Genomic DNA, 56,004 nt, shown 5'->3' with positions numbered 1-56,004 from the left:
CCATGCCGCTGCCAGAGCGGCACCGTGGGGATAAATATCTGCATGTGCATTTTCTGCCGGGAGACGTGGTGAAGTTGGGATGGAGCGCAGATGCGTGGTCGCCTTATGAGACCCGTCCCAATTTATCGTAAGCAAACAAAGTTAATTAATACAAGGAAGTGCGATGAATACATTGCAATTGTTGGCAAGCGATAGCCAAGTACAGCAAGAACAGGATGCACAGGTTGGCGTGTGTGGGCGGGTGTGGCACATCGGTTTTTTCTTTGATGGGATAGGCAGAAATATTGAACAGGATGCGTCTACAAGCAGGCTGAGTAATATTGCTCGTTTGTTTCGTGCATACCCTGATGAGACTTCGAATACCGCGAACGATAACTACACTAAATTTTACTTTTCTGGTTTAGGTACGCCTTATAAAGAAGATTTATCAAGCAAGCTGAATTCGATTATGGATATATCTCGCTCGATAGCTAAATCAGTGGCTAAAGATAAGGGCAAAGAGTTTCCCCAAGATGTTCTTAAGGATACGGCTAAGGAAGCGATAAAAACCAACTGGTATGAAGCGCTGAGCGATACGAAAGGAAAGCTGCTTAATGTAACCGAGTGGCGGAAAATGGTACGAGAGGTTTTGGGCAAAATTGCTCGTAAAGTGGCCATTGAAACCGTGCCTGCTTTGCGTGATGACCCTACGATTGCGTCGTTGTTTATCACTGGCGTAGAGACGCGTTTAGCGGCAGCCAAAGCCCAATTTAAAGAGTTCCATAGTAAAACTCAGTCTAAAAGCAAACTCCCCATCAAATTAATCTCCATCTCGGTGTTTGGCTTTGACCTTGGGGCAACAATAGCGCGTCAATTTATCGATCAATTGCTGAGCGAGGTTTGTCAGAAGGAAGGCGAGGCTTATTTTTACCAAGATGCTAAAGTTGACATTATTTTTACCGGTTTTTTTGATTGTTCACGCCATACGCCAGCCACCAGCAACGTAGGTTTCGCTTATTTTGTTAATGAACTAGGTTGGGTTGGAAAAGTGGCGGGGCCGCTACTCGGCGATAAATCGATCGATCAAAAAACACCGCTCCCCGCCGTAGTGCGCCAGTCACTGCACTTGGTGGCCGCGCACGAGCGTCGTCCTTGGCGCTGCCTTTATCCGCTGGGGGATAAAGGAGAGTGGCAAGAAGAGTTATTTCCCGGTTGCAGCAACGACGTGGGGGGTGGCTTGCTGGCGGATGAGCAGAAGCCCAGCGCCGAACTCTATCTAGCAGCGCTGCACAAGATGTATATCCAAGCCTATAGTGCCGGTGTTCCGTTTCCTGATTATCAAACACTTGACCAGCAGGATACTGATATTTCGGTTTACTTCATTATGAACGACGCGGTTGAAGGGAAATCGGCGGAAGGCTGGATGCGGCAATATCAACGTAAAATCCCCGTGCGCAGTCTGAGCCAGAGCGCGCAGGAACTGCATTTAGACGCCTATATTCGTTGGCTCGGCGAGCAATATTATCGCTATGTTTGGCAGATGCAGGATTTGGATGAGCAGGGGAACCGCAGCCTTGCAAGCGGCGCTAACGCCGCCGGTATTTTTGGTGTCTCTCCCCAGGGAAAAGCGCAGGCAGAAGAGTATCGACAAAAACAGCAGACGCTACGCAATAACTGGGGGTGGCTGGATGAAGTGCATCAGGCAGCTCTTGGATTGAGAAACGATCTGTTAAACAGCCCCAATGATAATCGGCTGCGATTATGCCCCGAGATCTATGGCAGGGCGCTGAAAAGAGCCGAGCAGTATTTGAATTATTACCACTGTGCTTACCGTGGCGATAATATGCCAGCCCCTACCGATCACGCCCCTGATGAGATTTTTTCCTACTTCGTACATGACATTTGGACATTAGAACCCACGGCAATGATCAATCAGGATTTTTTCGTGATCCGTGCAGCAGACTCGCTGGAGGAGGAGTAATCATGCGTTGTCTAATCACTCAAGGCTGCCCAACGTCAACGGGTGGAAAGGTTTTACAGGGGATGGTGAGTGTATCAATAAAGGGGCTTCCTGTGACGGTGCTCGGTATGCAGGCAAGCTGTGCGGCATGTAAAGGTGTTGGCGCAATCGTCGCCAGCGGCCCACGGTTTGTTAGCATTAAAGGTACGTTGGTGGCATTGGAAGGGGATATTGTAAGCTGTGCTTGCCCGCGAGGAAGTAACGTAGTTCTACCGCAAATAGTCACGGTACAAGCTCTCTAGTTTGAATGGCCTTCCCCCTTAAAAAAGAGGGAAGTCAAAATCAAACCGGCAAATCAATCACCAGCGCACGCAGCGGTGTGATGGCGGTGAGGGTCAGGCTTTCTTCATCATTAATAAAGGCGCCGTCGCCGCAGGCCAGCAACTCGGCGCTATCCTGCGTTTTGTAACTCCCATGAATCGACTGCACATAGGCACGCGATCCGTGTAAAGGCAATGTGTGTTGCTCACCCGGTTTAAGATCTACATGATGGATCCACACCTGCTGGCGCAATTGTAGGCTGCCGCTGTCACCTTCGGGCGAAGCGAGCAATCGATAAGGCTCTTCCTCCAGCGAGAGGCGTTGGATCTCGTCGTTTTCCCTTTCTGGGCAAACATTTAGCCATAGCTGCATACGCGTAAGCGGTTTATCACTATTGAGATTGTGTTCGCTGTAGCTGATGTTTCCCTGCGTAGCAAGTAACACCACATCGCCCGTATGGGCTTGTGTATGGCTGCCTTCGCTGTCGCGGTACTCCACGTCACCATCAAGAATAATGTTCAATACGTCGACGCGCGGGAAGGTGCGTGGCTGTAATGACGCGCCGGGCGCCAGTACATCCTGGTTGAGAACGCGCAGTGACGCATATCCCATCAGCTTAGGGTCAAAATAGTGGCCGAAGGAAAATGTATAGCGTGACTTGAGCCAACCATAGTCAGCGTGTCCGCAGTTTTGGGCTTTTCGTTGTGTAATCATGGCGCTCAAGGCTCTTAATAATCGATATAACCATGGTAAGCGTCTGGACGTGAGATTGTTAGCCAGTTAATCTGGTCGCCATATTCAAATTTCCTGATAGAAGGATGCTATGAGTAAAGATCGCGCGCTGACATTGGAAGCATTGCGGGTCATGGATGCCATAGATCGTCGTGGAAGTTTTGCAGCGGCGGCAGACGAATTAGGCCGAGTGCCTTCAGCTTTGAGCTACACCATGCAAAAGCTGGAAGAAGAGCTGGATGTGGTGTTGTTTGACCGCTCTGGTCATCGTACGAAATTTACCAATGTAGGACGTATGTTGCTCGAACGTGGGCGCATTCTTCTCGAAGCGGCCGATAAGTTGACGACAGACGCTGAAGCGCTGTCGCGCGGTTGGGAAACGCACATTACGGTGGTATGCGAAGCGTTGGTGCCCGCCACACAGCTGTTCCCGCTGGTGAATAAGCTTTCAAATAAAGCCAATACCCAACTGTCTTTAATGACCGAAGTTTTAGCGGGGGCATGGGAACGTCTCGAGCAAGGGCGTGCGGATATCGTGATCGCACCCGATATGCATTTTCGTTCTTCGTCTGAAATCAACGTGCGTAAGCTCTATAAGGTGATGAGCGTTTATGTTGCCGCCCCTGATCATCCTATTCATTTAGAGCCAGAGCCTTTGTCCGACGCCGTTCGGGTGAAATATCGTGGCATTGCCGTGGCTGATACCGCACGTGAGCGGCCCGTTTTGACTGTTCAGCTGCTTGATAAGCAACAGCGTTTGACCGTGAGCACCATTGCGGATAAACGTCAGGCGCTTATCGATGGGCTGGGCGTTGCGACTATGCCTTATCCGTTGGTGGAACAGGATATTGCCGAAGGCCGCCTGCGGGTGGTGAGCGCCGAGTACAGCCATGAAACCGATATTATTATGGCGTGGCGTCGTGACAGCATGGGCGAGGCAAAATCTTGGCTCCTGCGCGAGATCCCTAAACTGTTTATGAACCGCTGATCCTTCAGTGATTTTTTGAGGAGTGAGCATGGATCGTCGCCGTGCGCTATGGCTGATGCACGGTGCTACCGTGCTATTTGGTATTTCAGGTATTTTTGGCAAACTTATTGCCAGCAGTGCCGCCGTCTTGGTTTTTGGCCGTGCGATTTTTGCATTAGCGGCCATGTCGCTGTTATTGATAAAACTAAAACGCCTACCGTGGCGTGAGCTTGATGCTCGCGGCGTGGGGCGTTTGTGCGCCTGTGGCGCGCTGCTGTGCGCACACTGGGTCACGTTTTTTATCGCGGTGAAAGTGGGAGGGGTTGCGGTCGGTACGCTAGGTTTTGCCTGTTTCCCCGCCTTTGTGGCGATTCTGGAAGGGCTGCTGTATCGAGAGAAGCTGTCGTCGGCGGAATACGTGTTAATTCTGCTGGTGACTGTTGGATTGGTGTTGGTTACGCCGAGCTTTAATTTCGAGAACAGCGCAACGGAAGGGCTGCTGTGGGGTATTTTATCTGGCCTGATTTATGCGATTCTGGCGTTGGCTAATCGACATTCGGCGGCCAGCGTGAATGGAACTCAGGTCTGCTGGTGGCAAAACCTTGCCGTTATCGTTTTACTGTTTCCGTTTACCTATCATGAATTGCCGCTGGTTAGCGCAATGGACTGGATGTGGATTGCCTGCTTGGGGCTGATTTGCACGGGGTTAGCATACAGCTTGTTCATCAATAGCTTACAGGCGCTGAAAGCGCGTATGGCCGCGATGATTATTGCGCTAGAGCCGGTGTATGCCATTCTGATTGCATGGGCGCTGTTCCATGAAGTGCCGAGCCTGAGGATGGTTTCAGGTGGCTTGCTGATTATCTTTGCGGTGGCTTGGTCAGCAAGACGCAGAAGCTAACGGCTTTAAGCAAAAAAATGCCCCGGAAAGTCTGTAATGCTGGTCACTTAAGCATGATTTTAGGGGAAGTACACCGATGGGGTCGTAGCAGCTTTAGCTGCCGGAGCGCCCCGCGGTGTGCTAGGCCCGTGTATCTCGATCTCTTAAACGATCGTCATTAGGAAAGTCCGAGGCATCAAGTTTAACGGTTATTCACTTTGTGATTTCAAACGATCGTTGCGGCGGTTAACAAAGACGTTAATCACCAGCGTCAGCACTAAAATTCCTGCCACTACGCTTAACGATACCGCAATCGGAATATGGTACAGATCCATAATCAGCATCTTGAAGCCGATAAACACCAGAATGACTGACAAACCGTATTTCAGCATTGAGAAACGTTCCGCCACGCCCGCCAGCAAGAAGTACATCGCACGCAGACCCAAAATCGCAAACAGGTTAGACGTTAATACCAAGAACGGATCGGTGGTGACCGCGAAGATTGCCGGGATGCTGTCTACGGCGAAGATAACGTCGCTAAGCTCAACCAAAATCAGTACCAACAGCAGCGGCGTGGCAAACAACACGCCGTTTCTGCGAGTAAAGAAGTGCTCGTTTTCGATCTTATCGGTCATGCGTAAATGGCTGCGGATCCAGCGCACCAGCGGCTTATCGCCAATATCGCCGTCGTCATCCTTCGCCAAGGCCATTTTAACACCGGTAAACAGCAAGAAAGCACCGAATACGTATAGGATCCACTGGAACTGAGTCACCAACCAGCTGCCGGCGAAAATCATAATAGTACGTAACACAATCGCGCCTAAAACACCGTAAACCAGTACGCGGCGTTGCAGGTTCGGCGGTACCGAGAAGTAGCTGAACAGCATCAGCCAAACGAACACGTTATCGACGGCCAGCGCTTTCTCAATGAGATAACCGGTCAGAAACGCCAGCGCCTGTTTGTCGGCAACGACGCGCCCCATAGTTTCGCTGAAATACCACCACAGGCCTGCGTTGAACAAGAGGGATAAGCTGACCCATACGAGCGACCAGATTGCGGCTTGGCGCAGCGTCATGGTGGTTGCACCGCGACGCCCCTGCAACAGCAGATCGACGGCGAGCATAATGACGACGATGACGGCAAAACTACCCCAGAGCAGGGGAGAGCCAATGGAATTGATCATGGGAGTATCCTTCGTAACACTCATTAAATACAAAAATCACGATGACGGAGGACGACAGCGACGACTCTTGTCTGAGTTTTAAGCGCACCTCGCCTTCCGGCAAGGTCTCACTTACAACTCGATACCTGCATCACCATGCGACAGCGGAATTAGCCGCGCTCAATGACTCTGGTATACATCTAAGCAAGGCGCTTAGATACATTTTAGCGTAAAGCTAAAATGCGTTGCCTGGCAACCGGGTACGCAGCACGCACCGTAATGACGATTAACCAGCAATGAAGTTACTCCCCTTTGCTTGTAAGAAAATAATGCAAAATATTTCAAAGGTCAATCTTTGGGATGGATTAGCAAAGGGAAAAATGGAGCCATGATTTTACGTGCTGTAAATCATGACTCGTTTAAGCTTATAAACCGTGAACAAATTCACGCAGCAATGATTGGCTGACGGGAGTATTACTGGTGCGGCGTTGAATATCGAGGTATTTAGCCTGATGCTGCGGTTCAAGTTCTGCGATCCAACTCATGTAGCTATGCATTACCGGCCCGTTAAACTCTGGGTGGAACTGCGTGCTGATCACGTTATCGCGATAGCGGATGATTTGGTGTGGATCTTGCTGTGAGCGGGCTAAAGCAACCGCGCCTTCAGGTAAACGAAGCACTGATTGCGAATGTATGAGGTTGGCATAGAAGCGCGGCGGATAGTTTTGCAATGCCGGATCCTGTTGAGCCTCAGGTAACAACTCAATTTCCAGCGTGCCAATTTCCAGCCCTTCAGGATGGTAACCCACCTCGCCGCCGAGCGCGTGTGCCAACAGCTGATGGCCATAACAGGCTCCAAAAATAGGCAGCCCCATACCGATGGCGTCACGTAGCCACATCGCAGCGTATTCGCTCCACGGCAATAGTTCGGTCACCATTGCCGCTGAGCCAGTTATAATTGCACCGCGATAATGCTCGGGGCTGAGCAGTTGTTCACCTGCTGGAAGATTCACAATCGCTACGCTAGACGGATCAATATCGCCCTGTTGCAAAAACATATCGGTAAAACCGCCGTGCTGATGGCGAATAACATCCGGTGCATCACCGGTTTGTAAAATGACTAAGGGTTTTGCCTCAAACTCCGCCATAGAATCTCCTGAGTACCGTCGCCGTTGGGTATTTTCAAATTAATTGAAGCTTTCAAATTAGACGCTTTTTACACATTTTTCTAATGCCGTTGTGAAATATAGAAGGTGGATATAAGAGAGAGTAATGAGATAATGGCATTAGTGATAATAAGCACGATTGATAATGATTAGGATATTGAAATGGCCGTAGCAGGAAAAGCCGATCCGTTGGCGTTTGGTGGACTGGTATTATTAACGCTGATCTGGAGTTATAGCTGGATCGCGATGAAGCAGGTCACGCTTTACATCGGCGCCTTTGATTTTACCGCGCTGCGCTGCGTGTTCGGGGCCTTATTACTGCTGGTGGTGTTAAAACTGCGTGGCCGTGGGATGAAGCCAACGCCTTTTGCCTACACGCTGGCGATTGCCGTGCTGCAAACCTGCGGCATGGTTGGATTAGCTCAGTGGGCGCTGATTAGCGGCGGAGCCGGAAAGGTCGCCATACTGACTTACACCATGCCGTTTTGGGTGGTGATCATGGCCGCGCTATTCTTGGGCGAGAGAATGCGTCGCGTGCAGTATCTGGCGATTGTGGCGGCGGCGGTGGGGCTCTGTTTGGTATTGCAACCGTGGAAGCTGACGGGAGAGTCACTGAAAAGCGCGGTGCTGGCCATTCTTTCCGGCATAAGTTGGGGGGCTAGCGCCATTGTCGCTAAACGCCTGTATCAACGTCATCCTAAGGTAGATTTGCTGTCGCTGACCACATGGCAAATGGTGTACGGCGCGATCATTATGAGCGTGATTGCGTGGCTAGTGCCAGAGCGCCCAATTGTGTGGGATCCGTATGTCTATTTCGCATTGTCATACAGCGCGATTTTGGCCACCGCGCTGGCGTGGACGCTATGGCTATTCGTGTTGAAAAACTTACCGGCGGGCATTGCGGGCCTGAGTACGCTAGCGGTACCCGTATGCGGCGTTCTGTTCTCTTGGTGGCTACTGGGTGAAAATCCGGGGGCGATTGAAGGGGCGGGCATTGTGCTTATCGTGCTGGCGCTGGCGGTGTTGAGCTTCGGCGGCAAACGCGCAGCAAAAGCCCAAATTCAGCAGGTTAAGCCTGTTCGTTAGTCAAAAAGGCCTCTGATGACAGAGGCCTTTTTCATTTTACCCGCGAGTATTTGGCACAACCACGGTTTCTGGTGGAATAGCGGCATCGGCGGGGAATTCAACCCCGGTCAGCGCGCGAACCTGCGTTAGGATCTTCGCCGTGCTGCGCGATACGTTGATCCCAGCATGCTCAATACTTTGATATTGCACCAGTTTGGCAAATACTTCTGCTTCGTAATACATAGTATTTTCTTGCTGAGCTTGGCTGATGACTTCAGGCTGCCCACCGCGTGGTGTAAATGTCACTTTCTGGCATTCAGATATTTTTTCGATAACTAACGTGCCGTCTTCCCCCTGAATCTCGCTTGGGATATCTGAATTGCTGACCTTGGAGTGAAAAAGAACCACGTCGAATCCGTCGCCTGCGCTGTGCCCTGCGTAGTTCATGCTAACGTGCCCATGGGCATCTACACCGGAATCTAACAGCGTGGCGCTGGCGTTAAGGCTGTCGGGTTCGCCAAACAGAGACACTGCGCTTGCCAAGCAATAGTAGCCAATGTCCATAATCGAACCGTTTGAAAACGCGGGATTAAAGGTGTTTGGGTTTTCGCCGTCTAAATAACGCTGGTAGCGCGAGGAGTATTGGCAGTAGTTCAGGAAAACCTTGCGCAGTTTACCCAAGCGCGGTAGCGCCTGTTGGATCGCTGAGAAGTTTGGTAGGTATGCGGTTTTAAAGGCCTCAAACAGCACGACCTGATTCTCATGTGCGCAGGTAATCATACTTTCGACTTCATGCACGTTAGATGCTAACGGCTTCTCACAGATGACATGCTTTTTATGCTGCAGCATCGCCAACGTGTGTGGATAGTGGAAAGAGTTTGGGCTGGCAATATAAACCGCGTCAACCTGAGCGCAACTGCCGAGATCGTCCAGCGAATCGAAAAAATACTGGGCTTTATTCGGCTCGCCAAAGGCGTGTGCCTGCGCTAAATGACGTGAATACACGGCGGTCAGCTGCATTTTCCCCGTGGCATGAGCGGCGTCGATAAAGCTCTGGGTAATCCAGTTGGTTCCAATAACGGCAAAGCGAATCATGGGCGTCTCCGATTGGGAAAATAAGATTTTTCACAGAGTAGCATTTCTTGGATTAATTCGGCGACGCTGGGCAAATTAATACAGAGCGCCAACCAGTTCTAAATGCGTGAGATACATGCGGGTATCGAACTCAAGCTGGTGGTAAGTGGGTTCCATGTGACAGCACAGGTTGTAAAACGCTTTGTTGTGTTCTTTCTCACGTAGGTGAGCCAGCTCGTGAACGACAATCATGCGTAGGAAAGCCTCAGGCGCATTTTTGAAGACGGTCGCAACACGGATTTCAGCTTTTGCCTTTAACTTGCTACCCTGCACGCGCGAAATGGCGGTATGTAGCCCTAATGCATGTTTGAGAACCTGAATTTTGCTGTCGTAGCCCACTTTATTAATTTGCGGCGCATTGCGCAGATACTGATTTTTGAGATCGGTAGTGTATTGATAGAGTGCGCGATCGGTGGTGAGCTGGTGTGGCTGCGGGTAACGCTGCAATAAAACAGTCCCCAGACGTTGCTGGTCGAGCAGCTGGCGAACCTGCGTTTGCAGATGTTCAGGATAGCCGGCCAGATAAGTCAAAGACGTCATATTCAATTCCTTCAGGTACAATAGCGGACTATTGTACGTCATGCGCGTGACATAACAATTCTTGAGCACGGTGCTCGGGCGGTTAATACCGTCACATCTGCACAATAATTTATTTTATTCTGCCGCTTAATCAAGCGGATAGATTTTGGAGGGGCGATGAGCCAACTCGAACCGATCTCCGGTTTTTTTGAAGAAAATGGCCTTGAGCTAGAACGCTACCCACAGCAGTCTGATGATCCAACGCTACAGGCGTGGGAAGCCGCCGATGAATATCTGTTGCAGAGTTTCGATCTGTCGCAGGCGGAAGGTCGTCCGGTGATTGTGTTCAACGACGCCTTTGGCGCGTTGGCTTGTGCACTGCATGGTCAGCAGTTATACAGCGTGAGTGACTCTTATGTGAGCCAGTTGGCAACGCGCCATAACCTTGGTCTGAACGGCATGGACGACGACACGGTCACGTTGCTTGATAGCCTTGCACCCCTGCCGCAAGCGCCTGCTTTAGTATTGATCAAAGTGCCTAAGGCATTGGCATTGTTGGAACACCAGCTGCGTGCATTGCGTGAAGTCGTTGCGCCAGATACCGTAATTATCGCGGCGGCAAAAGCGCGTGATATTCACACCTCAACGCTACAGCTGTTCGAAACTATTCTGGGTGATACCCATACTTCGCTGGCATGGAAAAAAGCTCGTCTGATCCACTGTAAAGTGGCCGAGCGCAACCCTGCACCCGCACAGCCAACAACCGTTTGGCCTCTGGATCTCTGTGGTACTGACGAACCTTACCAGATGCATAACCATGCATCGGTCTTCTCACGTAGCAACTTAGATATCGGCGCTCGTTTCTTCCTTGAGCATCTGCCGAAAGATATCGAAGGTTCGATTGCTGATTTAGGCTGCGGTAACGGCGTTATTGGCCTGAAGGCGCTCGAGCTGAATCCAAATGCAGATATGCTGTTTTGTGATGAGTCATACATGGCCGTTGCCTCAGCACAGATGAACGTCGAAGTTAACCGTCCGCAGGATATGGATCGCTGTGCGTTCCGCGTCGGCAATGGTTTCTCTGGCGTAGACGGCGGCAGCCTAAACGCAGTGTTATGTAATCCTCCGTTCCATCAGCAGCATTCCATTACCGATCAGGTCGCGTGGGATATGTTCGTCGGGGCAAAACGTTGCCTGAAAATTCACGGTACGCTGTATATCGTAGGCAACCGTCATCTGGATTACTTCCACAAACTGAAACGTTTGTTTGGCAACTGCACCACCATTGAAACCAACAAAAAATTTGTGGTTTTAAAAGCGACTAAACTCCCACCGCGTCGTTAGTTAAATTCGCCATATTTGAATTTATAATCATAAAAAGTGCATAACATATTGTGTTGTGCACTTTTTCTCGGTTATGCTCAGTCCTACAGCCGTTTCGCGGCTGGTCAAAATAACGCTTCTTAAAATAAATAATGTTGCTGACAGGGACTTTGCCATGGATCGTCGTACTCTTCTCAAATCTTCAGGTGCAATTCTCGGTGGATTAACGCTAAGCGGTTTGATTAATCGCGCGCAGGCGACAACGCCGGCTAAAGCTGCCGTAATCTCTTTTCCGACTGAAAAAAATCCGCTGCTATTAAATTTCAATGAAAATTCATTGGGCATGTCTGCGCAGGCCAAACAAGCGGTTGTCGATTGTTTGCCGACCGCGTTTCGTTATCCTGATGCGGCACGCGCTGAGCTGATTGAACAGATAGCGGCACACTTCGGCTTGAAGAGTGAAAATATTACTTTGGGCAATGGCTCATCGGAGACGATCCAAGCCGCGGTTCAGGCGATTGTTGTACAAGCACAACAGCAGCAGAAAAAAGTGCAGGTGATCGTGCCCGATCCTACTTTTAACTATGCGGAGCTTTACGCTAAACCGCTGGGCGCTGAAATTGTCAAAGTACCGCTGAACGCCAAACTTGAGTTTGATCTGGCGGCTATGCAGGCAAAGGCTGCGGGCTTCGCGGGTAAATCGATTGTCTATCTGTGCAACCCAAATAACCCAACCGCCACGATTACGCCAGCCGCCACCATGGATAGTTGGATTAAAAGTGCTCCGGCAGACACATTCTTTATTGTTGATGAGGCCTATGCCGAGTTTGTTAACGATCCGGCATTTAAAAGCGCTATCGGTCTGGTACAAAGCGGGCAAAAAAACCTGATCGTGACCCGTACCTTTTCAAAAATCTTCGCTTTGGCTGGGCTACGTATTGGCTATGGCATCGCAGCACCTGAAGTCATTGCTCAGGTGGAAAACTTTGTCTCATTGGATAACACCAATACCGCCGGAGCGGTAGCGGCGTTGGCTTCATTAAAAGACAAAACCTTTGTGGCCATGAGCCGTAAATCAATCGATCTGTCGCGCCAGATCGTGACATCAATGCTCGATGAGCTGAATTTGGAATACGTACCGTCGCAGGCAAACTTTATCTTCCATAAAGTGAACGGCGATGTGAAAACCTATCAAGAACGCATGAAGCAGCAAAATATCTACGTTGGCCGTGAGTTTCCTCCGGCTGTGGGCTGGAATCGTTTAACTTTAGGTACTCCGCAGGAAATGCAGGTATTTGTCAGCGTGCTGAAATCGTTTAGGGCGAAAGGGTGGGTTTAAGCATCGCTTAATGCCACCTAGGAGAACTGCCCCAACGGTGTTGCCAGATAAATTGACATCAACCTTTGCTTTGGTAGATGCAGTGTGGCGATAACGTGGAATGTCGAATGCTCCTCCCCCTTATGAAGGGGGAGGCTGGGTGAGGGTCTTACATCCATCTCGTTACCATCTCACTTCTACCCTAAATCCCCCATTTTCCCCATCACTAAAATGCGTGGTCATGCCATGCAGTGTGGCGATGCGTTGCACGATAGAAAGGCCTAAACCGCTGCCGGTTTTTTCTTGCCCAGGGGGGCGGAAGAAGCGTTCGCCAATACGTTTTAAATATTCAGGGCTAACGCCGGGACCGTTGTCTTCCACGCTAAAACTGTGGGCATCTAAGGTAATTTTGACGGTGCTGCCGCGTGGGCTGTACCGAATGGCGTTATCCAACAGATTGCGTACCAGCAATGCTAATAGTAGTGGCTGTGCTCGTCGAAGTGGTGGCGTTTGGTGAATGTCCAACATCAGTTCTACGCCATTGCTTCTCGCTTTATGGTAATGGTCCATTACGCCAGTTTGTAGAACGTCTTGCAGAGCAATGTCTTGCACGTCGTCTAAGCCTGACAGCGAATCCAGCCGCGAAAGCGTCAGCAACTGATCCACAAGGCGAGTTGCGCGCTCTATGCCTTCCGTGAGGTTGGTTAATGCGTGTTCGCGCATTTCGGCATCGTCTTGCGCGAGCTGTGCGACTTCGGTTTGTACCTTGAGCGCTGCGAGCGGGCTGCGCAGCTCATGCGCAGCATCGGAGGTAAAGCGGCGTTCGCGCACCAGCATATCTCCGGTACGGGTGAAGAGGCTATTAAGCGCCTCAACCAGAGGTTTAACTTCGCTAGGAATCGCGTCCAGCGGGAGCGGTGTTTCATCATCCGGGCGGCGTTGATAAAGCCGTTTGGCTAATCTTTTCATCGGAGCTAATTCGCGGCTGACCAGCCAAATCAGCAGTAACACCATGATCGGTAATGCGATTAACCACGGCAAAAGCTGAGCTTTCACAATGTCGATGGCCATCTCTTGGCGATAGTCCCATTCTTGACCAACTACCACGCGATACTTCCCATCTGGCGTGGTTAGCCATACTAAGCGCCAGAGATCTTTATCACCTTGTAATTTTCCTTCGGTAAAGCCGTCGCGTCGATAGTGATACTGTAAATCGGGGCCGTTATCGCCATCGTTCAACACCATTTTCCCCTCTACGGTAAAAATAGCGAAGGCCAGTGCGTCGTCATCTAAGTCGCCGTGGCTGTGGCGAACCATTTTTTTACTTCGCGGCAGTTGAGGGCTTTTAACCGCCAGATCGCCAATATTAAGCGCGGTTAGACGCTTAGCGAATAGCATTTGCTGGGTATCAAACAGCTCATTGACCGTGTCGCGGGTTTGATTCCACGCTAATGCGCTGGCGCAAACCCACGTGATGACGATAAGCACGATGAAACCTAAAATAAGCCGCAGCCTAAGGCTAAGCGTTAGCGATTTCATGATGCTTCCCCTAGCGTATAGCCGATTCCGTGGACGGTGCGGATAAAGCTACTGCCGAATTTTTTCCGCAAATGATGGATATGCACCTCAATGGCATTGCTGGATACATCGTCGTCCCAGTTATAGATTTTCTCTTCGATCAGCGGGCGAGGCAAAACACGGCCTTCATTGCGCAATAACAGCTCTAGCAGCGCAAACTCTTTCGGTTTCAGGTAAATCGGTTCACCGTTATAGGTCACGGTAAGATTGATGGGATCGAGTGAAACTGAGCTGTGAGTTAACGTTGTTTGCACCTGCCCATGACGGCGGCGAATGAGTGCCTGCAAACGCGCGGCGACTTCAATAAGCGCAAACGGCTTACACAGATAGTCGTCGGCGCCTTGCTGTAAACCGGCCACGCGCTGTTCTAGCGCATCGCGGGCGGTGAGAATTAGTACTGGTTCATCGTGGCCGTTTTGACGCCACGAGCGCAAAATATCGAGCCCGTCCATGCCGGGCAGGCTAAGGTCGAGCACCACGGCGTCGTAGGGGGCTGAGTCCAACGCGCTGAGCCCTTGCTTCCCTTCGGTGAACCAGTCAACGCTGAACCCCATTTTAATCAAACCGGCTTTAATGCCGTCGCCGATCAGTTTGTCATCTTCAATGAGTAATACCCGCATAACTGCGTCCTTTATGCTGTGCTGTATGGTTTTATCTAACTATTTGGCAAGGGCTTTGTACAGCGTAATACCATGTGGATCCAGCGCCGTAGGCAGTTTTAAAAAATAAAGTTGGTTAAACTATGGGCTTAAGATCTTGTTAAGAACTCTTTGGTGTAATGCATTCCGAAGAGCAAAAACAGCTAACTGTTGATGCTGACATTAATCCCATTAAGAGAGAGAAAAATAATGAAAAAAGTAGCCGCTCTATTCGCCATTCTTGCCGTTTGCAGTGCTCCCGTTCTGGCGCAAAACGGTGGATTTTCTGACCCTAATGCTCCCGCAGCTCAAACAACGCAGACGCAAGCTGCCGGTGGATTCAGTGGCCCGAATGCGGGTGCCATGACGGTCGATAAAGCCAAAACCATGAGCGATGATACTTGGGTTACTCTGCGTGGAAACATTGAGCAGCGCATCGGTGGTGAGCACTACACTTTCCGTGATGCAACCGGCACCATGAACGTAGATATCGACCATAAGCGTTGGAATGGGCAGACCATCACCCCGAAAGATACCGTGGAACTGCAGGGGAAAATCGATAAAGACTGGAACTCGGTTGAGTTGGACGTCAAACAGATCACTAAAGTGAAATAATCTGCAAATTCCAAGTTGCTTGGCATTCGTCATCCTCGCGGAAGTGAGGCGTTAGTGAGGATGACGAATAGATGCGTTTAGATTGCTAGCGCAAGTCGGGTTCCTTTGTCTATCGCACGCCGAGCATCGAGCTCGCGAGCGACATCAGCACCGCCAATCAAATGTACGGTTTTACCCATCTTCTGCAACGGTGCCAGTAACGCCTGTTGCGATTCTTGCCCAGCACAAATAACGATGTTGTCTACCGGCAGACATTCAATGTGTCCATCGCGCATCAGATGCAGGCCTTGTTCATCAATATGATGATAATGGGCTCCGTTTATCATCGTCACGCCGCGTTTTTGCAAACTGGCACGATGTATCCATCCGGTTGTTTTTCCGAGTCCTTCGCCCACTTTGCTGGTTTTACGCTGCAGTAAATAGATTTTGCGTGGGCTATGCGGGGAATTCATTCCGCCTGCGGCTAACCCTCCGCGTTGTTTTAACTGTAGATCGATGCCCCATTCTTCGGCAAAGGCGACGCTGTTTAGGCTGGTGGATTGACCGTATTGGCTGAGGTATTCGGCGGTATCAAAACCAATGCCGCCAGCGCCAATAATGGCCACACGTTTACCCACCGGAAGTTTGTCACGTAAAACCTGTGCATAGCTCAGCACGTGGGGCATATCGCCACCGGGTAAATCTAAATAGCGCGGGATAATTCCCGTAGCCAAAATAACTTCATCGAATTCAGCCAGATCTTGAGCCTCAACGCGCTGACCTAGCCGCTGTTGGATATTATGAATAATTAACAAGCGCTTAAAATAGCGTAGCGTTTCATGAAACTCTTCTTTGCCGGGGATCTGCTTGGCGATATTAAACTGGCCACCGATCTGATTGTCCGCCTCAAACAGCGTGACGTGATGACCTCGCTGTGCCGCCGTGGTCGCGAATGCTAAACCGGCAGGACCCGCTCCCACCACGGCAAGGCGCTTAGGTTTTTCTGCGGCGGTAAGCACGAGCTCGGTTTCATGGCAGGCACGCGGGTTGACCAGACATGATGTGAGTTTGTGCTCGAAAATTTGATCAAGACAGGCCTGATTACAGCCGATGCAAACATTGATTTCATCGACGCGGCCGCTGGCCGTTTTTTGCACAAATTCCGGATCGGCTAAAAACGGACGCGCCATAGACACCATATCGGCGCATCCGTCCGCCAGCACGGCTTCAGCGACGTCGGGGTGGTTAATTCTATTGGTGGTGATAAGAGGGATGGAAACCTTCCCCATCAAGCGACGTGTGACCCAGCTAAATCCCGCACGTGGCACCATGGTTGCGATGGTAGGAATACGCGCTTCATGCCAGCCAATACCGGTGTTGATCAGCGTCGCACCTGCATGCTCCACTTGGATCGCCAACTGTTCAATCTCTTTCCAATCAGAGCCTTCCTCAACCAGATCCAGCATCGATAGGCGATAAATGATGATGAACTCTTGCCCAACGGCGGCACGCACGCGGCGAACACATTCCACGGCAAAACGCATACGGCGCATGAAATCGCCACCCCAATCGTCGTCGCGTTGGTTAGTTCTGGCGGCAAGAAACTGGTTAATCAAATAGCCTTCAGAGCCCATGATTTCAACGCCGTCATATCCCGCGTGCTGCGCCAAACGCGCGCACTGGGCGAAGTCAGACAGCGTTTGCTGAATCATGTCTTCGCTCATTTCTATCGGCGGGTAAGGATTGATTGGTGCCTGTATGGCTGAGGGCGCGTGGGGCTGCGGTTGATAGCTGTAGCGGCCTGTATGAAGAATTTGCAGCGCTATTTTCCCGCCGGCCTGATGTACAGCGCTGGTGATAATTTTATGATGCGGGATCTGATTTTCGTGATCCAATACGGAAGCACCAGCGTGCACCACGCCATGCTGATTTGGCGCAATGCCTCCCGTCACAATCAACCCAACACCGGCCCGAGCTCGCTCAGCGTAAAACTCAGCCAAACGCCGGCTGCCATCAGGATGTTCCTCTAGTCCTGTGTGCATCGATCCCATCAGGACGCGATTTTTTAAGGTAGTAAACCCGAGATCTAATGGTGCGAGCAGATGAGAGTAGTGATTCATTCGGGCTTTCCTTGTTAGCACAGGCTGAAGCAGTAGTTTCTGGTCGGATGAGTTTTTTAAATCTAGTCTCTCTGTGGGGCTTTGAAAGCAATATGTTAATGAACTGTGATTTACCGCAACATTGTGCTGACGGAAAGCTGAGAAGCGTGACTTAGTTTGGATAATGAAGGGGGATATTTTCTGGGTTTACTGTTTATCAAAGTATCGAACTTAATAGCAATATGCCCATTTATCATCAATGTTTTCAGCTGCTCTATGCGGCAAAGTTTAAGCATAAAAACAAAGCGGTGGATTTGTTTAGGTGGAGGTAAGTGCTTGTCTAAATATGAACTTAATTCATCAGAGGAGCTGTATCAGTCTGGCTCTGGTAATTTGATATTAGCGAATAAGCTAGGGATTACTGATGCAGAGGAAATGGAGGCGTTGGAGTCTGGGCTACTGTTGATGTTGTATGAGCAACTATTTATCGAAGGCCAGCCGCCTGCTCTGCTGGTTTTTAGCCATATTCGTAAGTGGCATCGACAATGGCTAGGGAATGTGTACGACTGGGCAGGAAGGTTGCGTAACGTTAATCTGACTAAAGGTGGCTTTCAATTTGCTGCTGCCAATAGAATTCCGCTGCTGCTTGCAGACTTTGATAAACGGTTTCTCACAAGGAGTGGCGAGTTGAAGGTTTTGCCGCGCCCAGAGCTGGTGAGCTATCTGGCTAGATGTCACGTAGAATTTATTTTGATACATCCATTTAGGGAAGGTAACGGGCGCCTGTCTAGATTGCTTTGCGACGTGCTATCGGTTCTGGCGGGAAAAAGTTTACTGGATTACAGCTTATGGGATGAACATAAGGCGTTTTACTTCAAGGCCATTCAGGCGGGTATATCGGGGAACTATTGCCCTATGATGCAACTGGTGAGTGATGTCTTGCCAGATTAACGGGCTAGGCCAACGGCTTTGGCTTGTGCATGATTTTGTTTGAGTTCTTGTTCAATTTTTTGTACAGCAACGCCTGTTTCTATTGCTGTTGAACTGGCTACGGCACGGTATATTTGATCCTTTGTGATCTGGCTTTGCGCTGAATTTTTTGTCATTTTGAAATCCTCATTGTTTCAGCTTTGATTCTAGTTTGGTTGGAGGGTGCTAGCAAGGCTATTAATAGCTATAGACATCTCTAAGTCTTGCATTCCAGAATGGGCCAGATAGGCAGCAAATAAGCTCATTTCAATCAATGTTTTCAGCTGCTTTATGCGGCAAACTTCCTGTTCCACTTGCCTTTGCTAACTTAGGAATCTTTATGCTGCGAGTTTTATTAGTTATTGATATGCAAAATGGTGTTTTTGTAAATCCACGTTTTGATCGCGCAGGCCGAGTGGAGAAGATCAACCAACTATCGCAAGCGGCAGGTCGGGTTATTTTCATTCGTCATCAAGGAAATGATATGCCGGAAAACAGCCCTGAATGGATGCTATTGCCTGAATTAAACCAGCCCGAAAATAGTCTTTATGTCGAAAAGACAGCCTGCGATGCTTTCTACCAAACCTCACTGGCTGATGAACTCGCCAAAATCAAAGCAACGCACATTACGATTTGCGGCTGTGCGACCGACTACTGCGTGGATACGACAATAAAAGTTGCGGCTAGCAACGGATATAAAGTGACTGTTGCCGCTGATGCTCACACCACCGCCAATCGCGGTCCGCTAAAAGCAGAGCAGTTGATTCAGCATTATAACGATGTATGGGCAAACCTTATTATTCCTGGCAATGATGTCAGAGTGAAAAGTACCCTGAGTATTTTGCAAGAATGGTGTGAAGGAAATAGCTGAAGGGACACTTTTGCGACACTTTTCTTCAGAAACAAAAAAGCCACTTCGCAAGAAGTGGCCTAAATGACTGAATCTAAAACTAAAATTTGGTGGCCCCTGCTGGACTTGAACCAGCGACCAAGCGATTATGAGTCGCCTGCTCTAACCACTGAGCTAAGGGGCCGAGTGGCGGGGATTATAGAGTAAAAGCGGGCATGAGATCCAGTAGCTTTGTGGCGGTTGCAGCTTTTTTGAGCATAGCTAGATCGTTGTAATTTCTGTAAGATCTTAGTCATTCATAAATTGAATAGGATGTAAGACAGATGCTTCAGGACATAATAGCTCCCGACCTTCGTGTTATTTTTTGTGGGATCAACCCGGGATTAAGTTCGGCGCATCAGGGATTCCATTTTGCTAATCCGACAAATCGCTTCTGGAAAGTCATTCATTTAGCTGGATTCACCCAGCGCCAGCTGGCTCCACAGGATGAGCAGCATCTGCTGGATACCGGCTGTGGTATCACTGCGTTAGTTTCTCGTCCCACCGTCACGGCTGCGGAAGTTACGCGCGCAGAGCTACGTGCAGGCGGTGACGCGCTTGAGCAAAAGATCTTGCGCTATCAGCCCCAATCTATCGCTATCCTTGGTAAGCAGGCGTACACGCAGGCATTCGGCATTCGAAAGGTGGAGTGGGGGCGCCAAGAGAAGATGATTGGGAAAACCCAAATTTGGGTGCTGCCAAACCCGAGTGGCCTGAGCCGTATCACCGTTGATGAACTGGTGGCGAGCTATCGGGTTCTCAATGATGCACTTGGTCGATAAACGATGATGTTGATGCAATAAAAAACCCGCACGAGGCGGGTTTTTGTTTTTAACGCGATGTGGAAGAAATTAATCGTCCAAGAAGCTACGCAATACTTCAGAACGGCTTGGGTGGCGCAGTTTGCGCAGTGCCTTCGCTTCGATCTGACGAATACGCTCACGGGTAACGTCGAACTGTTTACCCACTTCTTCCAGAGTATGGTCAGTATTCATATCGATACCGAAACGCATACGCAGGACTTTAGCTTCACGCGCGGTCAGACCAGACAGGACGTCACGCGTTGCAGAACGCAGGCTCTCGGAAGTTGCAGAGTCCAGCGGCAATTCAAGCGTGGTATCTTCAATGAAGTCGCCCAGATGTGAATCTTCATCATCACCGATTGGGGTTTCCATTGAGATCGGCTCTTTTGCAATTTTCAGCACTTTGCGGATCTTGTCTTCTGGCATCATCATGCGTTCAGCCAGCTCTTCCGGCGTCGGCTCACGGCCCATCTCTTGCAGCATCTGGCGGGAAATACGGTTGAGTTTGTTAATGGTCTCAATCATATGTACCGGGATACGGATGGTACGCGCCTGGTCCGCGATAGAACGGGTAATCGCCTGACGGATCCACCATGTTGCATAGGTGGAGAACTTGTAACCACGGCGATATTCAAACTTATCAACCGCTTTCATCAAACCGATGTTACCTTCCTGAATCAGATCCAGGAACTGAAGGCCACGGTTGGTGTATTTCTTCGCGATAGAAATAACCAGACGTAAGTTCGCCTCAACCATCTCTTTCTTCGCACGGCGCGCTTTAGCTTCGCCGATAGACATACGACGGTTGATGTCTTTAACCTGCTCGATGGTCAGACCGGTTTCTTCTTCGATCTGATGCAGTTTTTGCAGGCTACGTTCAACGTCTTCACGTACGTCTTTCAGCTTCTCGCCCCATGGCTTAGCCATAGCCAGCGCTGCTTCGAACCAAGTAGTGTTGGTTTCGTTGCCGGTGAATAGGGTGATGAAGTTTTTCTTCGGCATTTTGCTCTGTTCAACACACAGCTTCATGATCAGGCGTTCTTGCGTACGAACGCGATCCATCATCTGACGCATGTTGTTGACCAGATAGTCAAACTGCTTAGGCACTAAACGGAACTGTTTGAAAACTTCAGAAAGATTCAGGATCTCTTCTGCTGCTTTCGCGTGGCTGCGGCCATGAGTTTTGATCGCTACACGTGTTTTTTCATACTGTTCACGCAGTTCAGAGAATTTCTGACGCGCCAGTTCAGGGTCGATGCTGTTGTCATCTTCGCTGTCGTCGTCTTCGTCTTCTTCTTCATCGTCGTCATTCAGATCTTCTGAAGAGAGTTCAGAACCGACGTTGGTCGCGGTTGGCGCCAAATCTTCTTCTGCGTTAGGGTCGACAAAACCGGTAATGATATCGGACAGACGAGCTTCTTCTGCCTCTACACGGTCATACTGTTCAAGCAGGTAGGTAATTGCTTCCGGGTACTCGGCAACAGAACACTGAACCTGATTGATACCGTCTTCGATACGTTTAGCGATGTCGATTTCGCCTTCACGGGTCAGAAGTTCAACGGTACCCATTTCACGCATATACATGCGGACGGGGTCAGTCGTGCGGCCGATCTCGGATTCTACGCTTGATAATACCTGCACAGCGGCTTCGGCAGCATCTTCGTCAGCAATGTTTTCTGCCAGCATCAAATCATCGGCGTCAGGTGCTTCTTCCATCACCTGAATACCCATGTCATTAATCATCTGGATGATGTCTTCGATCTGGTCGGAGTCGACGATATCTTCCGGCAGATGGTCATTGACCTCAGCATAGGTCAGGTAGCCTTGCTCCTTGCCCTTGGTAACAAGAAGTTTTAGCTGTGACTGCGGGTTTTGCTCCATAAGACGGTATCCACACTTCAGAGTTTAAATCGGTGTTGGGCAGCAGAACCGCCAACAATAACTGACACGGGTTTTTTTCATTGCGCGCCGCTCCCCGGTATTGCGGCATTATACGGGGGCTTGTCCCCGCTTTTCATCGGCACTTAAGCCGTAATTCAGTTTTTAATCGCTAACTCAATGCGCTGTCGGTTTGGGAAGTGTTTGCCATTCCTCATTCACACTGGGTAGTACGATTAAAATAAATAGATAATTGTGGTGATTAACTCTTTTTTGCCAATGCTTGGTTGAGTGCCCATAGTTCTCGTCGTTGATCGGCGTTTAAGCCTTGGGTTCGATCCAACGCGATGAGTTCTTCCTGACGTTGTTCGAGCATGGAGTCATACAGACTGCCTAATGTATCGACGAACGTTTGGTGAACCATGTCCTCAATAACCATGTGGTTCCAAGTTGCTAAGGTTTCAAGCTGTTGAGCATATTTATTATCACGGTATAGCTCAATCAACTGACCCGTTGTTAACCCGGGCTGCGCTAGGCAGGTTTCAACCAATTCTATAAATAATGGCAATCCAGGCAGTTGATGTTCCCTTAAACCTTCAAGCGTAGGGACTTCAGCCGCCAATGATGGATTTTGTACCAGTAATCCTATAAGTATACGCATAGTCGTGCGTTTTAGCTGAGGCTGCTGGTAACTATTTGCTGACTCGGCCTGCCGTGGTAGCAGCTTATCAAGCTGACTGTCATCGAGAATGCCTAACTTCTGACCTAAAAACTGCCGTAGGTACAACCTTAGGGTTTCACCTGGGATCTGTCCAATTAGCGGCAAGGCCAGAGCACTCAGCTTAGTACGCCCATCGGGAGTACTCAAATCGACCTGCGGCATCAGCGTATCAAATAAGAATGCTGACAGCGGCTGGGCCTGCTCAATACGTTGTTCAAATGCTGCGGTGCCTTCTTTGCGCACCAGCGTATCCGGGTCTTCACCATCGGGCAGGAACATAAACTTCAACTGCCGACCATCGGATAAAAACGGCAGCGCGGTTTCCAGCGCTCGCCATGCGGCTTCACGTCCGGCGTTATCGCCGTCGTAGCAGCACACCACGGTATCTGTGGTGCGGAACATCAGTTGAATGTGCTCAGATGTCGTTGAGGTTCCCAGCGAAGCAACGGCATAATCAATGCCGAACTGCGCGAGTGCCACCACATCCATATAGCCTTCAACGACCAGCAATTTAGCCAACTCTGGATGGCGTTGCTGTGCTTCATATAGGCCGAAAAGCTGGCGGCCTTTATGGAAAATATCTGTTTCGGGGGAGTTTAAGTATTTTGGCGTACCATCACCCAAGATACGGCCACCGAAAGCAATAACGCGTCCACGCCTATCGCGGATAGGGAACATCACGCGGTCGCGGAAGCGGTCGTACGTTCGACCATTGTCATTATTAACCAGCATTCCGGCATCATTAAGCGCTGTGCGGCTTGCGAGATCGCGTCCAAAGCGTTTAAGCGCGTTATCCCAGCCCGGCGGTGCATAGCCGATAGCAAAGTGGTCGATGATTTCCTGGCTCAGTCCGCGCTGCATTAAATATTGCTGCGCCGATTGGCTGCTTGGTTGACGTAAAGCCTGCTGATAAAAAGTGCTCAGGCTATTCATCAGCTGATATAAATTTTGACGCTGGTGACGCTCAATCTGGCTTGGACCGGTTCCTGCTTCGTAAGGAATTTCCAAACCTGCCATAGTTGCCAACTCTTCAACGCTTTCAACAAACTCAAGTCTGTCGTAGTTCATCAAGAAGTCGATGGCGTTACCATGGGCACCACAGCCAAAGCAGTGGTAAAACTGTTTGTCCGCGTTCACGGTGAATGAAGGGGTTTTTTCGTTATGGAATGGACAGCAGGCATGATAGTTCTTGCCCTGCTTTTTTAACTTCACACGCGCATCGACCAGATCGACAATATCGGTCCGAGCTAGCAAGTCATTTATGAATACACGTGGGATTCGTCCTGCCATAAGCCCTTACATTTAGTCTGTTTGCGCGACTGCAAAAACCGCCAGCAGCGTTGACAATTTTTCAGCCTATAAACGAGAACAAGCCGCGCATTCCTTTCGGAAGGCACGGCCTTCGTATGTTACTGCACATCAAAATAGAGCTACTTAAAACACTACTCCGACAGACAACAACATGGTCTGTGGACCATTTGTTGGGGCTTTCACCCCGAACAAACTAGTACAGACGGGTGCGACGTGCGTTTTCGCGAGCCAGTTTCTTGGCGTGACGTTTTACTGCAGACGCTTTTGCGCGTTTACGTTCGGTAGTCGGTTTTTCATAGAATTCACGACGACGAACTTCAGCTAAAACGCCCGCTTTTTCGCATGAACGTTTGAAGCGACGCAGAGCTACGTCGAACGGCTCGTTTTCACGTACTTTAATTACCGGCATGTGCCTCTCACCTCGATATAAATCGGTCTTTTCGCTGACCTAGTGTCAGCTGTTCAAAAATGGTGCGGAATTTTAATCCGAACAGCACCGCTTTGTAAAGCAATGATGCGCTAATGTCCACAGGATTCTGACTATCAAGTTGTTACACCAAGGATAGCAGGTGGTTTTTAGTCGGTTAATTTGCCACAGCACGAAAGCGGAACAGTATAGCTGAATTGTGCTATTATGCGCCACCTTAGTTGTTGGAGAAAAGTTGTTGGAGCCGCCATGCGCATTCTGGGCATCGAAACATCCTGTGATGAAACCGGTATCGCCATTTATGACGATGAACAAGGTATTTTGGCTAACCAGTTGTATAGCCAGATAAAACTACATGCTGATTACGGTGGCGTTGTCCCTGAACTGGCATCTCGCGACCATGTGCGCAAAACAATTCCCCTGATTCAGGCCGCCTTAAAAGAAGCTAATTTAACGGCAAAAGATCTCGATGGCGTAGCCTATACCGCAGGTCCAGGTCTTGTTGGAGCTTTATTGGTGGGTGCAACCGTTGGGCGTGCGTTGGCTTTTGCGTGGGATTTACCTGCGGTTCCTGTTCATCACATGGAAGGCCATTTGCTGGCGCCGATGCTGGAAGATAATCCGCCAGAGTTTCCTTTCGTTGCACTATTAGTTTCAGGTGGTCATACCCAGCTGATTAGCGTCACCGGTATGGGCCAGTATGAATTACTGGGCGAATCCATTGACGACGCGGCTGGCGAAGCGTTTGATAAAACAGCCAAACTTCTTGGACTAGATTATCCTGGCGGTCCGATGCTGTCGAAAATGGCACAGCAGGGCGAAGCTGGGCGCTTTGTTTTCCCGCGTCCAATGACCGATCGTCCTGGACTTGATTTCAGCTTCTCCGGTTTGAAAACATTTGCGGCAAATACGATTCGTAACAATGAATCTGATGATCAAACCCGTGCCGATATTGCCCGTGCATTCGAAGACGCCGTGGTGGATACGTTGGCGATTAAGTGCAAACGCGCCTTAGAGCAAACCGGTTTCAAGCGTTTGGTTATGGCAGGTGGCGTGAGCGCTAACCGTACTTTGCGTGCTCGCTTAGCTGAGATGATGAAAAAACGCGGTGGCGAAGTCTTTTATGCACGTCCTGAGTTTTGCACCGATAATGGTGCGATGATCGCTTACGCTGGCTTGGTACGTTTGAAAAGCGGTGTGAATGCAGATTTAAGTGTTTCGGTTCGCCCGCGTTGGCCCTTGGCTGAACTGCCTGCGGTGTAATCCCAAAAATAAACATAAAAATGGCGACCTCAGGGTCGCCATTTTGCTATTTGTCGCTCGATTTTTCTTCCTGAATTTCTTCAGTTGCTGCGTTAGCGGCTTTTTTGCGGTTCTTGAGCTTCTTCCAAATCTTGGTTTCTTGTCCGCGCCACAGGCGCTGAATATTGTCGTGATGGCGCATCAAAATTAAGCAGGAAAGCATCGCCACTGGGAACGTAAACTGTGGCTTGAACCACCATACGTAAAACGGAGCAACCAGTGCGCTGACGATAGCGCCTAATGAGGAGTATCCACTCAGCAGAACGGTAAGTAGCCATGTCACCGTCATTAGACCGGTGAGATCCCAGCCAATTGGCGCGATGGCACCGAACGCCGTCGCCACGCCTTTTCCGCCACGAAAATGGAAGAACACCGGATAGATGTGGCCTAAGCAGGCCGCAATAGCGGTTAAACCGAGATAAAGCGGGGCAACATCAAACTTATAGGCGAGCCAAACCGGCAACATGCCTTTCAGCACATCAAAAATCAGTACCGCGGCGGCTGCGGCTTTACCGCCAATGCGTAACACATTGGTGGCTCCTGGATTTCCAGAGCCGTTCTCACGAGGATCGGGCAAGCCTGCGATTCGGCAGACCATAATAGCGCTGGAAATGGAGCCACACAGATACGCGAGAATAATCATGCCTAACGCAGTCGCACTCATAACTCAGCTCCGTCTTATGTTGTTTTGTCCCCGTCACCCTTCAAGTTACCGTTGCGATGTCTATACTCTTCGCTTGCCGTTTTCTGAACTCGAATGATTTAGGGTATATATCAAAAGATATAAAAGGGTATAAAGGGCAAGGGTCGTTTTAACAACCATATCTGTGGATAATACGCACATTCAAACAGAAGTGGTATCCAACCAAAGGCAAAAACAGAGAATCACGTGATGGACATCGTATTTATTGAAGAATTAACCGTCATCACCACAATTGGTGTTTATGACTGGGAACAAACCATTCGCCAGAAGCTAGTATTCGACGTTGAGCTGGCGTGGGATAACCGCAAAGCGGCGTTGAGCGATGATGTGTCAGACTGCCTTAGCTATGCTGACGTGAGTGAGGCTATCATTAAGCATGTTGAACCCAACCAGTTTGCGCTGGTTGAGCGCGTGGCTGAAGAAGTGGCGATGATGCTGATGGATAAATTTAATAGTCCTTGGGTTCGCATCAAAGTCAGCAAGCCGGGCGCCGTGGCGCATGCGAAAAGTGTCGGCGTGCAGATTGAGCGTGGGAAGCGGGTTTAATCAATCAGCTCAATGAGACTTTAATGTCACATTGGCGAAACTTTATTGAATTACCTTAGTCACAGTCATACTTCATATTTGACGCTATTGCGTCACTTTTTTGCGTGCGTAGCGCTTTTGAAAAGGGTAGTACTTTTATGGATCTGCATTTGCTGATCAATGCATTTATTCTTGGGGTTGTTGAAGGTGTTACAGAGTTTCTGCCGGTATCATCGACGGGGCATATGATTATCGTCGGGCACTGGCTTGGGTTTGAAGGCGATAAGGCAAAGACCTTTGAAGTCATCATCCAACTAGGCTCGATTTTGGCGGTTGTGGTGATGTTCTGGCGTCGTCTGTTTGGCCTGATTGGCATTCATTTTGGTCAGCCTCCGGTGCATGAGGGCAAAACCCAAGGACATCTGACATTAGGCCATATCCTGCTTGCGATGATCCCTGCGGTAGTCTTGGGGCTGGTGTTCCACGATGCGATAAAAACCCTGTTTGCGCCACGAACCGTAGTGTATGCGTTGGTCGTCGGTGGTTTCCTACTGCTGGCAGCGGAATGGCTTAAACCAAAGCAGCCTCGCGCGGTTGGGCTCGACGATATTACCTACCGTCAGGCATTTATGATTGGCTGTTTTCAGTGTTTGGCTCTTTGGCCGGGATTCTCTCGCTCTGGTGCGACCATTTCAGGCGGGATGTTGATGGGCGTGAGCCGCTTTGCAGCGTCTGAGTTCTCATTCATTTTGGCGGTGCCAATGATGATGGGTGCCACCGCGTTAGAGCTGTATAAGAGCTTGCCGTTCCTGTCTATGGCTGACTTACCGATGTTTGCGGTTGGTTTTGTTACGGCGTTTATTGTGGCATTAATTGCGATTAAAACGTTCTTGAGCGTGATTAAACGGATCTCTTTTGTTCCCTTCGCGATTTACCGCTTTATCGTTGCCGCAGTGGTTTACATGGTATTCCTGTAAACAGTACGCTGAGCAATGAAAAAAGGCCTTGGTTTTTACCGAGGCCTTTTTTGTGGGTGTTAATCGCGGTTTTCTTCCGGTGGCGAGACTTCTTGCTTCCACTCTTTGAGCGCGTTTAAGCGGCGCTGTTGCAGTTCCTCACGAATTTGCGGTCCTTTGAAACCGGCATCGACAACTTCTCGAACAGATACGCTTTCCGCCACTTTGCAGGCCGCACGCAGATAATCGCCTTGAGGATAGGGATTGTTTTCAAATCCAGTACGCCCACGAGCATCGGCTTCACTGGACATAATCATTTGTTCCAAACGCTGTGGTTTGCGCCAAACGTCAATAGAATCAAATAATTTAAGCAGCGTGACCGGTCGCAACTTCTCCACGGTATGAATCAAATCGTGATATTCAGCGACGATTTTTGCCAGTTCACGAATGGCGTTGGGTACGCGTAAACGTTGGCAAAGTGCTTCAACCAATTTCACACCCGCAGGGCCGTGACCGTGGTGATGTGGCCAATACTCTGGCGGCGTTAACCCCTTGCCTAAATCATGCGTTAGCGTAGCAAACCGCACGTCAATCTCGTCGGTGAGTTCGGCGGCGATAGCTAATGCCATCAGCGTGTGAATACCCGTATCAATTTCTGGATGCCATTTTTCCGGTGCCGGCACGCCAAACAGATTATCAATTTCTGGGAACAATACGGCTAACGCACCACAGTCACGCAGCACTTGGAAATAAACCTGTGGGCTCTGCGTGATCAATGCTTTTTCTGTTTCGCGCCAAACTCGCTCAGGCGTCAGATTTTGTAGCTCATTATCCGCTGTCATCTGCGTCATCAAAGCCATTGTTTCTGGTGCGACGTGAAAGCCCAAATGAGCAAAACGAGCCGCAAAGCGCGCAACGCGCAATACACGTAGCGGATCTTCGTGAAACGCATCTGATACGTGGCGTAGAACCTTGTGGTTAAGATCGTTTAGGCCACCGTAGGGATCGATAAGCGTTCCATCAGCGCTCTCAGCCATCGCATTGATGGTGAGATCGCGGCGTAACAGGTCTTGTTCTAGGGTTACGTCGGGGGCGAAATAGGTGACAAAACCGGTATAGCCGTGGCCTGATTTTCGCTCGGTGCGTGCTAACGCATATTCTTCTCGGGATTTAGGATGCAGAAAAACGGGGAAATCTTTACCAACCTGCTGAAAACCTTGTGCCGTTAACTCTTCAGGTGTTGCACCTTCGATGACCCAATCGCGGTCATAAACGGGTAAATTCAGTCGCTTATCGCGTACGGCTCCGCCGACCAAAAAAATCTTCAAACTCACTTCCTCACAAACGCCTTTCACATTCTTCGTGATGGGATAATCCGAGAGGTGAAAGGCATAACACAGTTATTCGGATAAGATAATTTGTTAACTATAGGTTATAACAAACAGGTTACGACAAACGCGCCGCGCACTGAAATAAAAAAACGCCGCAAGCGGCGTTTTCTAAGATTAATTCATCCAACGGTCTTTTTTGCGTCGTGGAATTAAACGAGGCAAGAGTAGGCCTAGCAGCAAGCCGCCACCGGCAACGCCGCCGCCATATAAGAACCACTGCATAATGATGCCGCGCTTTTTATCATCTAACTGAGTGTTGATGGCGCTAACGCTTTTCTGTGCGCTGGAGAGCTGTTCTTTCAGCTTTTGATTTTCTGATTTTAGACCGTTGATAGTGCTATCGCTGTTGGCCACTTTTTGCTGCATTTCCGCAGTACGTTGGTTCCAGCTATTATCGATATTGGTCAGTTTGTCGGTCAGCGTTTTTACCTGTTGCTCTAATTCTGGCACGCGGCTACGTAAGCTCGGTTCAGTGCTCAGTTGCTCCATAGGTAGCCACACGGTACGGCCTTTGGCATCGCGTACCTGACCATATTTGTTGTCTGCATTAACGCCCAGTAGTTCAACTTCCTCACCCGCATTTAATGTTCCGACGATACGATACTGATTACCTGGGCCGCTGTGGACGTAGGTATTCAGCTCATCGGAAATGTAGCGCTTCTCTTCAGCGTGAGCATTCAGCGTGAAGCAGGCGGCGAGTAGTGTTAAACAAACTAAGCGAAATTTATGCATCTGATTTTCATTTTCAAGTGGGTGAAGAGACAAAATAGTACGGGGAACAGTGTGGCGACGCAATGAAAAATCCGAAATGGGAACTATCTGACTTCTAAAGCGGGTCGTTACACCTTTTGGAATGCACGGCTAAAAATTAATAGGCCTGATAATCGCTTATCAGGCCCCATGTTTCATCTGTTTATTTGGCTTTCATCGATGGTTTGACGAAAAGCACGAATTAGCCAAACAGTGCCTGCAAAATATAAAACAACACGATAGATAACCCCGCTCCCGCAGGCAGAGTAATAATCCATGAAGCCACAATGTTGCGCACTACGTTAAGATTTAACGCCGCAATACCACGAGCGAACCCCACGCCAAGCACCGCACCAACCAGCGTTTGCGTGGTGGAAATCGGTAATCCTGTTCCAGAAGCAATCACAACGGTAGACGCAGTGGCGAACTGAGCGGCAAAGCCTCGACTCGGGGTAAGATCGGTGATGCCACTGCCTACGGTTTCCATCACACGCCGTCCCATTAATGCCAACCCAACCACGATGCCTACTCCGCCCAGTGGTAATATCCACCAGACGATAGGCGACGTAGACGCGAGCGCTAAGGGATCGTGCACAATGGCGACGATGGCCGACAATGGGCCAATCGCGTTGGCGACATCGTTCGAACCGTGGGCAAACGCCATCGCACACGCGGTAATCACCATCAGCAAACTGAAGACTTTCTCTACGCCTCGGAAATGGTCTTCTTCATCGGAGTTATCGGTGAATGATTTACGCGATAGGTAGAAATAGCCACCGATCATCACTAACAGAGATAGCGCAATCGAGATAATCCATGTTTCACCGTTGGTAAGATGCAGTCCAACGTGTTTAAGGCCTTTTTTGATGGTTACCAGCAAAATAACCAAAGAGGTCAAAAACATATAAATTGGGCCATAGCGGCGTGCATTGGCGAAAGGATTATCGGTATTAAAAATTAAACGTTGGGCGCTGAGGAAAATACCGTAAGCCACCACGCCGGAAATCAGCGGAGTAATAATCCAACTGCCTACAATGCCTTTTACGCCGCCCCATTCCACGGCGTCTGGCCCAACAGAAACACAGGCAAAGCCAATAATAGCGCCAATGATGGAATGCGTTGTTGAAACTGGCCAGCCCATCATCGAGGCTACGATGAGCCAGATCCCAGCCGCCAGCAATGATGCCATCATGCCGAAAACCAGCACGTCTGGCTGTGTGCTGAAGGCGCTGGTATCAATGATGCCGTTGCGGATGGTTTGCGTGACTTCTCCACCGGCCAGATAGGCTCCGGCAAATTCAAAGATCATGGCGATAATGATCGCCTGACGGACGGTGATTGCGCGAGCGCCTACGGAGGTGCCCATAGCATTTGCAACGTCATTAGCCCCAATACCAATCGCCATCAGCAAGCCGAAAAATGCCGCGATGAAGATCAGCAAAGTGCCGTGGTCAGCAATAATTGCCATTTGTGTTAGTCCAAAATATCAAAAGATTAAAATTAACAGTGAGAAACCAATGACTACGTACGAGCTAACATAAGCTCAAGGCGTGACCCTACGCGCAGTGATTCATCGGCAAGGCTGCCGATCCATTCCATGACCTGATACAGGCACATCACATCGATAGGGTTATACTGTGGTTCGAGAGCCAACAACGCTTGGCGCAGCAAAATTTGTTGATGATCGGTATCATCTTCAATGTGGTCCAACTCCATCACCATTTGCTCAACCAGTGACGCTTCACGCCCACGGAAGCCTGTTTCTAACAGTTCATCCAGTTCGTGGATCACTTTGTTGGCCTGCGTGGTAGCATCTAAGCAGCGTTGCAAATAAACCATGAAGTCGGTTTGCATCGATTCCGGTACCATGAGACGGCGGCCGATGACTCGGCCGGCAATATCTTTAGCGCGATTAGCCAAACGATCTTGCTGAGTCACGAGATCGAGCATGTCGGTTCGAGCAACCGGTAAAAACAGCCCGCGTGGTAGCTTGAGGCGAATTTCTCGTTTCAGCGTATCAGCCTGTTTTTCTAGCATGGAGATTTGCTCACGAAGCTGTTGAGCGTTTTCCCACTGTTGTTGAGCCGTAGCTTGGAAAAATGGAATGAGCAGTGAGCAACATTGGTGCACGCTGCTGGCATGTTCCTGAAGTGGTTTCAGGGGAGACTTGGCAAACAATCCTAATATAGTATTTACTGGCATCACTCATGCACCTTTTGATGGTTTTCTGCGCAAAAGTTGTCAGAAGGGTGCGCATGTTAACTGATGTGTTTTGTGTTGCACACCATTTTTGTATTTCCGCCTGAACTTATTGATATAGTTCGGTAAAACCTTAATGTGAACCAATTATGACCGAAGCTATGAACGTCGAAATCGAACTAAAATTCATCGCTACCCCAGAAGTAGCGGAACAACTTTCTCAGCGTTTGGCTCCGTGGCCAAATGTTCATACTGCGGCGCAAAAACTCACCAATATCTATTATGAAACCGCCGATAACACCTTGCGTAGTTATGACATGGGTTTGCGCATTCGCGGATATGGCGATCGTTACGAAATGACGCTTAAAACCGCGGGCAAAACCGTGGGAGGGTTGCATCAGCGCCCTGAATTTAACGTTGATCTCAAGTCTGCCGAATTAGACATTCACCTGCTTCCTGCGGAAGTATGGCCAGAGGGCTGTGATCTTCAGGCGCTTCAAGCCGCACTTTCACCGGTGTTTAGCACGCATTTTGCACGAGAGAAGTGGGTAGTTACTTACCGTTCAAGTGAGATTGAGGTGGCGCTAGATCAGGGCGAAGTGAAAGCCGGTGAGCTTAGCGAGCCTTTATATGAAATCGAACTGGAGCTGAAATCGGGTAGTCGAGAGGATTTACTCTCTTTTGCCCAAGAACTAGCGACTGAAGGGGGCCTGCGCTTGGGTAGCCTGAGCAAAGCCGCGCGTGGCTACCACTTGGCAAAAGGTAATCCTGAACGAGAGATCGTTCCGTTAGGTATATTAAACGTTGCGCCAAAGGCTAACGTTGAACAAGGCATGAGCGATGCCTTTACCTTCGCGCTGCGCCACTGGCAGGCTAATGAAGAAGTTTGGCTGCACGGTGACCGTAAAGCCCAGAAAAGCGTGCTTGAGGCGATCGAGCTGCTGCGCCAAATTTTTGTGTTATTTGGCGGTTTAGTACCGCGCAAGGCGAGCACCGCACTGCGTGCTGGTCTCACTGAGCTAGAAGAGCAGTTAGCAACGCCGCGTCTTGACGCCAAAAAAGTCTGCTTTAGCCCGCTGTATCTGAATACCCAGTTAGCGCTTACTCGCTGGATAGCCACCGCAGAATGGCGTTCTTTCGTGACAGATAAAACGCAAACCAAGCTGAATGGCTCGTTTAAACGCTTTGCCGATATCATGCTGGGACGTACCGGTGCCGAATTGAAAGAAGCCTTCGAACATGTGCAGCACGGCGGTGAGTACCAGGACAAATATGTCCGTTTGGTTCGCCAGTTGCTGCTGTTCCATGTGCTTTCAGGGGCCTATCCTGAAGAATCTGTGGCGGAGTATTTATCTGGTTGGCAAACGCTGCAGCAGGCGATTATTCAGAAGCAAGATGCCTATATTGAATCCACGCGTAAGCATGCGATGGATCAACCCACATTCTGGTTGAATGGTACTCAAAAACCGTCCGTCAACGACTAGCTGAATAGGCTAGTTGGCTCTCCTCCCTGAGAAGGGAGGAGATGGAAGAACTCACTACATCATCGTGTTCGTCTGCAAATAGGCGTTTATTCAGGGAGTGTTTATGTCTGAGTCTGCTTCTCGCGTGTTTCCCCCTTTGCTTGAGGCTCAGGCCGCGCAAATCTCGGAGCGTTTGGTTATTTCCTCTTTTGAAGACCGAAGCGCACTGGCGCTGAGCGATTTCATGAGTGAAAACTTTATCGCGCATCCCGAATGGTGGCAGCAACTGCATGACACTCCCCCTCAGCCTGATGAGTGGGAAAATTATGCTCATTGGTTGGATGAACAATTAATCGGCGCTGATGATGAAGCGTGTTTGATGCGCGTGCTGCGGCTGTTTCGCCGTCATATGCTGTCGCGAATTTCATGGATGCAATCACTCAAACTCTGTGAAACGGCTGATACGCTGCGCCAATTAAGCGAACTGGCTGAAACATTGATTATTGCCGCGCGCGATCGCCTATATAAAACCTGCTGTGCAGAATGGGGTACACCGTGCAACGCGCAAGGTGAACCGCAGCCATTGCTGATTTTAGGCATGGGAAAACTGGGTGGCGGTGAGCTGAATTTTTCATCGGACATCGATCTGATTTTTGCCTATCCAGAAAGCGGAGTGACGCAAGGTGGGCGGCGTGAGTTAGATAATGCTCAATTCTTCACTCGCTTGGGGCAGCGGCTGATCAAGGCACTCGATCAGCCCACGGTGGACGGGTTTGTTTATCGTGTCGATATGCGTCTGCGCCCGTTTGGAGACAGTGGCCCGTTAGTGCTGAGTTTTGCCGCGCTCGAAGATTATTACCAAGAACAGGGGCGTGATTGGGAACGTTACGCGATGGTCAAAGCCCGTCTGATGGGCGGCAATGAAGACGCCTATAGCCAAGAACTACGCCGTACGCTGCGCCCGTTTGTATTCCGTCGTTACATTGATTTCAGTGTTATTCAGTCGCTGCGCAACATGAAAAGCATGATTGCCCGTGAAGTACGGCGCAGAGGCCTGAAAGATAATATTAAGCTCGGTGCTGGTGGCATTCGCGAGATCGAGTTTATCACGCAGGTTTTCCAGCTGATCCGCGGTGGGCGTGAGCCTTCTCTACAGCAGCGCGCGCTCCAGCCTTCTCTGTTGGCAATTGGCCAGCTCGGTTTACTTAAGGCTGAACAGGTTACAGAACTTACTGAAAGTTATCTGTTTTTACGCCGCTTGGAAAATCTTCTTCAGGCTATCAACGACGAACAAACTCAAACGCTGCCCAACGATGAACTGAATCAGGCCCGCTTAGCTTGGGGAATGGGCGTTACGGACTGGGCTCAGCTGATGGCGCAGTTAGAGCAAAAAATGCTGGCTGTGAGGGCTATTTTTAACGAACTCATCGGCGATGATGAGAGCGAAGAAGGAAGTGCGGAAGCACCGCGTGAGCAGTTTGCCGCCCTGTGGCAAGATTTGTTGGATGAGCGCGATCTAGACCCCTTCACGCCGCAGTTAGAGAGCGAGTCGCGCCAGCTGTTGCTGCGTTGTATCAATGATTTCCGCAGCGATGTTGATAAACGCACCATCGGGCCTCGTGGCCGCGAAGTCCTCGGCCAACTGATGCCAGCGCTACTTGGTGAAGTTTGTGCCAGAGAAGACGCGGTACGCGTGCTGCAACGCTTAACTCCGCTATTGCTCAACATCGTCACGCGCACCACGTATCTGGAGCTGCTGGTGGAATATCGCGCGGCGCTGAGTCAACTGATCCGCCTGTGCGCGGCATCGCCGATGGTGGCGACGCAGCTAGCACGTTATCCGCTGCTGCTGGATGAACTGCTCGATCCGAACACTTTGTATCAGCCCGTTCCCCAAGATGCCTATCGCGATGAGCTGCGCCAATATCTAATGCGGGTTCCCGCCGATGATGAAGAGCAGAATCTTGAGGCGCTGAGACAGTTTAAACATGCGCATCAACTGCGAATTGCTGCCAGCGATATCTCAGGAGCGCTGCCGGTGATGAAAGTTAGCGATCATCTCACCTATCTTGCTGAAGCGATGATTGACGCAGTGGTGCAGCAGGCATGGACACATATGGTTGGGCGTTATGGTCAGCCGACGCATCTGCAAGGGCGCGAAGGGCGAGGGTTTGCGGTACTCGGTTACGGGAAATTAGGCGGGTGGGAGCTAGGCTATAGCTCCGATCTCGATCTTGTTTTCTTGCTCGATTGCCCGTCTGATGTGATGACCAGCGGCGAGCGCAGCATTGATGGTCGCCAATTCTATCTGCGCTTGGCGCAGCGCATTATGCATCTGTTTAGTACGCGTACGTCATCGGGGATTTTGTATGAGGTAGATGCCCGCCTTCGTCCTTCTGGCGCTTCCGGCATGCTGGTGAGCACCGTTGAGTCCTTTGGTGAGTACCAGCGAAACGAAGCGTGGACGTGGGAACATCAGGCCTTGGTACGTGCCCGCCCTGTCTATGGTGACGTGCAGCTCCATCAGCAGTTTGATGCGATTCGTCATGAGATTTTGTGTCGTTCGAGAGAGACGAGCACCTTAAAAACTGAAGTCCGTGAGATGCGAGAAAAAATGCGCCAGCATCTGGGCGGCAAGCATCGCGACCAATTTGATATTAAAGCCGATGAGGGAGGCATTACGGATATTGAATTTATCGCTCAATATCTGGTGCTTAACTACGCCTCGCAAGAACCCCGCCTCACGCGTTGGTCAGACAACGTACGTATTTTTGAGCTGATGGCGAACTACAACATCATGCCAGAGGAAGAAGCGGCTGCGCTGACGCAGGCCTATGTGACGATGCGTGATGCGATCCACCATTTAGCGCTGCAAGAGCAGTCGGGCACCGTCGGGCTGGATGCATTTGTTGCTGAGCGTGAACAGGTGCGCCGCAGTTGGGCGACGTGGTTGGGATAGAGAAAAATCTTTGCGAAGCTGTGCGCAAATTTCAACCGTTTCTCTTTTTGTTGTTCTATAATGCGCATAAATTATGCGCATGGAGTTTCGTGATGAAACGTAGAACGCTTCTGACGGGAAGTAAAAAGGCGGTGAATGTGAGCATCGATCAGGGACTGATTCAACAGGCTAAAGCACTTAACATCAATTTATCTGCCGTGATGGAAGAGGCTCTGCAGCAGGTCGTCATCGCAGAGGGGCAACGACAGTGGCTTGATAGCCATCAACAAAGCATTGCTGCCTATAATCAAGATGTTGAAGAGAACGGTGTATTCAGCGATGGCCTGAGGTCTTTTTGATGAGCCAGTTTGCCGTCTACAAAAACCGAGACCGGGCTTCTGCCAAACGTTTCCCGTATCTTCTGGATGTTCAGCACGATTTTTTATCATCGCTAGCGACCCGAATGGTTATCCCATTAGGGCTAAAAACAACATCATCGTTGGCTGAGCAGGATCGACTGATCCTGTGCTTTAAAATTGAAGGATATGAAGTGTTATTGATGACGCCGCAGATGGCTGGTGTCGCGTTGTCGCAGCTAGGGGAACAGGTCGATGACTTGGGATATTGCCGAGATGATATTGTGGGAGCAATGGATTTTCTAATATTTGGCTATTAGTGGTTTCTTCCCTGAAACCCATTTTCTTTGAAATCTATTTAGAACAATAAGCGTTAGTGCTTTGGACTAGTAGCGTGAAGGCATGCCTTTGGGGCGAGTCTTAAAGCGACGGTGCATCCACATATATTGCGTGGGCGCGCGTAGGATCTCTTGCTCGACGACTTTATTCATGGCGATAGCGGCGACGGTTTCGTTTTCCAGCGGGAAATCTTCTAATCGTGGCTGAATCACCATGGTATAGCCGCTACCGTCTTCGGCTCGAACCGCGTTAAATGGGATAATAGCCGGTTTGCCCATGCGAGCCAGAATGTAAGTGCCGGTTGTGGTGGCTGCTTCTTCAACGGCAAACAAGGGAACAAAAACGCTGCTGCGTGGGCCGTAGTCGTGATCGGGTGCGTACCACACGATCTCACCTTCTTTGAGCGCGCGGATCATGCCCTTAACGTCTTTACGGTCGAGCATATATTTATTGGAGCGTAGACGTCCCCAAGTTTGCATCCAATCCACAACCTTGTTGTCGTTAGGACGATAAACACCGACGCCGGGATTATGAACACCAAAAATACGTGCGCCTAGCTCTAACGTTAAGAAGTGCAAACCAATCAGCAGTACGCCTTTGCTTTCTTGCTGAGCTTTAGCGATGTTTTCTAAGCCTTCAGCTTTACACCAGCGATTTATACGCCACGTTGGCCAAAACCAAGCCATACCGGTTTCAATGAGCCCCATACCAACGGACTCAAAATTTTTGGCAACTTTTTCTCTACGCTCGGCTTCACTCATTTGGGGAAAGCAAAGCTCTAAATTGCGTAGAGAAATTTTTACCCGGCGTTTCATAAACTTCATCGCAGTTCTGCCTAACCACGTTCCAAACTTATACAGCCATGGATAGGGCAGAAGGACTAAAATGTATAGCACTCCCAACCCCAACCAAGTTAACCAGTAACGTGGGTGCAGTAATTCGCGCTCGAATTTCGGGTAAACATGATTGTCAGCCATAACGGGGAAATCGGAACCTCGCTGAATGAATTGAGATCCTATTGTATACATAAATTACGTGGAGTTGCAGTCAACGAGCAGCCACAACTCGTGAGAAGGGTGTAATAGAAATAACGCTGGGTGTGATAATATCGCGCACAATCTTAGTCTTTTTTGGAGTCCGGGGATGAAAGTAACCCTACCTGATTTCCGTCATGCCAACGTACTTGTTGTGGGTGACGTAATGTTAGATCGCTACTGGTATGGACCTACCAGCCGTATTTCACCTGAAGCACCAGTACCGGTGGTAAAAGTGGATACCGTTGAGGAGCGTCCAGGCGGTGCGGCCAACGTGGCAATGAACATAGCGTCTCTCGGCGCGAATGCTCGTTTGGTGGGTTTAACCGGTATCGATGATGCAGCAAGAGCGCTAAGCGCTAAGCTGGGTGAAGTTAACGTTAAATGCGATTTCGTGTCCGTGCCGACGCATCCAACGATCACTAAATTACGTGTTTTATCGCGTAATCAGCAGCTGATTCGTCTCGACTTTGAAGAGGGTTTTAGCAGCATTGATCCTCAGCCAATCTTTGAAAGAATTCAGCACGCATTGCCAAAATTGGGCGCGTTAATTTTGTCCGATTATGCCAAAGGGGCATTAAATTCGGTTCAACAGATGATTCAACTAGCACGTGCGGCGAACGTTCCTGTACTGATCGATCCTAAAGGTACTGATTTTGAACGCTACCGAGGCGCCACGCTGTTAACACCAAATCTGTCTGAGTTCGAAGCCGTAGTTGGCCGTTGTAAAACCGATGAAGAATTGGTTGAACGTGGTTTGCAACTGATGCGTGAATTTGAGCTCACGGCGCTGTTGGTGACGCGTTCTGAACAGGGCATGACTTTGTTGCAGTACGACCAGCCGCCGTTGCATATGCCGACGCAGGCGCAAGAAGTGTATGACGTGACCGGTGCTGGCGATACGGTTATTGGCGTTCTGGCAACGGCAATTGCCGCGGGAACATCATTGGAAGAGGCTTGCTTCTTAGCCAATGCAGGCGCGGGTGTGGTGGTAGGTAAACTGGGGACTTCTACCGTTTCACCTATCGAGCTGGAAAATGCCATTCGTGGGCGCAGTGAAACTGGCTTTGGTGTGATGAGTCAGGAAGAGCTAAAAGCCGCCGTTGCTAACGCTCGTCAGCGTGGCGAAAAAGTCGTGATGACTAACGGTGTCTTTGACATCCTGCATGCGGGACATGTTTCTTATCTAGCTAACGCACGCAAACTGGGCGATCGACTGATCGTTGCGGTAAACAGCGATGCGTCAACCAAACGCTTGAAAGGCGAAGAGCGTCCGGTCAATGCGTTAGCACAGCGAATGATCGTCTTGGCCGCGCTGGAAGCCGTGGATTGGGTTATCTCATTTGAAGAAGATACGCCGCAGCGCATTATCTCTGAGGTATTGCCGGATCTGCTGGTTAAAGGCGGTGACTACAAACCTGAAGATATTGCGGGCGGAAAAGAAGTGATTGCTGCCGGTGGTGAAGTGCGTGTGCTGAACTTTGAAGATGGTTGTTCAACCACCAATATCATCAAAACGATCCGTCAGGGCCACGAATAATCCCCCGATGAACGTTAAGCGGAACACATTGTGAGCGGATTAAAGCAAGAGCTAGGACTGGCTCAGGGAATAGGGTTGTTATCCACATCGCTGTTAGGCACGGGCGTGTTTGCTGTGCCTGCATTAGCGGCGCTGGTGGCCGGCAATGATAGCCTGTGGGCATGGCCAATTCTCATTGTCCTCGTGTTTCCGATCGCGATTGGTTTTGCTGCACTTGGGCGTCACTTTCCAAGCGCGGGCGGTGCCGCTCATTTTGTTGGTATGGCATTTGGGCCGCATATGGCGCGAGTGACCGGCTGGCTGTTTCTGTCCGTTATCCCCGTTGGTTTGCCTGCGGCACTGCAAATTGCGGCAGGCTTTTGGCAGGCCATGTTTGGCTGGCACGGCTGGGAGCTGCTGCTGGTGGAAATCGGCACGCTGATGGTGGTGTGGTTTCTGGGCACTCGCGGAGCGGGTTCCAGCGCGAACTTACAGACGTTGATCGCCGCACTGGTGGTGGCTTTGGTCGCGGCCATTTGGTGGCGTGGTGGAATATCGCCGGCGGAAATTCCATTCCCAGCCCCGTCAGACGTGAGCCCTCATAACCTCTTTTCCGCATTAGCCGTGATGTTTTGGTGCTTTGTTGGACTAGAAGCCTTTGCCCATTTGGCTTCTGAATTTAAAGATCCCGAACGTGATTTTCCTCGTGCATTGATGATCGGCTTGCTGCTGGCTGGCGTGGTGTACTGGGGTTGTACGGTTGCAGTCTTGCATTTCAATGCCTTCGGTGCGGAAAAAGCCGCCGCAGCATCACTGCCGGGGATCGTGGTGCAGCTATTTGGGCAACAGGCGCTGTGGGTCGCCTGCATTATTGGCTATCTGGCCTGCTTTGCCAGCCTCAATATTTACACTCAAAGCTTTGCTCGGCTGGTGTGGTCACAGGCGCAGCTGAAACCTCAAAGCCGTTTGGCGCAGCTTTCATCGCGTCAGGCACCGGTCAACGCGCTGAATGTTGTTCTTGGCTGCTGTTTACTGTGTGCGGTGGGCATTTATGCGCTAGGTGTGGCTTTGGATGAACTGATTATTTATGCCAACGGCATTTTTATCATGATCTATCTGCTGTGTATGCTGGCGGGTTGCCGTCTACTGAAAGGACGTTCACGTCTGATGGCGGCGATAGGCAGCGTATTGTGTTTGTTATTGCTCTACATGGTTGGCTGGAAAAGCATTTATGCGATTGTGATGCTAGCTGCATTATGGGCATTGTTGCCACGGCGCGCGGCGGAAAGCGGATTAAGCTCCCATTAGCTATCCTTTCTAAGTAGCAATAAAGCAGCAATAAAAAACGGAAGCCTAGGCTTCCGTTTTTGCGTTCATGTTCGACTGGCTTATTCAGCGTCTTTTGTCGCCGGTGTTTCGCTTGCTGCCAGTATTTCTTCTAGCGCAGCTAAGCGCTGTTCCATCATCGCTAGCTTTTCACGTGTGCGCAGCAAAACCTGCGTCTGAACGTCAAACTCTTCGCGATTCACTAAATCCATACGATTAAATTGTGCCTGTAGGATTTGGCGGATTTTTTTCTCGACATCATCCCCGAACTCGCGCAGTCCTTTTGGCATGGATTCATGCACCTGACGGGCAATCTGTTCAATTTTCTTCGGGTCAATCATGGCGTGTTCCTTGGTCGTTATGGTCATGCGTTAGGGCTTAAGAACCACTATCAGAACGAATGACGATGATATTGATCTGATGCACAATAGCAGAGCTATAGCTGCATAGTGTAATGCGAGTTGGCGAATGGATAAACCTCTGTGATCGCTCTTGGATAATCTGGAATGACGATTGCCCAAACTAATCATTAGCGTTATAGTTGACCTGCTTATTCTCAGGGCGGGGTGGAAGTCCCCACCGGCGGTAAATTTATGCATAACGCATGTCTTTCACGGCAAGCGCAGCATAGAAAGCCCGCGAGCGCTTATGCCGCAAGGTGTAAGGACAGCAGATCTGGTGTAATTCCAGAGCCGACGGTTAGAGTCCGGATGGGAGAGAGTAACGGTACCTGTTGGGTTTGTCCCACTCGCGTTATTAGGCGCGTTAGCCGTAGGCTTACGTTTGCCACTCCTCAAAGCTGCCCTGATTCTGGTAATCCATATAATTAATGAGGTTTTTTTACCATGAATCAGACTTTACTTTCCGATTTCGGTACTCCGATGGAACGTGTTGAACGTGCGCTGGCTGCATTGCGTGAAGGCCGTGGCGTTATGGTGCTTGACGATGAAAATCGTGAAAACGAAGGCGACATGATTTTCCCTGCTGAAACCATGACTGAAGAACAGATGGCTCTGACCATCCGTCACGGTAGCGGCATTGTTTGCCTGTGTATCACCGAAGAGCGTCGTTTGCAGCTAGATCTGCCGATGATGGTCAGCAACAACACGAGTCATTATGGCACAGCATTCACCGTGACCATTGAAGCCGCTGAAGGCGTGACGACCGGCGTTTCCGCCAAAGACCGTTTGACTACCGTGCGCGCCGCAAGCGCTGAAGGCGCTAAGCCTTCGGACCTGCATCGCCCTGGTCACGTGTTCCCACTGCGTGCTCAAAACGGCGGCGTTCTGACTCGTCGTGGTCACACTGAAGCAACTATCGATCTGGTGACTTTAGCGGGCTTCCGTTCTGCAGGCGTACTGTGTGAACTGACCAACGACGATGGCACCATGGCGCGTGCGCCAGAAGTGATTGTGTTTGCTAACAAACATAATATGCCAGTCGTGACCATCGATGATTTGGTGGCTTACCGTCAGTCTCAAGAAAAAATCGCGAGCTAATTTCGCTGAGCTCTGCACGAAAAAGGACAGCCTAGGCTGTCCTTTTTGCTATTTGGAGATGGGAGAGTCTTAACCGAGCGGGCTGCTTTGTAACAGCGTCAGGCTAAAGCCCATCACCGCCATACCGCACAGCACGCCATAGCTTGGGTTGTTCTGCGGATCAATCTCTTTGGCCAGCGGCATCAGTTCATCTACCGATAGCGCCACCATAATACCCGCCACCATAGCCATAATAGAAGCCATTAACACCGGAGAGATGGCTGGGCCCAGCAGGAAAAATGCCAGCAATCCACCTAAAATTTCGGCGAAGCCCGAAACGCTTGCCCACCATAGCGCTTTGATTTTTGAGCCCGTAGCGGCATAGACCGGCCCTGCAACCGCTAAGCCTTCAGGGATATTGTGAATGGCTACCGCGAGCGCAATGCCCATACCTAATTCAAGGTCAGAGCTGGCGGTGACAAAGGTGGCAATGCCTTCTGGAAAGTTATGCAGGCTAATACCGAGCGTCAGCAGCATGGCTGTTCGGCGCAGGTTTCGTGTTTTACCTGCTTTAGGGGCATCCATCAGGTCATGTGCATGCTGGTGCGGCAACATTCTGTCCAACATGAAATAGCCCACCAGACCAATGATAAACATGCCATAGCCGAGCATCGGCGACATGCCTTTGGTACCCAGCGCGGCGGGTAACATTTCCATCAAAGAAATCAGCAGCATAATCCCTGCCGCAAAGCCAAGCGCAAAAGCTAAAACCCGGTTGGAGGGTTTCTGTCCGATAATGGCTAATAACGCGCCGACAAATGTGGCACCGCCGGCAAGCAAAGTCAGAATAAGTGGAACTGACATAGCGCCTCCTTGTTGATAATGATTCCTATTATTGTTTTAACCTATCATTAAGTAAATAGCGAATACAAAGTTATTACCAATGGCTCTAATAACTCAACCCCCTCGGTGTCTTATATTCAAATTTACTGACAATCATCATCATAGTTATCCGGCAGACGATCGAGATAAATCTGAGTAATGTATAACCATTCGGAGGCGATGCTCTCCGCCAGACTCAGAAAAGGATAATGTTATGACTACCTCTCGTATGCCTGCGCTATTTCTCGGTCACGGTAGCCCGATGAACGTGCTGGAAGAAAATGACTACACCACGGCTTGGCGCGAGTTAGGTAAAACGTTGCCGCGTCCGAAAGCGATTGTTGCTGTTTCTGCTCATTGGTACACCCGTGGCACGTTTGTCACGGCGATGGAGCAGCCGCGTACGATCCATGATTTTGGTGGATTCCCACAGGCACTGTTCGATACCCAATATCCAGCGCCGGGCTCGCCTGAGCTTGCCCGACGAGTACAGGAATTACTGGCTCCAGAAATGGTGCATTTGGATACCAGCGAATGGGGTTTGGATCACGGTACGTGGGGCGTTTTGATAAAAATGTACCCAGATGCGGATATTCCGGTGATTCAATTGAGTATTGATGGTACTCAACCGGCTGCGTACCACTATGAATTAGGCAAGAAACTCGCGGCGTTACGCGATGAAGGCGTGATGATTGTGGCGAGCGGAAACGTGGTACATAACCTGCGAATGGTTAAGTGGCAGGGCGAAGCCGAGCCTTACCCGTGGGCATTTAGCTTTGATAATTTTGTACGTGAGAATTTAGCATATAAAGGTGGAAACCATCCGCTGGTTAACTTTATGCAGCATGAAGGCGCTGAATTATCTAACCCGTCGCCGGAGCACTTCCTGCCGCTGTTATATGTACTGGGTGCATGGGACGGTGAAGAGCCTATTTCTGTGCCGGTGGACGGCATTGTTATGGCGTCGCTGAGTATGTTATCGGTAGTGGTGGGATAGTTCCCGCAACCGAAATTCCTCCCCTGCCAAGGGGAGGGTTACGATGGGGTCAGTATGCAGAGATTAGCTACTGACCTTTTTCTTCAAAAATACCCACATCAGACCCAGCCAAAGCAGCCCGCTGATTAATCCATACAGATTAAAGATCCCACTTCCCTGCCAGAGATAAATACGTTTTGCGATTTCGATACCCAAGGCATAAATACCAATGGTGGTCATACCGAGCGCGGCGGCAACGGTGCCTTTGCGCATATCGCTGGCAAACAGCGTGAGGCGATATAACCCTGCGTTAATCAGCCCTGTGCCGAAGGCGTATAGGCTTAACCCCGCAATGGTCCAAAGATAAGCGTGTGGGGTAAATAGTGTGCCGAAGGTGGCCAGTGCCAGACCTGTGATGATAGGCGGCGCACCGAGCCAGAGTGGTTTTTCAATCGACATCTTTCCTGCAATGCGTGCCAGCACAAGATTGCCCATGATGAGAGCCACAAAAATAGGCACTTGTAGCCAGCCATACGCCACTGGCGTAAGCCCTTCGCCATCGATCAGTATCACCGGTGAAATGGCGACCCATGCCAACAGCGGCAGAGCTGAAAAGCCGATTGATGCTGCCCCGCAGACAAAGCGCAGATTGCCGAATACCTGCCGATAGTCTGCCAACAGGGAGGTTAAGCGTAATTTTTCGCCCTGTGACTGCGCGGTTTCCGGCATCCCTTTCCATAGACCTAGCCATGCAATAAATGCCACTAAGGCAAAAACGGCAAACATGCTTTTCCACGGTGCAAATTGAATAAAAGCAGCTCCGGCAAGTGGGCCAACCAATGGCGCTATCAAAGCCACGTTGGCCATTAATGCCATCAGCTTGATGCTGAGCGTTTGGTCGAAGGCTTCTTGCACGGCGGCATATCCAACGGCACCGATAAAACAGAGGCTGATGCCTTGGATAAAACGCATCAGAATAAATTGTTCAATGCTGTTGGTGAATAGCGTAGCGATACAGGCGGCGACAAACAGCATCACGCCGGTCAGCATCACCGGGCGGCGGCCAACGCGGTCAGATAGCGGCCCAAGCAGCCATTGCAGCATCATGCCACCGAATAAATACGCGGTTAACGAGGTTGGAACCCAGCTCACGTCGGCATTGAAATCACGCACCACATGGATCATGCCCGGTTGGATCATGTCGTGGGCGATGTAGGTTGCGAACTCGAATAGCACCAGCGCGAGAGGAAACAGCACGGCACGGCGAGTTAGCTTAGAAGCAGCAATATAGGATGACATGTCGGGTGATTACTCGGTTTATGTAAAGAGTTTGCCCCTGCATTCCCAGTGAAAAGGGAACGGCAGGGGCTATAGTCGTTCAAGGCTGATTTTCGGGGAGCGTAGGGTGTATTCCATAACCGCACCCTACGGTAAACCCGTGTATCTTTTGTGTCAGCGCCAGTCGCATTGACCGTTATTTAAAAACTACCAATGGGTTATCCAACTGGCCCGCAAATTTCAGGTTTTGTGAGGGATCGCTGAGGTTAATCATCTGGCGATTATTAGCCAGCTGTAGGCGATTGAGACAAGAATGAGTAAACGCTGGGCTGAACATGTCATAGCGCTCGAAGCGTTCGGTCAGCTCAGGATGCGCCTGCTGATAATCCGTCACGCATTCCGCCACGCGTTGCCAGAATTTCTCCTGCGGATAATTTCCCTGCTCATGCAGAATTGCAGCCATAAAGCGGAAGAAACCGTCGAACACATCGGTAAAGATCGACAGAATTTTAAGCTCGTCGGGTACGAATACCGCAACGCGTTTGGCCTTTTCAGGTAAATCAGCGTCGGGATCCATTACCACGATCTCTTCGGCGATATCTTTCATAAAGACATGCACTGGAGTGTGGTTTTCCAGCACGAGGATCAGGTTTTCACCGTGTGGCATAAAGGCCAGATCGTAGGTGTATAAGCAGTGCAGCAGCGGGCTGAGATAGCTTTGCAGATAGCGCTTTAACCATTCACCGGTCTCTAAGCCTGAAGCCTGAATCATGGCCGGCAGCAACGCATTGCCATCGCGATCCTGATGCAATAGCGCCGCCATCGTCATAACACGCTGGTTCGACTGAATTAGCGCCAGCGGGCTTTCGCGCCACAGCGCCGCCATCATTTTTTTGTATGGCGTATCGCCGCTCACCGCGCTTTCGTAATAGTGATTACGATAGCCGATGGTCGCCACTTCGCGCAGCATACGGAAACCATAATCACGCAGGCAGCTGTCGTTTTCGATAAGTTCGGTCAGCCATTCGTTGATGCCCGGCGTTGTCGCCATGTAGTACGGAGACAGGCCGCGCATAAAGCCCATATTGAGGATTGATAGCGCGGTTTTCACATAGCGTTTGCGCGGGTGACTGGTATTGAAGAAGGTGCGGATGGACTGTTGAGCCTGATAGTTATCGTCGCCAATGCCCAGATAAACCAGCTCACGCTTGGCGATATCGGGGGCAAAGATCCCTGTCAGCTTATTTTGCCATTGCCACGGATGCACGGGCATAAAGATGTAGTTATTCGGATCAAGATCCTGTGCGATCAATTGCTGAGTGAAATCGTTAACGATGCTTGGTGTGAGCTCTTCTTCCAGCAGCTGTTGATAACTTAGCTCATCGATGCTGGCGAAATGCGCTTTGCTTTTGTGTGCCGCAAGCCAAACAAAGTTGATTGGCGCTGCGGCTTCCGGCGCATAGGCCTGATAATCAAACGCATCGAAACCAATACGGCCGTTGTTTGCCACAAACGCGGGGTGGCCTTCCATCATGGCGCCTTCTAGCGTTTGGAAATCAGCGTCGAGCAGATGCTCAATCAAAACCCCTTCGCGCAGATGCTTGAAAGCGCTGCTGTATAAGGTGCTGGTGATTTCTTCCATATAGGTGGGCAACATTTCCTGTGGAATGCCCAACACGTCTTTGAATTCAATGATAAAGCGTAGCGAGTCCAGCTCTTGCTCAACGCCGTTTTGCGTTTTTTGAATAGAGTCAGCATCAATGGCCCAGTGTTCCAAGGCTAGACGACGTGCGCGGAAGTGATAGATCACTTCGTCCTGTGGCGCTGTGAGTTGGTAATCGGCCATTTCATCGGCTGAAGTCGGCTGGCTAACGCATTCAGGCGTGATTAAGCGCTCATGGGCGAATTCGGCAATCGCCTTGCGGACGTGTAGGCGGTTGGCTTTACTCCACAGTTCGGGGGTCAGGTGAGCGATAACGTGACGATTTTGTTCCGATACGGGCAAATGAGAAAACTGAGTATGAGCGGTCATGCGAGGGTCTCCTGACGGGAAACAGAATGGAATTGTGCATCATGGCGCAGTGCGGCGGCGTGCTGCTCGCGATCGCAGAACGCGAGCCATGCGGTTTTGTTCGCGAGCTCAATTTGATGTTGGTAGACGAAACCAGCGCGTTTGTTCAGACTATGGATCTTCTCATTACGCACATCGGGCTCGACCACAATGCGAGTAACGCGCTCATCGCTAAACATGAACGCCACGATGGTTTGGAACACGGCCCAGGTAAAATCGCTGACCGGTTTATCTGCTGGCGCGACCAAAATGTGCATACCATAGTCGCTGTTTTGTGCCGGATAGCATTGGCCAACCGGATCGTGGATTGCCTGATAGCGTTCCAACAGAAACGTTGGTTTGCCTTGATACACGCCGATGAATGCGCCATCGGGATGATGCTTAAGCAGATCGAGATAGAAATCCCGCACCTGCTCAACGCTTTGCTCCATCATTCCCCAATAACGAGCGTAAGGTTGGCTAACCCAGCTATGCAGCAGCTCGGCGTCTTGAACCGCATCCAGCGGACGTAGGGCAAAATCGCCCACATTTTCCACCTGATGTTTAAATATATAACTCATAGCAAATCTCCGGTTTGCGGAGCGGCAAACTGTTGGAAAGCAATTTGTTCTTCAATCGGATAGTGCTCGGTTCCGGTGATCTCACGCAGGATCCATGAGTTGCGGTAGCAGGCCATACCAAGGTCGGGAGTGACAAAACCGTGAGTGTGCAGCTCGGCGTTTTGCACGAAGATCTCGTGGTGCTGGTTATCGATCGAGTAGTTGCGGGCAACGTCGTAACGGCCTTTTTCATCCCACGCGATCCGATCATGGATCGGTTGTAAAAATGCAGGTGGCTGGTGGCGATATCCGGTGCACAGGATCACTGCCTCGCTGTCGATGGCGAAGTGTTGATCCTGTTCATGCTGATGCAGCGCCAGATTCAAGGTTTTATGGTTGGCGGTATTTTTTACGCCGGTCAGGGCGGTATTGGTGAACAAGCGGGTATTCACATGACCGTCTAAGCGTTTGATATAGAGCAGATCGAAAATATCGTTAATCAGGCTGCTGTTGATACCTTTGTAAAGCTGCTGGCTTTGCAGATTAAGCTGGTCACGTTTTTCAGCGGGCAACTGGTGGAAGTAGTCCACATACTCCGGTGATGTCATTTCCAGCGTCAGCTTGGTGTATTCCAGCGGGAAGAAGCGCGGCGCGCGAGTGACCCAGTTTAGCTGATAGCCATACTTATCAATCTCGGAGAGGAGATCGTAGTAAATTTCTGCCGCGCTTTGCCCGCTGCCTACCACCGTGATAGAACGGCGGGTTTGGAGCTCTTCCTTGTGATGCAGATACTGGCCGGAATGCACCATACGTTCGGCAAAGGGCTGGCAGCACTCAGGGATAACCGGCGAGGGGCCGGTGCCAAGAACCAGATGGCGCGTTTCAAATTTTAACTTCTGGCCGTTGCGCGTATCGCTGCAATGCACCTGATAGCAGCGGCTATCCTGATCGAACTCCACGCGCTCAACTTTGGTATTAAATCGCAGGTTGTTCAGGCGCTCTGTCGCCCAACGGCAATACTGGTTGTACTCTTTACGCATTAAAAAGAAGCTTTCGCGAATATAAAACGAGTACAGACGTCCCTGCTGTTTGATGTAGTTCAGAAAACTCAGTGGGTGCGTTGGATCGGCCAGCGTCACCAGATCGGCCATAAACGGCGTTTGCAGATGAGCGCTTTCCAGCATCATGCCTGGGTGCCAATCAAAGCCAGAATTTTGGTCGAGAAATAGCGCGTTTACCTGCGACAGCGGCTGAGTGAGGCATGCTAACCCAAGATTAAATGGCCCAATACCAATGGCGATAAAATCATAAGGTTGCGTGGCGGCCTGCTGCTGAGAGGATAAGGAGAACTGGGTCATAGATCTTACCTTAGATTATTACGAGTAGTACAAATTCGATGCTCAGCATTTATCCAGATGTCTAGATTGCGGATACGGGCTGTGGATCTGGCGTTAAATCGCCAATGAAATCATGTAAAAGGTATTTTTATTAAGGGATGCCGAAACGATCGGCATCCCTATTTTTTAGAGGTACTTAGAAGGAATATTTCACACCAACAACCACGGAGCGTTCTGCGCCGAACCAGCAGTTATTGCTGTCGTAGCAGCTTGCGACGTAGCGTTTGTCAGTGATGTTATTCACCGCCATTTTCAGGGTGGCGTTATCCAGCGCAGGCGCTAGGTTACCCAACTCATATGACGCGGCCATGTCATACAGCGTAACGGCTGGCAACTGCTCAGTATTACTCTGGTTAGCTTCCATACGACCGATGTAACGGATACCCGCACCGACGGTGAGTCCGCGCAGGAAAGTATCGTCAATGGTGTAGTTAGCCCATGCGCTGGCGTTGTCTTTAGCCGTTTGTACCGGACGGTTGCCGATCAATGCCTTGTTAGCATCTTCGGTAATTTTCACGTCGGTATAAGCGTAGTTGGCCGTCAACAGCAGGTTTTCCAGCGGGGAAGTGCGCAGTTCAAACTCATAGCCTTTCGACTCGATTTCGCCACTTTGGTACTTCTCGTATGGATCAACGCCGTTCGGGTTAGAGGTCAGCGCGTTCTCTTTTTTGATATCAAACACAGCGGCCGTGAAGATGGTGTTCTGGCTTGGCGTGGCAAATTTCACCCCACCTTCCCACATCTTGCTGGTTTCTGGTTTGTAAGAACCACCGCTTTTGTTACGCCCGGCTAGAGGCTCAAAGCCCTCTGAGTAAGCAACATACGGGGAGATGCCGTTTTCAAAGTGATACATCGCGCCATAGCGCTGGGTGTATTTGCTTTGAGAGAAGGTTTCATCCGTATTGGCACCGTATTGCAGGCCGTAGGTGCGCTTCTCGTACTGGTCATAACGACCACCGGCCAAGATGGTCAGTTTGTCGAGATCGATAGAGTCCTGCCAGTAGTAGCCGTTCTGGTGCATGGAATAGCGCACGTTGGTGGCCAGCGACGGATCCCAGGCAATATTGCCGCGGTTAATCTCATGATTATTGCGATCGAAGATATCGATGCTTGGTGCAACGGCGTCTTGATATTCGGTTTTGTTGTTCTGCCACTGGTAATCGAAGCCCAGCAACACATTGTGACGCAGGAACGCGGTATCAAACTTGCCTGCAATTTGGTTATCAATATTGAAGGAGTCCATACTCTCATCGGTCATGTACATGCGGCGGCCGAGAGTGCGACCATCGGCTTCGAGACCGGTGCTGTAGGTGTTTTCCTGATAAGCCGTGATGTGCATAAAGCGGGCTTTTTGCGTGAAAGACCACTCATCGCTGAAGCGGTGATCGAACTGGTAGCCGACAGATTCTTGTTTGCGCTTATAAGATTCCCAATTGTGATCGCCCAGATAAACGTCAGTTGGTAGCTTACCGTAAGGAGAATACTTGAAGGTACCTTCGCCCGGTAGAGAAGTATAAACGCCAGCATTAGGATCGTTCTGGAAGAAAGCTTGTACCAGCAGGCTATTGTTATCGTCGATATCCCAACGCAGAGAAGGCGCTAACAGATAACGTTCATTTTTGGAGCCTTCGGCCTGCCCATCAACGGCACCCGCTACGCCAACAAAGCGGTAACTGACGTCGCTGTCACCAATTTGACCAGTAGAGTCGATTTTGCCTTCACGGCGGTTATCGCTGCCGGTATCAAATTCTACGTCGGTATTTTGGTTTTTCTGTGGTTTCTTGCTGATCATATTGACGATACCGCCGGGTGAGGCGTTACCGTATAAAACTGATGCGGGGCCTTTCATGACTTCGATACGATCGAGCATGTAGGTATCAACTTGGCCTTGAATGTTCCATTCGTTGTAAGGCAGTTGCAAGCCATCGAGATAGTTTTCGCTGTTTTTGAATCCGCGAATGGTGAATTCATCAAAGCGGGTGATAGCTCCACCACGGTTTTCGGTGGTTACGCCAGACACATAGCGCAGCGCTTCGTTCAGTGAGCTGATGCCGCGCTCGTCGAGCTCTTGGCCTTCAACGGTGTTGATGGTCTGTGGGGTATCTTGTGCGGTCAGATCTGATTTTGTACCGGTATTTTCGTAGCTTCCCAATGGAGGAAGGCTTGATTTGGCACTGACAATGATTTTGTCTTCATTGTCCGTTGTTGCTGTATCCGCAAGGGCGCTCAAAGGGAAGACTAAACAACCGATTGGCAACACCGCTTTTAACGAAGAGTTAAGAAACGCTTTGTATTTCATCTAATTATCCCTGCTTGAAAAAGCACGAAGATCTAAAAATTAATTATGAGCAATCTGGCCATCGCCGGATGTTAACCAGTCAATGGCATCGCTTTATTAAATGCGATACAGAATGATAATTATTCTCGTTATCTTTGGTAGCTTTTATTCGGTCTAAGGCGGGAAAACTATTTTTCTTTGTGATCTTCGTCACGAATTAATAAAGGTTATTTAAGAATAACCATAAATAACTCAATGAAATTAATCGAGCTATGGTTATTAGCAGGGGATGAGTTAATTCTATTTATTTATAAGGCAATCTAACCCACCGAGAGGTGGGTTAGTGATGAAGCGATTTTATTGAATGATGCCTACTGGTTGCTCAGCTTTTGGGTCTGCGCCATAACGGTTCGCGCCCGTGGTTCCTGCTCTACAGAGATAGACTAGTAGAATGATTGGTCCAACTAAAGGAATGAAGCTAACGAAGTAAAACCAGCCAGAATGCTCGGTGTCATGCAATCTTCTGGCTGTGAGCGCCATACTAGGGATGACAACCGCAAGTACATACAAGATCAGGATAACGTTTATGATAGCGCTGCCTGATATGAGCGCTAGAGCAAATATGATCCCACACACGATGCCGTTGATAAGGCCAAATAACCAATATTCTTTGCGGCGGGCTCGACCATTAAAGTTAGCGTAATCTTTTAATACCTTGATATACCAATTCATTGAAAACATATCCTTTGTTTTTAAGTCGCACAAGGATACGTAATGAAGGGGAAATTCTTCTGACGCCGATCAAGAAAGCTATTACTTGATTTAGTAGTAATAGATAAGAATGTTTTAAGTTGACTCCGCTTTTCTAGCCCAGCGTGAGCGGGCAATCACCGCACTCTTTCATCTTGGGCAGCTTATAGCGCTGGCAGCAGGTACGGCGTTGGATAGTGCCGTTACGCATCAGAACGGTGCGATAGAGTGGGTTATCTTGGCCATCAGGGAAAGAGGCAGAGAAAAAGAGAGCCTGTTCAAGCTGTGAGAAAAGTGCATCACCCAGCAGGGGGCGTAATTCCCCTAAATACCAATGCATCACATAGCCAATATTGCTCCACATCAGCTTAGCGTTCAAAACACCTTGGCGAGCAATGGCGTTTACCGCTGGAATGAGATGACGCTCAACCAAAGATACCATGCGTTGCAGCGGAGTGCTGTTACGTGCATCTCCCGCCATTAACTGCGGATAGTAGATAAATGCCTCAGGGCGTCCACTTTCATGAAAACGAACTTTGAACTGCCGAATATGTGGATCGAGAGGTGCTGATTGCTCAAGTAGCAACAGCATCATCGGCGGCACCAATAAACCAAAATACCATTGCGCCCAGAGTGATTCTAACGGTTTGGCTTCCGGCGTTTTATCGGGGTATTCAGCGTAGTGTTCTTGCTGATAGCTTGCCATCAGTTTGGCGTAGGTTTCTGCGGTTGACCACTGTATAGCCGACAAATCGTTGCTAGCAGCAGATTCATCGATCAGGAATGTAGTAAGAAAATGAGGGTAGTGCTGGCTAAAAAGCGCAGTCAGTTCTTCCGCTTCTGGCGGAAAAGCAGGAAAGACGGCTGGAAAGTAGGCATTAAACTCAGTCAGCGCAGTTATCTTCACCACAACACCCTAGATAGTAAATACCAAAACGCAATAATACTGATAACTATTATCAATCGCAAGATGCTGGTTGAACTAAATGTGTCATGGCGTCAATGACGGTGAAATTGAAAATTTGAGGTGATGAAAAACGAAGTGCAGGATGTGAATGCATTCGATGCCTCAAAATAGGCGGGCAGGAAAAATAAGGGTTACGATACGGGACTATATTTTTTTAAATAATTTATGCTTTAATCTATCTATTGGTGGTGGATAATTCGTACCTAGCTAGATAGAGAGTATTTTTCTATCTAGCAGATTATAAAAAGAAATTAGGTTTCTTTTTGCAGTAAAACTCTATTGCGGCCTTTCTGTTTTGATATGTACAGCGCCTGATCGGCACGCGTTATGGCATTTTCCAAATTATTGCCGTACATCTCCGAAAGCCCCGCTGAAATTGTTACCACGTTGCTTCCATTTGGCTGATATTCATTGATTAACGCCAATTGTTCTACATGTAAACGAATATGCTCGCATATTTGTATCGCGAGGCTTTCAGACGCGTCGCGTAAAATAAGTAAAAACTCTTCACCGCCATACCGAATGGCTAAATCTCTGGTACGAACGGCTTCTTTGATAATTTGAGCAATACTTTTAAGCGCTATATCACCGTATTGATGACCGTAGTGATCGTTATAGAGTTTAAAAAAATCAATATCCAACATGACGACAAAATGTTTGTGCTCGAGGTCACAATCGCTGCCCATATGCTGGAATTGAAACTCTAAACCACGGCGGTTAAGCAGCGTGGTAAGGGGATCAATCATGCTGAGATCGCTAAAGCGAGCTCTATCTTGTTCTAGTTGGGTGACCAATCGACGGGTAAATGCCTCACGCCGGCGCGTCATTGCGTGGTGTAATGACAGTGCGATAATCGGTAATGTTAGAACGAATAAAATGCGCGTCATATTGTGGAAATCTTCCAGCACAATAACGGTCATTGCTACGGGAACGGCATTTAGACAGAACGCTAATAAGTTGTCAGAAAGCGTGACGGCGGCAATAAAAAATATGCTGAACAGATTGATCAATAAAAATTCATGGCTGTTGGCGTCAACATGTTGATATTTAGCCGCTATATGAAACGACCATAGCAATCCTAGCAATAGAGATGCAACGTTGAGCTTCAGCAAATATTTGTCACGATGCCATATCAATGAGATGGCTGAAAATAGGCAAAAGGCAAAAACGCCAATCCCCGCAAACGTATACGGAGGATCTGTTTGTAATGGATTGAGCAGCGCATAAAACGATGTAGCACCATTTAACAGGATAAATAGCAGGAATGTCATATGACTTTTGCTATTTAATAGGTCGTCGTAGTTTTTTTCGTTCATTAAATAAGGCTCGTGACTGTCAATATCGCTCAAATAAAAATATAAAATGGCAGTAATATGTTAGTTCTTAGACAAGAATTTTCTTAGGGATGTCTGATGTGGCGATAAAACTAACAGCTTTGATCTAAGATGTCATGTGCTTGTAATCAATGTGGGTTACATCGACTTTTTTTGCGTGAAAATCATACTGCCCCTTCACTGAATCCTGCCGCTTTTATGCTTTTACACATACATAATTCATGGATGAAACGATCTATGTCTCAGTATATGATATTGGGAATTATTATCATTTACGGTGAAGGTTATGCTGATTGCTGCGATGGTGCTTCTGGTGGTGTGGGGGATAAGCTTGTGGGTTTGTAAATCTCTTAGCGGAATTTGGGGGATAAGCTTTCCAACGTTAGTGTTGCCTATGCTGATTGTTTCCAATCTGAATTTATCTTTTTTAAAAGGCATGATGGTGCTGGCTATGTTAGTCACGCTGGCGATGTTGTTTAACCCACGTTTGCGAAACTATGTGCTGCTTCCATCTGGACTCGCTCTGGCCGGAGGATTAGCGACAATTTTATTAAATTACAATTATTTTGGGATTTGATATTGATGGATACGAGCGATATTAAATATAAAGGGAGTGTTAAGAAGTAAAAAAACGAAGGGATTTTAATTGGATTAGAGAGAGAAATAACAATCTGTTGGTGCGAAGAGAGGGACTTGAACCCTCACGTCCGTAAGAACACTAACACCTGAAGCTAGCGCGTCTACCAATTCCGCCACCTTCGCACATCAGATTACTTTTCTGTACTGCTGTTTGACAATTGCTTGACTATGCTCACCAGC

51 protein-coding genes, 2 tRNA genes, 1 pseudogene and 1 riboswitch are annotated in these 56,004 nt (G+C 49.5%); of the genes and pseudogenes, 24 read left to right on the top strand and 30 right to left on the bottom strand.

What is annotated here, in order from left to right; translation table 11 throughout:
* The 3 genes and pseudogenes from BN1044_RS24325 to BN1044_RS20815 all read left to right on the top strand — a co-directional run.
* Positions 1 to 131 (top strand): annotated as a pseudogene (locus tag BN1044_RS24325) (DUF3304 domain-containing protein); the annotation flags it as partial.
* A gap of 32 nt (positions 132 to 163) precedes the next feature.
* Positions 164 to 1,960: a DUF2235 domain-containing protein gene (locus tag BN1044_RS20820; protein WP_072310276.1), complete on the top strand. Its 1,797-nt coding sequence runs from the start codon at positions 164 to 166 to the stop codon at positions 1,958 to 1,960.
* 2 nt (positions 1,961 to 1,962) lie between these two features.
* Positions 1,963 to 2,241 carry a PAAR domain-containing protein gene (locus tag BN1044_RS20815; protein WP_072310275.1) on the top strand — a complete coding sequence of 93 codons (279 nt, stop codon included), beginning with the start codon at positions 1,963 to 1,965 and terminating at the stop codon, positions 2,239 to 2,241.
* A 40-nt stretch (positions 2,242 to 2,281) separates the two neighbouring features.
* Here the strand turns inward: BN1044_RS20815 and BN1044_RS20810 are convergent, their stop codons facing one another.
* A complete protein-coding gene (locus tag BN1044_RS20810) occupies positions 2,282 to 2,974 on the bottom strand; it encodes a pirin family protein (RefSeq protein ID WP_072310274.1) in 693 nt (230 codons plus the stop codon).
* Positions 2,975 to 3,083: 109 nt separating this feature from the next.
* Here BN1044_RS20810 and BN1044_RS20805 point away from each other — a divergent pair, with 109 nt between their 5' ends.
* On the top strand, positions 3,084 to 3,980 hold the full coding sequence (locus BN1044_RS20805) for a LysR family transcriptional regulator (RefSeq protein WP_072310273.1): 897 nt from the start codon (positions 3,084 to 3,086) through the stop codon (positions 3,978 to 3,980).
* A 28-nt stretch (positions 3,981 to 4,008) separates the two neighbouring features.
* Entirely contained in the window at positions 4,009 to 4,860 is an 852-nt protein-coding gene (locus BN1044_RS20800) for a DMT family transporter (RefSeq protein ID WP_046459365.1), read from the top strand.
* A 188-nt stretch (positions 4,861 to 5,048) separates the two neighbouring features.
* Here the strand turns inward: BN1044_RS20800 and BN1044_RS20795 are convergent, their stop codons facing one another.
* Positions 5,049 to 6,020, bottom strand: a complete 972-nt coding sequence (locus tag BN1044_RS20795; protein ID WP_139130985.1) for a TerC family protein — start codon at positions 6,018 to 6,020, stop codon at positions 5,049 to 5,051.
* 407 nt (positions 6,021 to 6,427) lie between these two features.
* Entirely contained in the window at positions 6,428 to 7,150 is a 723-nt protein-coding gene (locus BN1044_RS20790; RefSeq protein WP_072310271.1) for a glutamine amidotransferase, read from the bottom strand.
* A 180-nt stretch (positions 7,151 to 7,330) separates the two neighbouring features.
* On the opposite strand from BN1044_RS20790, the gene BN1044_RS20785 reads away from it, so the two are divergent.
* Positions 7,331 to 8,254, top strand: a complete 924-nt coding sequence (locus BN1044_RS20785) for a DMT family transporter (protein ID WP_072310270.1) — start codon at positions 7,331 to 7,333, stop codon at positions 8,252 to 8,254.
* 36 nt (positions 8,255 to 8,290) lie between these two features.
* On the opposite strand, the gene BN1044_RS20780 is transcribed toward BN1044_RS20785, so the two are convergent.
* Positions 8,291 to 9,328 (bottom strand): Gfo/Idh/MocA family protein, encoded by a 1,038-nt coding sequence (locus BN1044_RS20780; protein ID WP_072310269.1) that lies wholly within the window; start codon positions 9,326 to 9,328, stop codon positions 8,291 to 8,293.
* A gap of 75 nt (positions 9,329 to 9,403) precedes the next feature.
* Entirely contained in the window at positions 9,404 to 9,907 is a 504-nt protein-coding gene (locus BN1044_RS20775) for a M48 metallopeptidase family protein (RefSeq protein ID WP_040046261.1), read from the bottom strand.
* Between the two features lie 156 nt (positions 9,908 to 10,063).
* On the opposite strand from BN1044_RS20775, the gene rlmG reads away from it, so the two are divergent.
* Positions 10,064 to 11,230: a 23S rRNA (guanine(1835)-N(2))-methyltransferase RlmG gene (rlmG, locus tag BN1044_RS20770; RefSeq protein ID WP_072310268.1), complete on the top strand. Its 1,167-nt coding sequence runs from the start codon at positions 10,064 to 10,066 to the stop codon at positions 11,228 to 11,230.
* A gap of 154 nt (positions 11,231 to 11,384) precedes the next feature.
* Positions 11,385 to 12,548: a pyridoxal phosphate-dependent aminotransferase gene (locus BN1044_RS20765; RefSeq protein ID WP_072310267.1), complete on the top strand. Its 1,164-nt coding sequence runs from the start codon at positions 11,385 to 11,387 to the stop codon at positions 12,546 to 12,548.
* A 162-nt stretch (positions 12,549 to 12,710) separates the two neighbouring features.
* On the opposite strand, the gene qseC is transcribed toward BN1044_RS20765, so the two are convergent.
* On the bottom strand, positions 12,711 to 14,066 hold the full coding sequence (gene qseC, locus BN1044_RS20760; RefSeq protein WP_072310266.1) for a quorum sensing histidine kinase QseC: 1,356 nt from the start codon (positions 14,064 to 14,066) through the stop codon (positions 12,711 to 12,713).
* Positions 14,063 to 14,725, bottom strand: a complete 663-nt coding sequence (gene qseB, locus BN1044_RS20755; protein ID WP_072310265.1) for a quorum sensing response regulator transcription factor QseB — start codon at positions 14,723 to 14,725, stop codon at positions 14,063 to 14,065. Before qseB ends, qseC begins: the two co-directional genes overlap by 4 nt.
* Before the next feature lie 228 nt (positions 14,726 to 14,953).
* Between qseB and BN1044_RS20750 the strand changes: the two genes are divergently transcribed.
* On the top strand, positions 14,954 to 15,358 hold the full coding sequence (locus BN1044_RS20750) for a YgiW/YdeI family stress tolerance OB fold protein (RefSeq protein WP_072310264.1): 405 nt from the start codon (positions 14,954 to 14,956) through the stop codon (positions 15,356 to 15,358).
* A 77-nt stretch (positions 15,359 to 15,435) separates the two neighbouring features.
* Here the strand turns inward: BN1044_RS20750 and BN1044_RS20745 are convergent, their stop codons facing one another.
* Entirely contained in the window at positions 15,436 to 17,457 is a 2,022-nt protein-coding gene (locus BN1044_RS20745) for an oxidoreductase (protein WP_072310263.1), read from the bottom strand.
* Between the two features lie 315 nt (positions 17,458 to 17,772).
* Here BN1044_RS20745 and BN1044_RS20740 point away from each other — a divergent pair, with 315 nt between their 5' ends.
* Positions 17,773 to 18,387: a Fic/DOC family protein gene (locus BN1044_RS20740; RefSeq protein WP_072310262.1), complete on the top strand. Its 615-nt coding sequence runs from the start codon at positions 17,773 to 17,775 to the stop codon at positions 18,385 to 18,387.
* On the opposite strand, the gene BN1044_RS23480 is transcribed toward BN1044_RS20740, so the two are convergent.
* Positions 18,384 to 18,542, bottom strand: coding sequence for a hypothetical protein (locus BN1044_RS23480; RefSeq protein ID WP_139130983.1), 159 nt, complete (start codon positions 18,540 to 18,542; stop codon positions 18,384 to 18,386). The two genes, BN1044_RS20740 and BN1044_RS23480, sit on opposite strands and share 4 nt — an antisense overlap.
* Positions 18,543 to 18,748: 206 nt before the next feature.
* Between BN1044_RS23480 and BN1044_RS20735 the strand changes: the two genes are divergently transcribed.
* Positions 18,749 to 19,276, top strand: a complete 528-nt coding sequence (locus BN1044_RS20735) for an isochorismatase family protein (RefSeq protein WP_072310280.1) — start codon at positions 18,749 to 18,751, stop codon at positions 19,274 to 19,276.
* A gap of 87 nt (positions 19,277 to 19,363) precedes the next feature.
* On the opposite strand, the gene BN1044_RS20730 is transcribed toward BN1044_RS20735, so the two are convergent.
* Positions 19,364 to 19,439 (bottom strand) — tRNA-Ile (locus BN1044_RS20730).
* Between the two features lie 139 nt (positions 19,440 to 19,578).
* Between BN1044_RS20730 and mug the strand changes: the two genes are divergently transcribed.
* Entirely contained in the window at positions 19,579 to 20,076 is a 498-nt protein-coding gene (gene mug, locus BN1044_RS20725; protein ID WP_072310261.1) for a G/U mismatch-specific DNA glycosylase, read from the top strand.
* Between the two features lie 69 nt (positions 20,077 to 20,145).
* Here mug and rpoD read toward each other — a convergent pair whose 3' ends face one another.
* From rpoD to rpsU, 3 genes are all read right to left on the bottom strand, one after another.
* On the bottom strand, positions 20,146 to 21,978 hold the full coding sequence (gene rpoD, locus BN1044_RS20720; RefSeq protein ID WP_025799013.1) for an RNA polymerase sigma factor RpoD: 1,833 nt from the start codon (positions 21,976 to 21,978) through the stop codon (positions 20,146 to 20,148).
* A 259-nt stretch (positions 21,979 to 22,237) separates the two neighbouring features.
* Complete coding sequence (dnaG, locus tag BN1044_RS20715; RefSeq protein ID WP_072310260.1) at positions 22,238 to 23,986, bottom strand: DNA primase; 1,749 nt, start codon at positions 23,984 to 23,986, stop codon at positions 22,238 to 22,240.
* A 214-nt stretch (positions 23,987 to 24,200) separates the two neighbouring features.
* Entirely contained in the window at positions 24,201 to 24,416 is a 216-nt protein-coding gene (gene rpsU, locus BN1044_RS20710) for a 30S ribosomal protein S21 (protein WP_001144069.1), read from the bottom strand.
* A 267-nt stretch (positions 24,417 to 24,683) separates the two neighbouring features.
* Between rpsU and tsaD the strand changes: the two genes are divergently transcribed.
* Positions 24,684 to 25,697, top strand: a complete 1,014-nt coding sequence (gene tsaD / locus BN1044_RS20705; RefSeq protein ID WP_025799017.1) for a tRNA (adenosine(37)-N6)-threonylcarbamoyltransferase complex transferase subunit TsaD — start codon at positions 24,684 to 24,686, stop codon at positions 25,695 to 25,697.
* A gap of 46 nt (positions 25,698 to 25,743) precedes the next feature.
* On the opposite strand, the gene plsY is transcribed toward tsaD, so the two are convergent.
* A complete protein-coding gene (gene plsY, locus BN1044_RS20700) occupies positions 25,744 to 26,400 on the bottom strand; it encodes a glycerol-3-phosphate 1-O-acyltransferase PlsY (protein WP_072310259.1) in 657 nt (218 codons plus the stop codon).
* A 228-nt stretch (positions 26,401 to 26,628) separates the two neighbouring features.
* On the opposite strand from plsY, the gene folB reads away from it, so the two are divergent.
* Both folB and bacA read left to right on the top strand, forming a co-directional pair.
* Complete coding sequence (gene folB / locus BN1044_RS20695) at positions 26,629 to 26,985, top strand: bifunctional dihydroneopterin aldolase/7,8-dihydroneopterin epimerase (RefSeq protein WP_072310258.1); 357 nt, start codon at positions 26,629 to 26,631, stop codon at positions 26,983 to 26,985.
* Between the two features lie 137 nt (positions 26,986 to 27,122).
* Entirely contained in the window at positions 27,123 to 27,941 is an 819-nt protein-coding gene (gene bacA / locus BN1044_RS20690; RefSeq protein ID WP_043490814.1) for an undecaprenyl-diphosphate phosphatase, read from the top strand.
* Positions 27,942 to 28,000: 59 nt separating this feature from the next.
* Here the strand turns inward: bacA and BN1044_RS20685 are convergent, their stop codons facing one another.
* The 4 genes from BN1044_RS20685 to BN1044_RS20670 form a co-directional block, all read right to left on the bottom strand.
* On the bottom strand, positions 28,001 to 29,248 hold the full coding sequence (locus tag BN1044_RS20685; protein WP_072310257.1) for a multifunctional CCA addition/repair protein: 1,248 nt from the start codon (positions 29,246 to 29,248) through the stop codon (positions 28,001 to 28,003).
* 177 nt (positions 29,249 to 29,425) lie between these two features.
* The gene (locus tag BN1044_RS20680) at positions 29,426 to 30,043 is read right to left on the bottom strand and encodes a TIGR04211 family SH3 domain-containing protein (RefSeq protein WP_072310256.1); all 618 of its coding nucleotides are present in this window, start codon (positions 30,041 to 30,043) and stop codon (positions 29,426 to 29,428) included.
* Between the two features lie 220 nt (positions 30,044 to 30,263).
* Positions 30,264 to 31,529: an inorganic phosphate transporter gene (locus BN1044_RS20675; RefSeq protein WP_072310255.1), complete on the bottom strand. Its 1,266-nt coding sequence runs from the start codon at positions 31,527 to 31,529 to the stop codon at positions 30,264 to 30,266.
* 53 nt (positions 31,530 to 31,582) lie between these two features.
* Positions 31,583 to 32,263 (bottom strand): TIGR00153 family protein, encoded by a 681-nt coding sequence (locus BN1044_RS20670; protein ID WP_072310254.1) that lies wholly within the window; start codon positions 32,261 to 32,263, stop codon positions 31,583 to 31,585.
* Positions 32,264 to 32,421: 158 nt separating this feature from the next.
* Between BN1044_RS20670 and BN1044_RS20665 the strand changes: the two genes are divergently transcribed.
* From BN1044_RS20665 to BN1044_RS20650, 4 genes are all read left to right on the top strand, one after another.
* On the top strand, positions 32,422 to 33,744 hold the full coding sequence (locus tag BN1044_RS20665; protein ID WP_072310279.1) for a CYTH domain-containing protein: 1,323 nt from the start codon (positions 32,422 to 32,424) through the stop codon (positions 33,742 to 33,744).
* Between the two features lie 103 nt (positions 33,745 to 33,847).
* Positions 33,848 to 36,682 carry a bifunctional [glutamate--ammonia ligase]-adenylyl-L-tyrosine phosphorylase/[glutamate--ammonia-ligase] adenylyltransferase gene (glnE, locus tag BN1044_RS20660; protein WP_175421632.1) on the top strand — a complete coding sequence of 945 codons (2,835 nt, stop codon included), beginning with the start codon at positions 33,848 to 33,850 and terminating at the stop codon, positions 36,680 to 36,682.
* 92 nt (positions 36,683 to 36,774) lie between these two features.
* The gene (locus tag BN1044_RS20655; protein ID WP_040046244.1) at positions 36,775 to 37,020 is read left to right on the top strand and encodes a type II toxin-antitoxin system CcdA family antitoxin; all 246 of its coding nucleotides are present in this window, start codon (positions 36,775 to 36,777) and stop codon (positions 37,018 to 37,020) included.
* Positions 37,020 to 37,337, top strand: a complete 318-nt coding sequence (locus BN1044_RS20650; protein ID WP_072310253.1) for a CcdB family protein — start codon at positions 37,020 to 37,022, stop codon at positions 37,335 to 37,337. Before BN1044_RS20655 ends, BN1044_RS20650 begins: the two co-directional genes overlap by 1 nt.
* A gap of 66 nt (positions 37,338 to 37,403) precedes the next feature.
* On the opposite strand, the gene BN1044_RS20645 is transcribed toward BN1044_RS20650, so the two are convergent.
* Positions 37,404 to 38,333, bottom strand: a complete 930-nt coding sequence (locus BN1044_RS20645; RefSeq protein WP_072310252.1) for a Kdo(2)-lipid IV(A) acyltransferase — start codon at positions 38,331 to 38,333, stop codon at positions 37,404 to 37,406.
* A 166-nt stretch (positions 38,334 to 38,499) separates the two neighbouring features.
* On the opposite strand from BN1044_RS20645, the gene hldE reads away from it, so the two are divergent.
* Together hldE and yjeH are read left to right on the top strand one after the other, a co-directional pair.
* Positions 38,500 to 39,930 (top strand): bifunctional D-glycero-beta-D-manno-heptose-7-phosphate kinase/D-glycero-beta-D-manno-heptose 1-phosphate adenylyltransferase HldE, encoded by a 1,431-nt coding sequence (gene hldE / locus BN1044_RS20640; protein ID WP_072310251.1) that lies wholly within the window; start codon positions 38,500 to 38,502, stop codon positions 39,928 to 39,930.
* Positions 39,931 to 39,960: 30 nt separating this feature from the next.
* Positions 39,961 to 41,217: an L-methionine/branched-chain amino acid transporter gene (gene yjeH / locus BN1044_RS20635; protein ID WP_072310250.1), complete on the top strand. Its 1,257-nt coding sequence runs from the start codon at positions 39,961 to 39,963 to the stop codon at positions 41,215 to 41,217.
* An 80-nt stretch (positions 41,218 to 41,297) separates the two neighbouring features.
* On the opposite strand, the gene ubiK is transcribed toward yjeH, so the two are convergent.
* Positions 41,298 to 41,576: a ubiquinone biosynthesis accessory factor UbiK gene (gene ubiK / locus BN1044_RS20630; protein ID WP_072310249.1), complete on the bottom strand. Its 279-nt coding sequence runs from the start codon at positions 41,574 to 41,576 to the stop codon at positions 41,298 to 41,300.
* A gap of 207 nt (positions 41,577 to 41,783) precedes the next feature.
* A riboswitch (FMN riboswitch) is annotated at positions 41,784 to 41,961 on the top strand.
* Positions 41,962 to 42,080: 119 nt separating this feature from the next.
* Between ubiK and ribB the strand changes: the two genes are divergently transcribed.
* Positions 42,081 to 42,734: a 3,4-dihydroxy-2-butanone-4-phosphate synthase gene (gene ribB / locus BN1044_RS20625; protein ID WP_025799042.1), complete on the top strand. Its 654-nt coding sequence runs from the start codon at positions 42,081 to 42,083 to the stop codon at positions 42,732 to 42,734.
* A 69-nt stretch (positions 42,735 to 42,803) separates the two neighbouring features.
* On the opposite strand, the gene zupT is transcribed toward ribB, so the two are convergent.
* The gene (zupT, locus tag BN1044_RS20620) at positions 42,804 to 43,577 is read right to left on the bottom strand and encodes a zinc transporter ZupT (protein ID WP_072310248.1); all 774 of its coding nucleotides are present in this window, start codon (positions 43,575 to 43,577) and stop codon (positions 42,804 to 42,806) included.
* Between the two features lie 232 nt (positions 43,578 to 43,809).
* Between zupT and ygiD the strand changes: the two genes are divergently transcribed.
* The gene (ygiD, locus tag BN1044_RS20615; protein ID WP_072310247.1) at positions 43,810 to 44,592 is read left to right on the top strand and encodes a 4,5-DOPA-extradiol-dioxygenase; all 783 of its coding nucleotides are present in this window, start codon (positions 43,810 to 43,812) and stop codon (positions 44,590 to 44,592) included.
* 63 nt (positions 44,593 to 44,655) lie between these two features.
* Here the strand turns inward: ygiD and BN1044_RS20610 are convergent, their stop codons facing one another.
* The 8 genes from BN1044_RS20610 to BN1044_RS20575 form a co-directional block, all read right to left on the bottom strand.
* On the bottom strand, positions 44,656 to 45,870 hold the full coding sequence (locus tag BN1044_RS20610; RefSeq protein WP_072310246.1) for an MFS transporter: 1,215 nt from the start codon (positions 45,868 to 45,870) through the stop codon (positions 44,656 to 44,658).
* Between the two features lie 175 nt (positions 45,871 to 46,045).
* On the bottom strand, positions 46,046 to 47,881 hold the full coding sequence (locus tag BN1044_RS20605) for an IucA/IucC family protein (RefSeq protein WP_072310245.1): 1,836 nt from the start codon (positions 47,879 to 47,881) through the stop codon (positions 46,046 to 46,048).
* A complete protein-coding gene (locus BN1044_RS20600; protein ID WP_072310244.1) occupies positions 47,878 to 48,480 on the bottom strand; it encodes a GNAT family N-acetyltransferase in 603 nt (200 codons plus the stop codon). The genes BN1044_RS20605 and BN1044_RS20600 overlap by 4 nt, the downstream gene beginning before the upstream one ends.
* Positions 48,477 to 49,817 carry a lysine N(6)-hydroxylase/L-ornithine N(5)-oxygenase family protein gene (locus BN1044_RS20595; RefSeq protein WP_072310243.1) on the bottom strand — a complete coding sequence of 447 codons (1,341 nt, stop codon included), beginning with the start codon at positions 49,815 to 49,817 and terminating at the stop codon, positions 48,477 to 48,479. Before BN1044_RS20595 ends, BN1044_RS20600 begins: the two co-directional genes overlap by 4 nt.
* 175 nt (positions 49,818 to 49,992) lie before the next feature.
* Entirely contained in the window at positions 49,993 to 52,155 is a 2,163-nt protein-coding gene (locus tag BN1044_RS20590) for a TonB-dependent siderophore receptor (RefSeq protein WP_072310242.1), read from the bottom strand.
* Between the two features lie 336 nt (positions 52,156 to 52,491).
* The gene (locus BN1044_RS20585) at positions 52,492 to 52,866 is read right to left on the bottom strand and encodes a DUF805 domain-containing protein (RefSeq protein ID WP_072310241.1); all 375 of its coding nucleotides are present in this window, start codon (positions 52,864 to 52,866) and stop codon (positions 52,492 to 52,494) included.
* A 133-nt stretch (positions 52,867 to 52,999) separates the two neighbouring features.
* Positions 53,000 to 53,791 carry a siderophore-iron reductase FhuF gene (fhuF, locus tag BN1044_RS20580; protein ID WP_081329635.1) on the bottom strand — a complete coding sequence of 264 codons (792 nt, stop codon included), beginning with the start codon at positions 53,789 to 53,791 and terminating at the stop codon, positions 53,000 to 53,002.
* Between the two features lie 311 nt (positions 53,792 to 54,102).
* Positions 54,103 to 55,167 (bottom strand): GGDEF domain-containing protein, encoded by a 1,065-nt coding sequence (locus BN1044_RS20575; RefSeq protein WP_072310240.1) that lies wholly within the window; start codon positions 55,165 to 55,167, stop codon positions 54,103 to 54,105.
* 304 nt (positions 55,168 to 55,471) lie between these two features.
* Here BN1044_RS20575 and BN1044_RS20570 point away from each other — a divergent pair, with 304 nt between their 5' ends.
* Positions 55,472 to 55,762, top strand: coding sequence for a DUF1435 family protein (locus BN1044_RS20570; protein ID WP_072310239.1), 291 nt, complete (start codon positions 55,472 to 55,474; stop codon positions 55,760 to 55,762).
* Positions 55,763 to 55,860: 98 nt separating this feature from the next.
* Here BN1044_RS20570 and BN1044_RS20565 read toward each other — a convergent pair.
* Positions 55,861 to 55,947, bottom strand: a tRNA-Leu gene (locus BN1044_RS20565).
* Positions 55,948 to 56,004 lie beyond the last annotated feature (57 nt).

Source organism: Hafnia alvei, from assembly GCF_900095695.1.
Taxonomy (GTDB): domain Bacteria; phylum Pseudomonadota; class Gammaproteobacteria; order Enterobacterales; family Enterobacteriaceae; genus Hafnia; species Hafnia alvei_B.
Note: the sequence above shows the minus strand (reverse complement) of the source record. Positions and strands in the feature narration are given on the sequence as shown.

Bases quoted from the DNA above. Each gene is read 5' to 3' on its own strand.
- BN1044_RS20820 (WP_072310276.1), top strand. From the start codon at position 164: ATGAATACATTGCAATTGTTGGCAAGCGATAGCCAAGTACAGCAAGAA.
- BN1044_RS20815 (WP_072310275.1), top strand. From the start codon at position 1,963: ATGCGTTGTCTAATCACTCAAGGCTGCCCAACGTCAACGGGTGGAAAG.
- BN1044_RS20810 (WP_072310274.1), bottom strand. From the start codon at position 2,974: ATGATTACACAACGAAAAGCCCAAAACTGCGGACACGCTGACTATGGT.
- BN1044_RS20805 (WP_072310273.1), top strand. From the start codon at position 3,084: ATGAGTAAAGATCGCGCGCTGACATTGGAAGCATTGCGGGTCATGGAT.
- BN1044_RS20800 (WP_046459365.1), top strand. From the start codon at position 4,009: ATGGATCGTCGCCGTGCGCTATGGCTGATGCACGGTGCTACCGTGCTA.
- BN1044_RS20790 (WP_072310271.1), bottom strand. From the start codon at position 7,150: ATGGCGGAGTTTGAGGCAAAACCCTTAGTCATTTTACAAACCGGTGAT.
- BN1044_RS20785 (WP_072310270.1), top strand. From the start codon at position 7,331: ATGGCCGTAGCAGGAAAAGCCGATCCGTTGGCGTTTGGTGGACTGGTA.
- BN1044_RS20780 (WP_072310269.1), bottom strand. From the start codon at position 9,328: ATGATTCGCTTTGCCGTTATTGGAACCAACTGGATTACCCAGAGCTTT.
- BN1044_RS20775 (WP_040046261.1), bottom strand. From the start codon at position 9,907: ATGACGTCTTTGACTTATCTGGCCGGCTATCCTGAACATCTGCAAACG.
- rlmG (WP_072310268.1), top strand. From the start codon at position 10,064: ATGAGCCAACTCGAACCGATCTCCGGTTTTTTTGAAGAAAATGGCCTT.
- BN1044_RS20765 (WP_072310267.1), top strand. From the start codon at position 11,385: ATGGATCGTCGTACTCTTCTCAAATCTTCAGGTGCAATTCTCGGTGGA.
- qseC (WP_072310266.1), bottom strand. From the start codon at position 14,066: ATGAAATCGCTAACGCTTAGCCTTAGGCTGCGGCTTATTTTAGGTTTC.
- qseB (WP_072310265.1), bottom strand. From the start codon at position 14,725: ATGCGGGTATTACTCATTGAAGATGACAAACTGATCGGCGACGGCATT.
- BN1044_RS20750 (WP_072310264.1), top strand. From the start codon at position 14,954: ATGAAAAAAGTAGCCGCTCTATTCGCCATTCTTGCCGTTTGCAGTGCT.
- BN1044_RS20745 (WP_072310263.1), bottom strand. From the start codon at position 17,457: ATGAATCACTACTCTCATCTGCTCGCACCATTAGATCTCGGGTTTACT.
- BN1044_RS23480 (WP_139130983.1), bottom strand. From the start codon at position 18,542: ATGACAAAAAATTCAGCGCAAAGCCAGATCACAAAGGATCAAATATAC.
- mug (WP_072310261.1), top strand. From the start codon at position 19,579: ATGCTTCAGGACATAATAGCTCCCGACCTTCGTGTTATTTTTTGTGGG.
- rpoD (WP_025799013.1), bottom strand. From the start codon at position 21,978: ATGGAGCAAAACCCGCAGTCACAGCTAAAACTTCTTGTTACCAAGGGC.
- dnaG (WP_072310260.1), bottom strand. From the start codon at position 23,986: ATGGCAGGACGAATCCCACGTGTATTCATAAATGACTTGCTAGCTCGG.
- rpsU (WP_001144069.1), bottom strand. From the start codon at position 24,416: ATGCCGGTAATTAAAGTACGTGAAAACGAGCCGTTCGACGTAGCTCTG.
- tsaD (WP_025799017.1), top strand. From the start codon at position 24,684: ATGCGCATTCTGGGCATCGAAACATCCTGTGATGAAACCGGTATCGCC.
- plsY (WP_072310259.1), bottom strand. From the start codon at position 26,400: ATGAGTGCGACTGCGTTAGGCATGATTATTCTCGCGTATCTGTGTGGC.
- folB (WP_072310258.1), top strand. From the start codon at position 26,629: ATGGACATCGTATTTATTGAAGAATTAACCGTCATCACCACAATTGGT.
- bacA (WP_043490814.1), top strand. From the start codon at position 27,123: ATGGATCTGCATTTGCTGATCAATGCATTTATTCTTGGGGTTGTTGAA.
- BN1044_RS20680 (WP_072310256.1), bottom strand. From the start codon at position 30,043: ATGCATAAATTTCGCTTAGTTTGTTTAACACTACTCGCCGCCTGCTTC.
- BN1044_RS20675 (WP_072310255.1), bottom strand. From the start codon at position 31,529: ATGGCAATTATTGCTGACCACGGCACTTTGCTGATCTTCATCGCGGCA.
- BN1044_RS20670 (WP_072310254.1), bottom strand. From the start codon at position 32,263: ATGCCAGTAAATACTATATTAGGATTGTTTGCCAAGTCTCCCCTGAAA.
- BN1044_RS20665 (WP_072310279.1), top strand. From the start codon at position 32,422: ATGAACGTCGAAATCGAACTAAAATTCATCGCTACCCCAGAAGTAGCG.
- glnE (WP_175421632.1), top strand. From the start codon at position 33,848: ATGTCTGAGTCTGCTTCTCGCGTGTTTCCCCCTTTGCTTGAGGCTCAG.
- BN1044_RS20655 (WP_040046244.1), top strand. From the start codon at position 36,775: ATGAAACGTAGAACGCTTCTGACGGGAAGTAAAAAGGCGGTGAATGTG.
- BN1044_RS20650 (WP_072310253.1), top strand. From the start codon at position 37,020: ATGAGCCAGTTTGCCGTCTACAAAAACCGAGACCGGGCTTCTGCCAAA.
- BN1044_RS20645 (WP_072310252.1), bottom strand. From the start codon at position 38,333: ATGGCTGACAATCATGTTTACCCGAAATTCGAGCGCGAATTACTGCAC.
- hldE (WP_072310251.1), top strand. From the start codon at position 38,500: ATGAAAGTAACCCTACCTGATTTCCGTCATGCCAACGTACTTGTTGTG.
- ubiK (WP_072310249.1), bottom strand. From the start codon at position 41,576: ATGATTGACCCGAAGAAAATTGAACAGATTGCCCGTCAGGTGCATGAA.
- ribB (WP_025799042.1), top strand. From the start codon at position 42,081: ATGAATCAGACTTTACTTTCCGATTTCGGTACTCCGATGGAACGTGTT.
- zupT (WP_072310248.1), bottom strand. From the start codon at position 43,577: ATGTCAGTTCCACTTATTCTGACTTTGCTTGCCGGCGGTGCCACATTT.
- ygiD (WP_072310247.1), top strand. From the start codon at position 43,810: ATGACTACCTCTCGTATGCCTGCGCTATTTCTCGGTCACGGTAGCCCG.
- BN1044_RS20610 (WP_072310246.1), bottom strand. From the start codon at position 45,870: ATGTCATCCTATATTGCTGCTTCTAAGCTAACTCGCCGTGCCGTGCTG.
- BN1044_RS20605 (WP_072310245.1), bottom strand. From the start codon at position 47,881: ATGACCGCTCATACTCAGTTTTCTCATTTGCCCGTATCGGAACAAAAT.
- BN1044_RS20600 (WP_072310244.1), bottom strand. From the start codon at position 48,480: ATGAGTTATATATTTAAACATCAGGTGGAAAATGTGGGCGATTTTGCC.
- BN1044_RS20595 (WP_072310243.1), bottom strand. From the start codon at position 49,817: ATGACCCAGTTCTCCTTATCCTCTCAGCAGCAGGCCGCCACGCAACCT.
- BN1044_RS20590 (WP_072310242.1), bottom strand. From the start codon at position 52,155: ATGAAATACAAAGCGTTTCTTAACTCTTCGTTAAAAGCGGTGTTGCCA.
- BN1044_RS20585 (WP_072310241.1), bottom strand. From the start codon at position 52,866: ATGAATTGGTATATCAAGGTATTAAAAGATTACGCTAACTTTAATGGT.
- BN1044_RS20575 (WP_072310240.1), bottom strand. From the start codon at position 55,167: ATGAACGAAAAAAACTACGACGACCTATTAAATAGCAAAAGTCATATG.
- BN1044_RS20570 (WP_072310239.1), top strand. From the start codon at position 55,472: ATGCTGATTGCTGCGATGGTGCTTCTGGTGGTGTGGGGGATAAGCTTG.